This is a genomic window from Cupriavidus necator (assembly GCF_013141915.1).
Lineage (GTDB): Bacteria > Pseudomonadota > Gammaproteobacteria > Burkholderiales > Burkholderiaceae > Cupriavidus > Cupriavidus necator_B.
Map to the genome: position 1 here is coordinate 1 of NZ_SROX01000029.1, position 44,070 is coordinate 44,070.

Genomic DNA, 44,070 nt, shown 5'->3' on the forward strand with positions numbered 1-44,070 from the left:
TGAGATAATGCTGGCTCACCGGTCAAATCCACGGTGAGCCTTTATCTGCCCTGAACACAAAAACGCTGACAGGCCCGTCTGCAGCCAATCCTGTCCCGCCTGATGTTGGCGTTACCTTGCAAACCGGGGCGCGTTCATTCCATCTTTTTGTCGCTCGGACAAAAAGTGACCCGCCCAGCAGGGCGGAACCAGGCGGTCCAACAGCCGACAGCATGTCACAAGCAACACCAAACCAAAAAACAAAACCCCGCCCAACCCTAACGAGCCAGCGGGGCATCACCGAAGCCAGAAGCACCCGCATCCAGCCTCGGAAACTCCAAAATCCCTCTTACAACCCAGCCGCAGCACGCAGCGCAGCCGCCTTGTCAGTAGCCTCCCACGAGAACTCCGGCTCTTCCCGCCCGAAGTGCCCATAGGCAGCCGTCTTCTCATAGATCGGCCGCAGCAGGTCCAGCATCTGCACGATGCCCTTCGGCCGCAGGTCGAAATGCTCCTGCACCAGCTCGGCGATCTTGGCGTCCGGAATCTTGCCGGTACCTTCGGTATAGACCGTCACGTTGATCGGGCGGGCCACGCCGATGGCATAGCTGACCTGCACCTGGCATTGCCGCGCCAGCCCCGAGGCCACCACGTTCTTGGCCACATAGCGCGCGGCGTAGGCGGCCGAGCGGTCGACCTTGGACGGGTCCTTGCCCGAGAATGCGCCGCCGCCGTGCGGCGAGGCGCCGCCGTAGGTGTCGACGATGATCTTGCGCCCGGTCAGGCCGCAGTCGCCCTGCGGCCCGCCGATCACGAAGCGCCCGGTCGGGTTCACCAGGTACTTGGTTTCCTTGAGCATCTCGGCCGGCAGCACCGGCTTGATGATCTCCTCGATCACGGCTTCGCGGATTTGGGCCTGCGTGATGTCCGGCGCATGCTGGGTCGACAGCACCACGGTGTCGACGCTGTGCGGCTTGCCGTCGACATAGCGCACCGTGACCTGCGACTTGGCGTCCGGGCGCAGCCAGGGCAGGCGGCCGTCGCGGCGCAGCTGCGACTGGCGCTCGACCAGGCGGTGCGCATAGTAGATCGGGAACGGCATCAGTTCCGGGGTCTCGTCGCAGGCGTAGCCGAACATCAGGCCTTGGTCGCCGGCCCCCTGGTTCAGGTAGTCGTCCGAGGCGCGGTCCACGCCCTGGGCGATGTCGGGCGACTGCTTGTCATAGGCCACCAGCACGGCGCAGCCCTTGTAGTCGATGCCGTAATCGGTGTTGTCGTACCCGATGCGCTTGATGGTGTCGCGCGCGATCTGGATATAGTCGACGTTGGCGGTCGTGGTGATTTCCCCGGCCAGCACCACCAGACCGGTGTTGCAAAGCGTCTCAGCTGCCACACGCGCATACTTGTCCTGCGCCAGGATGGCGTCCAGGACGGCGTCGGAAATCTGGTCAGCGACCTTGTCGGGATGGCCTTCGGAGACGGATTCCGAAGTAAAAAGGAAGTCGTTTGCCACGAACTTATTCTCCAGGTTGGCTATTGCGTGCCAGCCTTTTCGGTTCGTGGCGGCGACGCTTTAGCGGTATTTCAGGCAGCCCGGTTTGAGCCGCATCGCCCCGCAAGTTGTCAGTTAACTCGGCGATACACGCTATTATACGCGCCTGCAGGCGTCGTTGCAGCGCGCCAGGGGTGCGGTACAACACCTAGCCGGCATGCCGGGGCGCTGCGGGGAATACCGCCATCGGGACCCACGCCTGCCTGCCCGTCTGATCCCGGCACAGACCCGCGGCGGACTTGCCTGGACCTGTTTTCCTCGCCTGATGACTTTTTTATTCTGGCTGATCTCCCGTTTTCCGCTGCGGCTGCTGCAGGCCGCGGGCGGTGCGCTGGGCCTGCTGAGCGCACGGCTGCCAGGCCGCTATGGCCAGCGCCTGCGGGAGAATTTCCGGCTCGCGTTTCCTGGCGCCACCGAGGCGATGATCGACGAAGCCGCCCGCTCGGCCGGGCGCATGATCATCGAGATGCCCTACTTCTGGAGCCGCCGCAAGATCGGCGCGAAGCTTTACGGCTTTGACGACCACCTGTGGCCCGAGCTCGCAACGCTGCAGGCGCGCGGGAAGGGCATCATCATCCTGACACCACACCTCGGCTGCTTTGAGGTGCTGCCGCAATCCCACGCGTTGCAGCGCCCGGTGACCGCGCTGTTCAAGCCGCCGCACCAACCGTGGCTGCGCGACTGGATCGAAAAGATGCGGACCCGCCCCAACATGCACATGGCGCCGGCCACGCCGCGCGGCGTGCGCATGCTGGTGAAGGCGCTCAAACGCGGCCAGGCGGTTGGCATCCTGCCCGACCAGGTGCCCAGCGGCGGCGAAGGCAACTGGGCGCCGTTCTTCGGCAAGCCGGCTTATACGATGGCACTGGTGCACCGGCTGCAGCAACTGACCGGCGCGCCGGTGGTGGCGGTGTTTGCCGAGCGGCTGCCGCGCGGCGCCGGCTACCGCGGCCATTTGCGCGTGATCAACGAGGGCGGCATGCTGCCAGAGGATCCGGCCGCTGCCGCCGCGGTCATCAACCAGACCATCGAGGCCCTGGTCAGCCTGTGCCCGACCCAGTACCTGTGGGGCTACAACCGCTACAAGCACCCCGCCGGTGCGGGCGCCCCTGGCATGCCGGGCAGCGTGGGCAGCGACACGGGGCCGGCCACCGACCGATCGATCTCATGAGCCGTGTGTTCACGTGGCTCGGTATCGGGCTGCTGACCGTGCTGGGCAAACTGCCCTATCCGTTCGTGGCGCGCTTCGGCGAAGCGCTGGGCAGCCTGCTGTATTGGGTCCCCAGCGAGCGGCGCCGGGTAGTGCAGGCCAACCTGCGCCTGTGCTTCCCGGACCGGACCGAGGCCGAGATCGACGCGCTGTCGCGCCAGAGCTTCCGCATCCTGTTCCGCAGCTTTGCCGAGCGCGGCATCTTCTGGACCGGCAGCGAGGCGCAGATGCGCCGCTGGGTGCAGATCGACGACCAGGCCGGCCTGGTGGCGCTGGATGGCACCCCGCATATCCTCGTTACGCTGCACCTGTCGGGCGTGGAAGCCGGCGCGATCCGGCTCACCATCCACCTGCGCGAGCATGTCGGCCGCTCCGGCGCATCGCTCTATACAAAGCAGAAGAACGCGCTGTTCGACGGCTTCCTGAAGCAGGCCCGCGGGCGCTTCGGCGCCAACATGATCTCGCGCAACGACAGCGCGCGCGACATCCTGCGCTGCCTGAAGAAGGGCGAGGCGTTGCAGCTGATCGCCGACATGGACTTCGGCGAGCGCGATTCGGAGTTCGTGCCGTTCTTCGGCGTGCAGGCGCTGACCCTGACCTCGGTGTCGCGGCTGGCGCGCCTGACCGGCGCCAGGGTGGTGCCGATCTACACCGAGATGCTGCCCGACTACCAGGGCTACGTGCTGCGCGTGCTGCCGGCCTGGGAAGACTATCCGGGCGCAAGCGTGACCGACGACACGCGCCGCATGAACGCCTTTTTCGAGGACTGCATCCGGCCACGCGTGCCCGAGTACTATTGGGTGCACAAGCGCTTCAAGCATCGCCTGCCGGGCGAGCCCGAGATCTACTGAGCGCCGGCACGTCCGGCGCCGCGCCGCTACAATCCCCACCATGAAACTCCAGTTCACCAAGATGCATGGCGCCGGCAACGACTTTGTCGTGCTCGACGGCATCCACCAGCAGATCGACCTGACCCCGGCGCAGTGGCGCGCGCTGGCCAGCCGGCATTTCGGCGTGGGCGCGGACCAGATCCTGATCGTCGAGAAGCCGACGCGTCCGGACGTCGATTTCCGCTACCGCATCATCAATGCCGACGGCAGCGAGGTCGAGCACTGCGGCAACGGCGCGCGCTGCTTCGTGCGCTTTGTCACCGACCAGGGCATGACCGACAAGCGTTCGGTTCGCGTGGAAGTGATGAACGGCGTGATCACGCTGACGCTGCAGGACGATGGCCAGGTCACGGTGGACATGGGTGCGCCCGAGCTGGAACCGGCGCGCGTGCCGTTCCGCGCCGACGCCCTGCCCACACATGCCGAAGGCGTCGACACGCTATACGGCCTCGAGGTCAACGGCCGCACCGAATGGATCTCGGCGGTGTCGATGGGCAACCCGCATGCGGTGCAGGTGGTGGATGACGTGGAAAACTTTCCCGTGCTGCAGGATGGGCCGGTGATCGAGCACCACCCCGCCTTCCCCAACCGCGTCAACGCCGGCTTCATGCAGGTCGAAGACCGCCACGCCATCCGCCTGCGCGTCTACGAGCGCGGCGCCGGAGAAACCCTGGCCTGCGGCACCGGCGCCTGCGCGGCGGTGGTGGCCGGCATCCTGCGCGGCCTGCTGGATTCGCCGGTGCGGGTCCACACCCATGGCGGCGAGCTGACCATCGCGTGGGACGGCGGCGCCGAACCGGTGCGCATGACCGGCCCGGCCACCACCGTGTTCGAAGGCAGCATTGACCTGGCGGCCCTGCCGGCCTGACCATAGGGGCTGCGCGCCCCGTTCTCCACTGCTGCCTTGCCGGGCAGTGCCGTGGCGCCCGATTCCCTGATCCCGCAGATCTTCGCGAATGGAGCGCCCATGCCACTGGACGATTTCCGCATCACCTCGGGCAAGCGATTCCGCCTGGCCGACTTTGACCCCGCCAGCAAGCCGCTGTCGTGTGGCAACAAGGAAGAAGACCTGGCCCGCATCATCGAGCTGAGCAACGCGCTCGACGCGCAGCAGGACATCTTCTATGCCGAGCACCGCCGCAAGCTGCTGGTGGTGCTGCAGGGCATGGATACCAGCGGCAAGGACGGTACCGTGCGCGGCGTGTTCCGCAGCTTCGATCCGCTCGGCATCCGCGTAGTCGGCTTCAAGGCCCCTTCGCCCGAGGAACTGGCGCGCGACTACCTGTGGCGCATCCACCTGCAGGTGCCGAAGGCAGGTGAGATCGTGGTGTTCAACCGCAGCCACTACGAAGACGTGTTGATCACGCGCGTGCACGACTGGATCGATGCCGCCGAATGCGAGCGGCGCTTGCGCCAGATCCGCGAATTCGAGTCGATGCTGACCGAGACCGGCACCACCATCATCAAGTGCTTCCTGCATATTTCCCGCGACGAGCAAAAATCGCGGCTCGAGGCGCGCCTGGCAGACCCGGAAAAGCACTGGAAATTCGACACCACCGACCTCGCCGAGCGCAAGCACTGGAAGGCCTACATGGATGCCTACGAGGCGGCCATCATGGCCACCAGCACGCCCGAATGTCCCTGGTATGTGGTGCCGGCCGACTCCAAGACGCACCGCAACCTGATGGTGGCCGAGATCATGACCAAGGTCTTCGCGGACTTGAAGCCGGCCTATCCGCCGGCGCGGCCCGAACTGGCGAAGATCAAGGTCGACTGAGTCGCCCGGGGCATCCGCTCAGCCGCCGTTGCCGCGATGCACGTCGTGCGTGACGAATGGCTGCTCGCGGCTGGGCATGGCCAGCCATTGCGGATGGCGCAGGGTCTGGCGGATATCTTCCAGCCCGCTGGTCCAGTGCTCATGCATGGTCAGCGGGCCGAACTGGTAGTCCTTGGCCAGGTTCTCGAATGACTTGTCGCGGTAGATCAGCTGGATCACGTTGCGGCGCGCATCGCACGACTGCTCGGCGGCGCGGCGGTACCAGTCGTTGTCGCGCTTTGACGGCGGCACCAACGCCATTACCTCGTTGAGCATGCGGCGCAGGTTCTGCTGCTCGCGCATATAGTCGGTGATGGCCCGGGTGCGGCTGGAATACTGGATGTCCTTCTGGCGCTCGGCCACGTCGATCAGGTCGTGCGGCAGCTTGCCGCGCGCGCTCCACAGGTCGACCTGGAAGATCAGCGCGTCGCGCCGCGGTTGCGCGGTCAGCACCTCGGCCAGCGGCGTGTTCGACACCAGCCCGCCGTCCCAGTAGTACTCGCCATCGATCTCCACCGCCGGAAACCCCGGCGGCAGCGCGCCCGAGGCCATGAAATGCTCGGGGCAGAGCTTGTCGCGGGTATTGTCGAAGTAGGCGAAATTGCCGGTGCGCACATTGACCGCGCCCACCGAGACCCGCATCAGGTCGGGGCGATGGTTGATCAGGTCGAAGTCGGCGAAGCGCTCCAGCGTGGCCTTCAGCGGCGTGGTGTCGTAGAAGCTGGCATGGGTCGGATCCGAGTAGCGCGACATCAGCGCCGCCCAGCTGCGCGGCTGGAAGAAGCCGCGCTGGCCCTCCAGCATGGCGCGCGCCGCATGCAGGCCGTCGAACCAGATCCGCATCGGCTCGGGCCAGCTTGCGGCTTCGTCGGCGAACCAGGTGTACGACAGGCTGGGCAGCCACGGCTGGGCGCAGATATATTCCCAGAAGGCCCGCAGCTGCTCCACCCGGCGCTGCGGCGGATTGCCGGCGATGATGGCCGCGTTCAGCGCGCCGATGGAAATGCCAGCGACCCAGTTGGGGGAGATGCCGCCGTCAGCCAGGCCCTGGTACACGCCGGCCTGGTAGGCGCCAAGCGCGCCCCCGCCCTGCAACACCAGCGCGCGCACGGCATAGGCTTCATGCGCGGGCCGGTCGGGGGCCTTGGCGGCCTGGCGCACCGGCTTGCGCGGCCGCACCTGCGCGCCACGCTCGGCGAGCGACTCGCCGTTGCCGGCTGACTGCGCCGCCGAGGCTGGCGTTTCCGCCTGCCGCACTGTCCGTTCCTGTCGTTCCTTTGCCGCCACGCCGCGCTCCCTCCGGTCTGAAAATCAGCCGCCCATGGCCGGGCGCTGGTTGACACCGCCCGCCGTCATTGGCGGTTTCAAACGCCGTAGCGCTGCCGGTAGGCCGCCACGGCCTCGCGCGAGGCGCCCAGCGCCGGATCCTGCGAGGCATCGAGATAGGCCAGCAGGTCCTTCAGGCTGGCGATGGCAATCACCGGGATGCCGAATTCGCGCTGGACGTCCTGCACGGCCGAATGCGTGCCGACCTGCTCGGCGGTGCCGCTCTTTTCCATGCGGTCCAGCGCGATCAGCACCGCGGCCGGCTCGGCGCCGGCGGCGCGGATCAGGTTTACCGATTCGCGTACCGAGGTGCCGGCCGAGATCACGTCGTCGACGATCACCACCTTGCCCTGCAGTTTCGCCCCGACCAGCGTGCCGCCTTCGCCGTGGTCCTTGGCCTCCTTGCGGTTGTACGCGAAGCCGACGTCACGCCCCATGCCCGCCAGCGCGACCGCGGTGGCCGAGGCCAACGTGATGCCCTTGTACGCCGGCCCGAACAGCACGTCGAACTGGACGCCCGAGGCCAGCAGGGTTTTCGCATAGAATTGCGCCACCTGGCCCAGCATCCCGCCCTGGTTGAACAGGCCGGCATTGAAGAAGTAAGGCGATTTGCGGCCGGCCTTGGTGACGAACTCGCCGAACGACAGCACGCCCGCGTCGAGCGCAAAACGGATAAAGGTCTGGCTGAGATCATCACCCGCGGTACCCGCGCTACCGGCGGGCGCATTCTGCTGCGTCATCATTTCTCTCTGAATTCAAAATTTCCCCGAATGTTACGGATTATCAGCGCCAACCTCAACGGCATCCGCTCCGCGTCGAAGAAGGGCTTTTTCGACTGGATGGGCAAGCAGGACGCAGACATGGTCTGTGTGCAGGAACTGAAGGCGCAGGCCGCCGACATGACGGAAGCGTTCCTTGCACCACATGGCTATCACGGCTTTTTCCATTACGCCGAAAAAAAAGGCTATAGCGGCGTCGGTCTCTACACCCGCCACAAGCCCGAGCGCGTGATCACCGGCTTCGGCAATACGGAGTTCGACAGCGAGGGCCGTTATGTCGAAGTGCAGTATCCGCATCTGGCGGTGATATCCGTGTACGTGCCCTCCGGCTCGAGTGGCGAGGAACGCCAGCTGGCCAAGTTCCGCTTCATGGAGGCGTTCCTGCCGCACCTTCTGCAACTGAAGGCAAGCGGACGCGAAATCGTGCTGTGCGGCGACGTCAACATCGCGCACAAGGAAATCGACATCAAGAACTGGAAAGGCAACCTGAAGAACTCAGGCTTCCTGCCGGAAGAGCGTGCCTGGATCGGCGAACTGTTCGACGTGCACGGCTATGTCGACGTGTTCCGCAAGCTGGATCCGCGGCCGGACCAGTACACGTGGTGGAGCAATCGCGGCCAGGCCTATGCCAAGAACGTGGGGTGGCGTATCGATTACCACCTCGCCACGCCGAAGATCGCCGATACCGCGCATTTGTGCTCGATCTACAAGGACGAGAAGTTCAGCGACCACGCACCACTGTCGATCGACTATAACTTTCCGCTCTGACAGCGGTCACGTCGCCCGGATCTCGGCAAGCAGTTCCGGGTGACGATCGAGCAGCTTGAGCAGCTTCACCAAGGCCAGTGGCCGCTTGGTACGCCCAGTTTCGTGCCTCGAGAACGCATTGACGCCGCCCCCCAAAGATTTCGGCGGCTTCCCGCTGGTCACGATGGAGTTTCTGCGCCAAATCGCAAGTCTTGCCTCGGTACAAACCCTGCGACGCGCCCCCATCCCCGCTACAATGCAGGTTCCCCGCCGTGGTCGGCAGGGGACATTCGCATTTCCCGCACCTCATTGAGCGAGTCAGCCATGGTTTTCAAAGTGTTCGTCGATGGTCAGGAAGGCACCACCGGTCTCCGGCTGCTTGACTATCTCTCGGGTCGTTCCGACGTGGAACTGCTGCGCATTGCCGACGACAAGCGCAAGGATCCGGCCGAACGAGCACGCTTCCTGAACGCCGCCGACGTCGCCTTCCTGTGCCTGCCCGACGTGGCCTCGCGCGAGGCGGTATCGCTGGTGACCAATCCGGACACCTGCGTGATCGACGCCAGCACGGCGTTCCGCACGGCTGACAACTGGGCCTACGGCCTGCCCGAACTGGCGCGCGGCCAGCGCGAGAAGATCCGCGCCAGCAAGCGCATCGCGGTGCCGGGCTGCCACGCCAGCGCCTTCGTGCTGGCGGTGCGCCCGCTGGTGGATGCCGGCGTGCTGCCGGCCGACTACCCGCTGTCGGCGTTCTCGCTGACCGGGTACAGCGGCGGCGGCAAGTCGATGATTGCCGAGTTCGAGGCCGGCGGTAACCCGAAGCTGGACAGCCCGCGTCCCTACGCGCTGGGCCTGGAACACAAGCACCTGCCGGAAATGCGCGTGCAGGCCGGCCTGGCGCAGGCGCCGATCTTCAACCCGATCGTCGGCGATTTCCTGAAGGGCCTGGCGGTGACGGTGCCGGTGTTCGCGAACCGGCTGGCGCGCAAGGTCAGCCCGGAGCAGATCGTCGAGATCTATCGCCAGCACTATGAAGGCGAGCAGTTCGTGCGCGTGATGCCGTACAACAGCGCCGACAATCTCGACGGCGGTTTTTTCGATGTGCAGGCCAACAACGACACCAACCGCGTCGACCTGTTCGTGTTCGGCAATGCCGAGCGCCTGAACCTGGTGGCGCGCCTGGACAATCTGGGCAAGGGCGCGGCGGGCGCGGCCGTGCAATGCATGAACGTGCATGTGGGCGCCGACGAAGCCAGCGGGCTGCGCGCCTGAGGTTTCTGTCCACGCACAATAAAAAAGCCGGCGATGCCGGCTTTTTTGTTGGTCGGGTCGCTGCGGCTTACACGCGTTGCAACGCACGCAGCGCATCGACCAGCCCGGCCCCCTGGAAGGCGCGCTCGCGCCCCAAGTCCGTGGCCGCGCCGCACAGGATGGCCTTGACCGTCTCCGGCTGGCCCATCAGTTCATTGTTGCGCGACAGCAGCAGGGCTGCGACGCCGGACACGTGCGGCGCCGCCATGCTGGTGCCATCCATCGACGCCAGCGTGCCGCCGGGCACGGTCGAGGTGATCTTCTCCCCTGGCGCGACCAGGTCGGGCTTGATGCGGCCATCGCCAGTGGGACCATGGCTGGAAAAGTAGGAAATGCCATACCGGTAAGGATCGGTACGATGGGTCGCGCCCACCGTGATCACAGCGCGCGCGTTACCGGGGTCGGTGATGGTCTGGCCGCGGAACCCCGCGCCCATGTGCTCGGCCGCAAAGGCCTCGTCGTAGCCGAAGTTGCCTGCCGCCACGACCACGACCACGCCGCTGGCTACCAGGCGGTCGCACTCGACGCACACCGGCGTGCTGCCGCAGGCATAGCTGCGCACGTCATGGCGCAGCGCCACGCTCAGGTTGATGCCATGCACCGATTGCCGGTCGCGGCTCTGGTTGAGCCAGCGCACGTACTGCAGCGCGCCCAGGATGCCGAACTCGTCGCCCCGGCCCTGCGCGTCGAATATGCGCAGGTCCAGCAGTTCGATGCGCGGGCAGATACCGCTGACATCGCCGGCTTCGGCCAGCTCGGGCGGCAGCGGCATCGGGTCGGGCCGCGCCAGGTAGGCCGACGACGGCCAGCCGGCGCCGATAATGCCCGCCACATGCGTGCCATGGCTGCCGCCAGGAGCCACGTACTGTGCCGGATCGTCCTGGCTGATTTCGAGCAGCGGCTCGATCACCGACCAGTCGATGATGCGGCCGTGCGCCAGGTCTTCGGCAATCGCCGCGATCCGCTGCCGGAGTTCAGCCTCGCCAGGGCCGCGCCTGCCCTTGGGCATGGGCGGGAGGCGGCCGCTGGTGATCGCCGACAGGCGCGTGAAATCCAGCGTCCTGACCACGCGCGACAAGCGTGGGGCGATCAGCCCGTCGCGCACCGGCAGCGGCCCGTCCAGCTTGAGCGGATCGAAGAAGGCTGGGTGACGCGCATCGATGCCCGAATCGATCACCGCCCAGCACACGCCCTGCCCACCGGTATCGAACACGCGGATGGCCGCATCGGCCTTGACGGTCTTGCGCGAGGCGAACACCGCGTGCTCGGCCGGCCGGTTGACGGAGATGCGCCACAGCGGCGAAACGGCAGCGGCATTGGGGACGTCCCCGGCAGCCATTCTCGCCGCCATTCCCGCCGCCACCCCCGCTGCCGGCGCGGCGGCCTCTGCATGATCCTCCTGCAGGCAAGCCCACAGCGTCTCCAGCACCTGGCGGCTGGCCTGCGTGACCCGCCGCGTCAGCCCGCCGGGCGGGAAGCTGTCGTCGCGCAGCCCCAGTAGCGTCAGCGCGACGTACTGCGCGGCGACATTGACCAGCCGCCCCAGCGCCTGCCCGGCCGGGGCGGCGAGGCCGCCAAAGCGGGTGCGCGACGCGGTGTAGCCGATGTCCTTGAAGCGGGCCAGCGCCGCCTCGCTGCCGACATGGGCCAGCACCGACTCGCCCAGCCAGCGCACCAGCGCCTCCCCGGTCAGGCTCAGCGCCAGCGCCCTGCGCGCGGCGGGCGTCCATTGCATGCCGGCCATCGGCACGCGCACCTCGCGATGCCACCAGGGTGTAAGCGGCAGCAGGCGCAGCATGTCGAAGAAGTCGATCTGCGCCAGGAGGTGCGATTCATTGGCGGCAAGAAAGCGTTGGCCGGCCTGGTCCGCTGCCGGCCCCGCCAGCGCCGGCAGCCGCCGCAGCACCGCGGCGCGCAGTGCGGCTATGCCGGCACCATGGTGCGGGGTCAGCAGCAAGCCGCGCGGCACCTCGAACGATTCGCCGGACGCATACAGCAGCCAGACTTCGGAGCTGACCGGCAGATCGCTGGTAAAGCGGTCTGGCTCGGCCTCGCAGCCGGCGAAGATCAGCATATACGCGGCCCGCTGCTCCGACGGGCTCATGCGGTTCAGGCTCATGCGGGTCCCCTGCGGTTGTCGCATTGTCGCTGGCGCCGGCGCCACGGCTTCAAGCCGCTGTCAGGGATGCGGCGCGGGTCGCCGCAACGGGCTTCAGCGCTTCAGCGGCTTTTGCCGGTCTTCGTCGCCGGCATCCACCGGCGCATCGCCAAGGCCCGTCATGTTGGCGCGGTACGGCGGCAGTTTGTCTACGGTGGTATTGATGGCGCGCGCGTACAGCGGCAGCACCTCGGGCATGTGCCTTTCCAGGTCAGCGATGCGGCTGCGCCCGGACGGATGGGTCGACAGGAACTCGGCGCCCGACTGCGATACCTTGCCCATCTTCTGCCATAGCGACACCGCCGCGCGCGGATCGTAGCCAGCGCGCGCGGCCACATCCATGCCGATCAGGTCGGCCTCGGACTCGTCGGAGCGTGAAAAACGCAGTGTCAGCAGGTGCGCGCCCGTGCCCAGCGCCATATTGCCGAGGTTGCCGAAGCCGAACAGCTGCGAGATCACGTTGGCGCCAAGGTTGGTGATCTCGGACTTGGCGGCGCGCTCGCGCGCATGCTCCTGCAGCGCGTGCGCGATCTCATGCCCCATCACCATGGCGACTTCGTCATCGGTCAGCCTGAGCTGGTCGAGCAGCCCGGTATAGACCGCGATCTTGCCGCCCGGCATGCAGAACGCATTGACCTGTTTCGAGCCGATCAGGTTGATTTCCCACTGCCACTGGCGGGCGCGCTCATTCCAGCGCGCGGTCTGCGGCAGCAGGCGCTTGCCGATGGCGCGCAGGCGGATCAACTGCGGGTTGTTGTCGGCGGCGAGGGCGCGCTTGGCGATGGCCTCCTGCTTGAGCTGCTCGTACTCCTGCGCGGCCTGCTGCTCGATCGCCTCGGCCGGTACGATATTGCGCACTGCGGAGCCGCCGGGATTGAGCCGGATGCCGCCGGCACCGGGGTCCTGCGGCTGCGCCAGCGCCGGCAGGCTGCCGCCGAGCGGCAGCACGGCCGCGGCCAGCACCAACGCGCGGGCCAGGCGCAGTCTGGAAGGACGCTGAACACCATGCGGGGGGCGAAGCATGTGCGATTCCTTGGGCGCAATCGGAGAGTGGGCAAACCGGTGGTGCAATAATACACGGCGCCCGCGCAGCCGCGCGGGCGGCACACCGCCGCCCCATCCATGAATTTTCAGACCTATCTCGATATCTTCCGCAACCGCCGCATCGGCGCCATGCTGATGCTGGGCTTTGCCTCCGGCCTGCCGCTGGCGCTCACCTCGGGTACCTTGCAGGCATGGATGACGGTCGAAGGGCTGGATCTCAAGACCATCGGCTTTTTCTCGCTGGTCGGCCAGGCCTATATCTTCAAGTTCCTGTGGGCGCCGCTGATGGACCGCTACACGCCGCCGCTGCTGGGGCGCCGGCGCGGCTGGCTGCTGCTGACGCAGGCCGGGCTGGTGCTGGGCATCGCCGGCATGGCGTTCTGCCCGCCGCAACAGGCACTGTGGACGCTGGCGGCACTGGCCACGCTGGTGGCATTCCTGTCGGCCTCGCAGGACATTGTCTTCGACGCCTACAGCACCGACGTGCTGCGTCCGGCCGAGCGCGGCGCCGGCGCGGCGGTCAAGGTGCTGGGCTACCGGCTGGCGATGCTGGTCTCGGGCGGCCTGGCGCTGTGGCTGGCCGACCGTGTGCTGGGCTGGCAGCAGACCTACCTGCTGATGGCGGCGCTGATGGGCGTGGGCATGCTGACGCTGCTGTGGGCGCCGGAGCCCGACGTGCCCGCGCGCGCGCCGCGCTCGCTGGAAGAGGCGGTGGCAGGCCCGCTGCGCGACTTCTTCGCGCGCCCGGGCGCCTGGTGGCTGCTGCTGCTGATCGTGCTGTACAAGCTTGGCGACGCCTTTGCCGGCAGCCTGTCGACCACCTTCCTGATTCGCGGCGTCGGCTTCTCGGCGGGCGAGGTCGGCATCGTCAACAAGACCCTGGGCCTGGCCGCCACCATCATCGGCGCGCTGTTCGGCGGCACGCTGATGGTGCGCCTCGGCCTGTATCGCTCATTGATGCTGTTCGGCGTGCTGCAGGCGGTGTCGAACCTGGGCTACTGGATCCTCGCGGTGACACCGCCGCACCTATGGACCATGGGCGCGACCATTGCGGTCGAGAACCTGTGCGGGGGCATGGGCACCGCGGCCTTCGTCGCGCTGCTGATGACGCTGTGCAACCGCTCGTTCTCGGCCACGCAGTACGCGCTGCTGTCGGCGCTGGCGTCGGTGGGCCGGGTCTACGTCGGACCCACGTCCGGCTATATGGTCGAGGCCTGGGGCTGGGCGCCGTTCTATCTCGGCACCGTGGTGGTGGCGCTGCCCGGCGTGATGCTGCTCTGGGCGATGCGCCACACCGTGCACCGCTACGAGGCCCAGGCGCGCGAAGCGGTCGCCTGACCGGGGCCCCGGCCTATTTCTCCTACTCCTTGTAGTAGACGATCTGGTGCGAGCTGGCGATCAGCTCGCCCGCGGCGCTCCACAGCTGCGCGCGCTGGTCGAAGAAGCCCTGCCGGAACACCTGCGCCTGCGCGCTGGCCAGCACATGGCTGTCGCCCAGCGCGGCCAGCGTGGCCGCGTCCGCATGGAAATACGTGGTCATCGACACCGTGCCGGCCGGCACGAAGCCCGCGCGCTTGAGGAAGATGCGCGGGTAGAAGCTGTCTGCCCACGCCGCCACCGCGGCAAAGTCCGGCGTGCGCGCCGGCGCATCGCGCAGCCAGAACTGCGTCAGGCTGTCGGGATGCTCGGTGCCCGCCTCGGCGTTCGGCTTGGCGCCGCGCACCGGACGCATGTCGTAGGACTTGAGCCAGCGCACCGGCGCAAACCCGCCCATACCCGGCAGCGTCTCGGCGGCCGGCACCGCCGGCATCACGGCTTCGCCACAGGCCCAGGTCTCGCGCCGCACCGCGAACATGGCGGTCGCGGTGGTGGCAACGGCGTCGCCCTGGCGCAGTTCCAATGTCCAGTGCTGGGTCGAGCGATTGGTGCGCACCGGGCGGGCCTCGATCTCGAACGGGCCTTCCGCGATCGGGCCGGCAAAGTTGACGGTCAGCGAGACCGGCTCGCCCAGGCGCTGGGGATGGTCCAGCGCCGCCTGCAACAGCGTCGCGGCGGTGATTCCGCCAAAGGGACCGATCATGTTCCAGTACGCTGGCGTGGTGCGGCCGAGGAAGCGGTGCTCGCCGGCCGGGGCGAGCGCCAGCGCGTCGTCGAAGGGATGGAGCGGGCTGGCGGCAGCGGCCGCGTGGGTCTGGGGCGCAGTGGACATGGCGGAGGCAGGGAAGATGTGTGTCGTGGAATCGAACGATCGTTCGCTTAGCTGCCTACACTAACCGTAGTCAGCATTGGGGTCAAGTGACAGTCCTCCCGCCTTGCGTCTTTGCACGCCTTTGCACGCCGCCGCATCAGCTCCGCACCCGCCGCCGCGCTGGCAACGCCCAGCCAAGCTGGTTGGCGACCACGCCCAGCAGCACCAGCGCCATGCCGGCTACCTGCAGCGGCCCCAGCACCACGCCGAACACCATCACGTCGATGACGATCGCCACCAGCGGATAGATGAACGACAGCGTGGCGATCGACAGCACCGGAAGCCGCTGGAAGGCGCCATACAGCAGCGTGTACATCACGCCGGTATGCACCAGTCCGAGCGCCATCAGCGCGACCCAGGTGCCGCCGCCATAGCTGCCCGCCGCCGGATGCGCCAGCGGCGCCAGCATCAGCACGCCCAGCACCATCTGCAGCCCGGCGATCTGGCCTGGCGGGATAGCCTGCAGCCGCCGCGTGGCGAGGGTCGTCACGGCGTACAGCAGTCCCGCGAGCAGGCCCAGCCCGATGCCGGCGAGCATCGACGCGCCGCTGTCGCCGTGCTCCAGCCCGGTGATCAGCATGACGCCGGCAAAGGCCAGCACCAGCCAGGGCAGCCGCGCGAACGGGAACGGCTCGCGCTGCACCAGCGACGTGAGCAGCAGCAGGAAGAACGGCTGGGTGTGGTAGACCACCGTGGCGATGGCGATGCCGCTATACGCATAGGCCGAGAACAGCGCCAGCCAGTTGAGCACCAGCGTGACCCCGCCCAGCGCCAGCCAGCCCAGCTGGGCGCGGGTCATGCGCACCCAGCCGCGCTGCAAGGTCAGCGCGCCCAGCAGCGCGGCGCCGCCGAACAGGCAGCGGAAGAACACCACATCGAGCGGCGGCTGGCCGCTGGTGACCACGAACCAGCCGATGTTGCCCGACAGCACCATGGCCACGACCATACGCCAGGCGCCGCCCGGCAGGGGTTGTTGCGAAGGCATGAAGAACTCCGGTCTGGCGAATGCCCGCATTGTTTCACTCGCCGCTCAAGTCAACAATGCGGTCATGGCTCAATTAGTATTTGACTACAGGTCAAAAAACGGGAGATTCGACATGATGGATGCGCCACTCAATGCGATGGCGGTATTTGCCCGCGTGGTCGAGTGCGGCAGCTTCTCGGCCGCAGCGCAAGACCTCGGCATGACGCCGTCGGCGGTCAGCCGCCATGTCTCGCGGCTGGAGGCCCGGCTCGGCGCGAGCCTGCTGCAGCGGACCACGCGCGCGTTCGCGCTGACCGAATTGGGCCAGTCCGTCTACGCCGCCAGCGCGCGCATGACCGCCGCCGCGCGCGAGGTCACCGCGCTGGCCGGCGGGCATGGCGGCGCGCCGCAAGGCGTGCTGCGCGTGAGCGCGCCGGTCTCGTTCGGCCAGGCCTGGCTGGCGCCGCGGCTGCCGCCGTTGCTGGCGAAGTACCCGGGACTGGACCTGCAGCTGACCCTGGCCGACCGCATGGTCGACCTGGTGGAAGAGGGCCTGGACGTGGCCGTGCGCATCGCCCACGAACTGGCTCCGGGGCTGGCGGCGCGCCCGCTGCGCGAGGTGCGCTACCGGCTGGTGGCCTCCCCCGCTTACCTGGCCCGCCACGGCGCGCCGGCCACGCCGGCCGACCTGCCGGCGGCGCGCTGCCTGTACCTGGGCTACGGCAATTTCGGCGAGCGCTGGACCCTGCGCCACCACGACGGCGGCGACAAGGTCGAGGTGCGCATCCCGCCGCGCCTGACGCTGAACAACAGCCTGGCGATCATGAGCATGGTCGAACGCGATGCCGGCATCGGGCTGGTGCCGGATTTCTCCCTCGGCGATGCGCTCGAGCAAGGCCGGGTCGTCACCGTGCTGGGCGACTGGGACATTCTCGAGCCCTACATCGGCACGGCCTACGCGGTCTATACGCCCACACGGCATGTCCCGCCCAAGGTGCGCGCCTTTGTCGACCACCTGGCCGGCAGCGCCGACGACACGCCGCGCTGATGACTCAGGCCGCGCAGACGCGGTACACCGCCAGGCTGCCGCGCCAGTTGCCGCCCCAGTTGACCGTCACGCCCTCATGCATCACGACGCGGTCGATCACGCGCAGGCCGACCTTGGGCGCGAGGGCCTCGAAGTCGCTGATGGTCAGCACGCGCACGTTGGGGGTGTTGTACCACTGGTACGGCAGCGATTCCGACACCGGCATGCGGCCGCGGAACACCGACAGCCGGTGCGGCCAGTAGCCAAAGTTGGGGAACGAGACGATGCACTCGCGCCCCACCCGCAGCGTGTCGCGCAGCACCTGCGCGGTGTTGTGGATGGTCTGCAGCGTCTGCGACAGGATCACCGTGTCGAAGCTCTTGTCCTCGAACAGCGCCAGCCCGCCCTCCAGGTTCTGCTGGATCACATGCACGCCCTTCTGCGCGCAGGCCAGCACCCCTTCATCGCGGATCTCGATGCCGTAGGCCTGCACGTCGAGCTCGTCCTGCAGCACGCGCAGCAGGCTGCCATCGCCGCAGCCCAGGTCGAGCACGGTGGAATTGGGTTCGATCCAGCGCGCGATCGCGCGGAAGTCGGGGCGCAGCGCCAGGATGTTGGGATTGGCCAGGGCGTTCATGCGCCGATCTCCTGGGCGATGCGGTCGTAGTAGGCGCGCATCAGGTTGTGATAGCGCGGGTCGTCGAGCAGGAAGGCGTCGTGGCCGTGCGGCGCGTCGATCTCGGCGTACGAGACCGGGCGTTTGTTGTCCAGCAGCGCCTTGACCAGCTCGCGGCTGCGGCTGGGGGCGAAGCGCCAGTCGGTGCCGAAGCTGGCCACCAGGAAGCTGGCCTTGGTCTGCGCCATGGCGCGCGTGAGGTCGCCGCCGTGGGCCAGCGCGGGATCGAAGTAATCGAGCGCGCGCGTGATCAGCAGATACGTGTTCGCGTCGAAGTATTCGGCGAACTTGTCGCCCTGGTAGCGCAGGTAGCTCTCTACCTGGAACTCGACGTCGAACGAGAAGCGGATGTCGTCGCTCTTGAGCTCGCGGCCGAATTTTTCGGCCATGTCCTCGTCCGACAGGTAGGTGATATGGCCGATCATGCGCGCCACGCGCAGGCCGCGCTTGGGCTTGACGCCATGCGCGTAGTAGTTGCCGCCGTGGAAGTCGGGATCCGACAGGATCGCGCTGCGCGCCACTTGGTTGAAGGCGATGTTCTGCGCCGACAGCTTGGGCGTGGACGCGATCACGATGCAATGGCGCAGGCGGTCCGGGTACATCAGGCTCCAGGCCACCGCCTGCATGCCGCCCAGGCTGCCGCCCATCACCGCGGCGAACTGCGCGATACCGAAGGCATCGGCCACGCGTGCCTGCGCATTGACCCAGTCTTCCACCGTCACCACCGGGAACGCCGCGCCATAGGGCGCGCCGGTGGCCGGATTCAGGCTCATCGGCCCGGTCGAGCCGAAGCACGAGCCCAGGTTGTTGACGCCGATGACGAAGAAGCGGTTGGTGTCGAGCGGCTTGCCCGGCCCGACCATGTTGTCCCACCAGCCCACGTCGCGCGGGTCTTCGGCATAAACCCCGGCCACATGGTGCGAGGCGTTCAGCGCGTGGCAGACCAGCACCGCGTTGGAGCGGTCGGCGTTGAGCGTGCCGTAGGTCTCGACCATCAGGTCGTAGCCCGCAAGGGACGAGCCGTTGCGCAGCTTCAGCGGCTCGGCGAAGTGCATGCGCTGCGGCGCGACCACGCCGACCGAATCGGGCGGCAGGTCGAACGCGGCGGGCGCGGCGGTCGGCAGGGCGACATCAGTCATGGAATCCGGCCCGTGGCGAACGGGCATAAAAAAACCCGACCGGCATTTGCGTATCAAGCGTCGCAGCCAAGTCGGGATTCGCTGGATTCCTTGCGGGATTCCGCGTGCCGGCGCCATCCACTGCCGTGGTGGCATGGGGCGCCGACCCAACCTCTTTAGCCGCATTTATAGTGGCAAGCCCCCGGACCTCGGTCCCGTGGCTGCCGCGCGCCCGCAAGCCAGTCATCAAATCGGCGCGACCGGGCAATTATAGAGCAATCGGCCCGGCGGGTTGCATTCAGGCCAGCAGCACGCGCAGATGCGCCTCGGCATGGTCCGATGGCGACTTGCGGAAACCGCTCTTGGCATAGCGCTGCCACTGGCCCTGCACCGCCGCCATGACCAGCGCGGCGCGGGCGGGGATATCGGCATCCGCGGGGAACGCGGCTTGCGTCACCGCCACCTTCAGGCACTGGCGCAGCGAGGCCTCGATGCGGTCCACCAGCTGGTTGATGCGCTCCTGCAGCCGTTCGTGCTCGCCCACCAGGGCCTCGCCGGTCAGCACGCGCGTCATGCCGGGGTTCTTTTCCGCGAACGACAGCAGCATGCGCACGATCGCGTGCGCCTGGCGCAGGCCGTGCTCTTCCTTGTCGGTGATCTGGTTGATCAGGCCGAACACGGTCTGCTCGATAAAGCCGATCAGGCCTTCGTACATCTGCGCCTTGCTGGCGAAATGCCGGTACAGCGCCGCCTCGGACACGCTCAGCCGCGCGGCCAGCGCCGCGGTGGTGATCTTCTCCCCGCGCGGGTGCTCCAGCATGGTGGCCAGCGTCTGCAGGATCTGCACGCGGCGCTCGCCCGGGCGCGGACGCTTGCGCGCCGGCGGGGCCGGCTGCTGGTCGGCGTCGTGCTCGCTGCCTGTGATGACGGCCTCTGGTTCGCGCCCGTTGCTTTGCGTCATGACCCGGTTCTCCGCATTCGTCGTTGGAGTTGATGCATCGATTGTACTTTTATGTCCACATAGGCCGGCCGGTTCGGCACGCGCGCGCGCACGCGCGGCACGTTGTCGGGCTGCGCCTGCGGCGCCTGGGTCTCGGCGGCCACCAGCGTGACCGAGCGCTCCTGCACCGCGTGACCGGCATGGCGGCGGTCTTCGGCTTCCAGCGTCGAGCGCACCGCGGCGTCGCGCCGGCTGCCGTCGTCGTGGCCGGCAGCGGCCGCTGCGGGCACCACGTGCGGACGCGATGGCGCGACCGTGCGCAGGTAGCCGGTCACCCACGCGGTGCGGATGCCGGTGCCGGCGTAGCGCTTGAGATGCGACACGGTGTCTTCGACCAGCACCGCGCGATGCGGCGCGATGCGCGCCTGCGCCAGCAGCCGGCGCAGCATGCGGCGGTCCGGCTTGGGCCGCAGGTGGCCATGCACCCACATCTGCTCGATCGCCACCACGCGCTCGAAGCAATGGCGGATGCCGGCGATCTCCAGCACCGCGCGCGCATAGTCCTGCGGCGCGTTGGTGACCAGGATCTTGCGTCCGGGGAGCCGGCGCAGGTGCGCGGCCAGGCCGCGCCGCACCCGCACCATGTCGGCCAGCTCGGGGAATTCATGCGCGGCGCGCAGGAAGTCGGCCGGATCCACGCCGTGGTGCCGGATCATGCCGAGCAGCGTGGCGCCGTAGCGCTGCCAGTAGTCCACGCGCACGCGGCTGGCGGAAGCCTCGTCGCAGCCGAGCACCCGTGCCACGTAGGCGGTCATCAGCCGGTTGATCGCCGGGAAGATGGCATGCGAGGCGTCGTGCAGCGTGTTGTCGAGGTCGAACAGCCAGACCGTGTCGCCCGAGGTATCACCCGCGGGACGGCGGCAGAGGCGAGCGCGGACACGGCGCGGTGGGGGAAGACTGGAAGGCACGCCGGACAACTCGGAGGGTGGTGGGATATGCCGGGGCGGGCGGACAGGGCCGGCGCCGCCCCGGGGTTCCGCTCAGTGCGAGCGGATCATGGTGCCGAAGGCCTGCTCGGTCAGGATTTCCAGCAGCAGCGAATGCTCGATGCGGCCGTCGATGATGTGCACCGAATGCACGCCGCTCTTGGCCGCGTCCAGCGCCGACGAGATCTTCGGCAGCATGCCGCCAGAGATGGTGCCGTCGGCGAACAACTCTTCAATCTCGCGCGCGGACAGGTCGGTCAGCAGGTTGCCCTTCTTGTCCATCACGCCCGGGATGTTGGTCATCATCACCAGCTTCTCGGCCTTGAGGATCTCGGCCATCTTGCCGGCGACCACGTCGGCGTTGATGTTGTACGCCTGGCCGTCGTCGGAGAAGCCGATCGGCGAGATCACCGGGATGAAGGCGTCGTCCTGCAGCGCCTTGACCACCGCCGGGTTGATCGCCTCGATGTCGCCGACGTAGCCGATATCGATGAACGCGCCAGGGTTCTCGCGGTCGGGCATCTGCAGGCGCTTGGCGCGGATCAGGCCGCCGTCCTTGCCGGTCAGGCCGACGGCCTGGCCGCCGTACTGGTTGATCAGCATCACGATGTCCTGCTGGACTTCACCGCCCAGCACCCACTCGACCACTTCCATGGTCTCTTCGTCGGTGACGCGCATGCCTTGCACGAAGGTGCCGACCTTGCCGACCTTCTTCAACGCCTCGTCGATCTGCGGGCCGCCGCCGTGCACCACCACCGGGTTCATGCCGACCAGCTTAAGCAGGATCACGTCGCGCGCGAAGCCGTGCTTGAGCTTCTCTTCGGTCATGGCATTGCCGCCGTACTTGACCACGATGGTCTTGCCGTGGAACTTGCGGATATACGGCAGGGCCTCGGCGAGGATCTCGGCTTTCAGCGCGGGGGCAATGGCGGCCACCGTGGTTGCGGCAGGCCCGGGGTTGTCGGCGTTCATGGGGGACATCCGTGAGAATCAACAGGTATGATGGCTAAGCAGCCGCGTCCCCGGGGGGAAGACCGACGGATCGCCCACGGGGATTGCCCGAAAGTGCGCCATCCGGCCACGGCAGGCGCCGATTTTACAAGAAACCGCGCGGTGCGCGAGCGCGCCGGCCCAAGGTGGCGCGGTGAACCGGCTGCAAGCGGCCTGCGGGGCACCAGCGCGTTCCGTCCATGCAACAGGCCACTGCCTGCGCAGCCCGCCTTCTCAGCCATTTGGCCAGCGCCGTGGCGCAGTGTTCCCGAATCCTTGCCATCATGTCCGCAGCCATCCGCCGCCTGCCCGACCCAAACCGCGCCATCGCGCCAGCGCAGCGGAGGTGGCCGTGAGTGATGCCCACGCGGTGCTGACCGGCCAGTTGCGGCCCGTCGAACATTGCAGCCGCTGCGGCGCCGGCTTTGTCTGCGGCTACGTAGCGGGGCTGCCGGCGTGCTGGTGCGCCAGCCAGCCGCTGCTGCCGGCGCGGCAGATCGTGCCCGGCGAGCACTGCCTGTGCCCGGCCTGCCTGGCGGCACGGCGGGCCGGTCAGACGCCGGATTCCGCACCCGCTTCCGACCCCGATCCGGCTACCGGCTGACGCGCCGGCGCGGGGGCCGCGCCGTTGTCCCACTGCATCGCCAGCATCCCGGCCACGATCAGCGCGGCGCCGGCCAGCCGCGCCGGCGTCAGCGCGCGCACCGCAAACCCGGCCAGGCCGAACTGGTCGACCAGCAGCGCGGCCAGCACCTGCCCGGCCACCACCGCGGCAATGAAGCCGGCGGCGCCCAGCCTGGGCGCCACGATCAGCGCGGCCGAGATATAGAACACCCCCAGCACCCCACCGCTCCACAGCCAGGCCGGCGCCTGGGCCAGCGCCGCCGGGGACGGCAGCGGCACCCGCATCAGCCACAGCACCGGCAGCAACGCCACCAGGCTGACCAGCAGCGACACCAGCGTAGCGGACAACGGGTGTCCGAGGGTGCGCCCCAGCGTGGCGTTGGCGCCGGCCTGGAACGGGATCGCGGCACCGGCCAAGGCGGCGGTGGCAAGCGGCAGCCAAAGCGAGGCCGGGAGGGAAAACGACAGCGAGGTGCCTGACATGGCGCGCTCCATAGGGCAAGATGCGATGCCAGCAGTTTGAAATATCGCTTTGCGAATTTCCAATTCTGCTTTCGTACGTTTAATATTCGCCGAATGAATAGCCTACGCGGAATCGACCTCAACCTGCTGGTGGTGCTGGAAGCGCTGCTGGCGGAGCGCCATATCTCACGCGCGGCGCTGCGGCTGCACCTGAGCCAGCCGGCGGTCAGCCATGCGCTGGGGCGCCTGCGGCAACTGCTCGACGATCCCCTCCTGGTGCGCGGCAAGGGCGGGCTGGTGCTGAGTGCGCGCGCGCACGAGCTGTCCGGCCCGCTGGCGGAGGCGCTGGCGCAGGTGCGCATCCTGCTGGGGCCAAGCGGCTTCCAGCCGGCCACCGCGCGGCGCACCTTCCGCCTGGCGATGTCCGACTACGGCGCGCTGGTGGTGCTGCCGCGGCTGCTGCGCGCGGTGCGCAAGGCCGCGCCCAATATCGACCTGGTGGTGTCGCAAGCCAGCCGCGAAGGCATGACGGCGCAGGTGGCCGATGGCGAGATCGACATGGCGCTGGGGGTGTTCAGCCACCAGCCCGAAGGCGTGCAAGCGGCCGAGCTGTTCCGCGAAAGCTATGCCTGCGCGGTGGATGCCGCTACCGTGCGCGACAGCGGCCGCCTCGACCAGGTCGCGTACCTGGCGCGTTCGCACGTGCTGGTGGCCACGCACAGCGAACGCATGGACGCGATCGACACCGCCGTGGCAAAGCTGGGCGGGCGACGCAAGATCGCCTGCGTGGTGCCGCACTGGAGCGTGGCGCCGGCGCTGATCGCCGGGACCAACCTGGTGCTGACCACGGCGCGGCGCAGCCTGGCCGCGCTGGAAGACGACCCGCGCTACGCCGTGTTCGCGCCGCCGTTCGCGCTGGACGATTTCACCTTCAGCATGATCTGGCACGAGCGCACCGAGGCCGATGCCGCCCACGCGTGGCTACGCGAACGGGTGCTGGCCGCGGCCGCCAGTCAGGAATCGGAAGAGCCGATCAGCTTGCGCGGCTGACGGCGCCCCGGCGCTTTGGCCGGCGCCGGGAGCCGGGCATCGCGACGTTGCGCGGGGACGGCAGGCGGCCTGGCGGGCCGCGTGTCGCCGCGGAACACCATCTTCTGGCGGGTGCCGTGCTGCTTGTTGGCCATGCTGTCGGGTTGGGGCCGCCCGCGCCAGGCGGACGGCCCAGTCAGTGTTTGTGCTCGCCGTGGCCGGCCTGCGCGCCGCTGGCGGCGGCGGGCACCATGCCGCGCACTTCGGCCGTGACCTTCTGTTCGAATACCTTGCCGCCCTGCTCGATCTTCAGCGTGAGGGGCACGGTATCGCCGGCCTTGAGCTGGCCCTTCAGGTCCATCAGCATCACGTGGTAGCCGCCCGGCTTCAGCTCGACGTTCTGCATCCTGGGCAGGTCGAGCGACTTGACCTGGCGCATGCGCATCACGTTGCCTTCCATCTTCATCTCGTGCAGTTCGGCCGCCGCCATCGGTGACGAGACGCCGAGCAGCTTCGCGTTCTCGTGCGCGTGCAGCACCATGAAGGCGCCGGAAGCGGTCTGGGTCGGCACCGTGCCGCGCACCCAGGCGTTGCTGACATCGACCTGGGCCAACGCGGCGCCCGAGGCCAGCGCGGCAGCCACGGCGAAGCTTGCAGCCAGCGCGGCCGAGCGGAATTTGACTTGCATGAAAGGCTCTCCTGAAAGCAGACATTAGACCATGGCCACGCGCCCGCTGCCGGCGCCCCGGGCAGCCGCCCTGCGCGGCGCGCGGCAACGCAACCAGCCAGTCTGGCAGCCGGCGCCGCGGCACGCCAATGCGGCAAGGTGTCGCACGCGCCGGTGCCCCGGGCCGGCATTGATACACTCGCGCCATGAGCCCCGCCGCAGCCGTGCCCCGCTTGCCTGACTTCCCTTTCCTGTCGCCCCTGCCGGCGGCCAGTTCGGCACGCCATGGGCAGGTGACGCTGCGCCGGCTGTTCTGGCTCCGCTGGGCGCTGCTGGGCGGACAGGCGCTGACCGTGCTGGTGTGCGAGCCCATCGCCGGCATCCGCCTGCCCTACGCGCCGCTGCTGGTGGTGCTCGGGCTGCAGGCGCTGTTCAACCTGCTCACCGGACTGCGCCTGCGCCAGCACACGCGGCGCAACAGCGCGCCCGGCGAGGCCGAACTGATGGGCCAGCTGCTGGTGGACCTGACCGCGCTGTCGGCGATCCTGTTCTATACCGGCGGCGCGACCAACCCGTTCGTCTCGTTCTACCTGCCGGGGCTGGCCATCGCCGCGGCCATCCTGCCCTGGCGCCAGGTGATTGCGCTGGCACTGTATGCGCTGGCCTGCTACACGGTGCTGCTGATCGAATACCTGCCGCTGGACCTGCACAACCCGGACAATGCGGTGAACTACCACCTGGCCGGCATGTGGCTGAATTTTGTCGCCAGCGCGGTGATGATCGCGCTGTTCGTGGCGCGCCTGTCCGGGGTGCTGCGCCAGCGCGAGGCGCAGCTGAACCTGGCGCGCGAGCAGCTGCTGCGCGAAGCGCGCGTCGAAGACCTGAACGGCCAGGCCGCCGCGGTCGCGCACGAGATCGGCACGCCGCTGGCCACGCTGGCGGTGATTGCCGGGGAGCTGCGCGCCGATGCTTCCGACGCCGTCCGCGGCGCCAGCTCCATCAGCGGCTATCTGCCCGACCTGCAGACCATGGAGCAGCAGCTGGCGCTGTGCCGTTCGACCCTGGCACGGCTGCGCGAAGACCCAGCCACGCTGGCGCCGCAACGCATCGACGGCTGGCTGCCCGCCTTTGCCGAGCGCTGGCAGCTGCGCCATCCCAATGCCAGCCTGCAGGCCGTGGCCACGCCGGGCGCCGGCGCGCAGGCGGTGGAAACCGCGCGCGTCGGCCAGATCCTGACCATCCTGCTGGACAACGCCGCGCGCAGCCAGCAGGCCGCCGGGCGCGCCACGCGGCCGCTGCAACTGCAGATCGCCATGGCGCCGGGCAATACCGCGCCGTGGCTGTCGTTCCGCGTCGCTGACCAGGGCGACGGCATCCCGGACGCGCTGCGCGGCCAGCTTGGCGAAACCCCGGTGGCCAGCCCCCACGGCGGCCAGGGCATCGGGCTGTACCTGGCGCAAAGCGCCGCCCGCCAGATGGGCGGCGAACTCGCCTGGCATGACCGTCCCGGCGGCGGCACCGTCGCCGAACTGCGCCTGCCCGCGCTCTTCACGCTTTCCGCAGCGGCGGCTGCCGCCACCATGCCCTCCACCCCATGACCGATACCCTCACCCCGGTACCCGAGGCCACCGCACCGGCAGGCACGCCCTTCCTGGTAATCGACGACGACGAAGTCTTTGCCGGCACGCTGGCGCGCGCGCTGATGCGCCGCGGCTATGCCGTGGCGGTGGCGCACGACGGCCGCGCCGCGCTGGCGCTGGCGGCGCGCACCGACTTTGCCTACGTCACGCTCGACCTGCACCTGGAGCCGCCGCCCGAGGCCGGCAGCACCGCGCCCGCCGAGTCCGGGCTGCAACTGGTGGCGCCGCTGCGCCAGGCCCTGCCCGACGCGCGCATCCTGATCCTGACCGGCTACGCCAGCATCGCCACCGCGGTGGCGGCGGTCAAGCAGGGCGCGGACGAATACCTGGCCAAGCCCGCCAATGTCGATTCGATCCTGACCGCGCTGATGGCGGGCGTGTCTGAAGAGGCGGCGCAGGCCGCGCTGGAAGAACCGGTGCCGCTGTCGGTGGCGCGGCTGGAATGGGAACATATCCAGCGCGTGCTGGCCGAGCATGGCGGCAACATCTCGGCCACCGCGCGGGCGCTGAACATGCACCGGCGCACCTTGCAGCGCAAGCTGGGCAAGCGGCCGGTATCACGCTAGCGCAGCAACGCCAGCGGTTCATCTGGCAAAGCGCGGCCTCACAGCCGCAACTGCACGTGTTCCCAGTCCAGGCCTTCGCCGACCTCGGCCGTGTCGCCCTGCGCGACGATGCGCATGGCATCGCCGGCATGCCGGTCCGACAGCGAGAAAAGCGCGCCGGCATCGAGGGCCAGTGTCGCGGCGGCGGCGGTGGCAACCCCGCGCGCATGGGCCGGCGTGGCCTGCACAGCTTCGGCCGCCTGCGCCGAAGGCATCGCGGGACGGATGCAAAGGAATGCCGTGGCCGCAGCCAGGGCGGCCAGCAGGCCTGCGGTGGCGAGCACCACGCGGCGGGTCTTGTAGTTGACCATTGATTTCTCCTGCCAGTGGGTTGAGTAAGATGCGGTGGCTCCCGCACCGGTCAATCGACCGTCAAGGTGCGCAAGGGTCGCATCGCCCGGCAACGCCGGCCAGCGGGCTTACCAATGCTTACGATGGTTACCGGGATGTGGCAGGCCAAACCTCACGGACATGAAAAAGGCGCACCGTGGTGCGCCTTGCGTTTCGCATGCTGCGGGCTTTACAGCACGTAGCGCGACAGATCCTCGTTGCCGGCCAGGTCGCCCAGCCGCTCTTCCACATACGCCGCATCGATCGTCACGGTTTCGCCCGACGACTTGGTGGCGTGGAACGACAGGTCCTCGAGCAAGCGCTCCATCACCGTGTAGAGCCGGCGCGCGCCGATATTCTCGACCTTCTCGTTGACCGAGAACGCAATCTCGGCAAGCCGGCGGATGCCGTCCGGCGCGAACACCAGGCTCACCTCTTCCGTGTTGAGCAGGGCCTGGTACTGCTTGGTCAGGCTCGCATCGGTCTGCGTCAGGATGGCCTCGAAATCCTGCACCGACAGCGATTCCAGTTCCACGCGGATCGGGAAGCGGCCCTGCAGCTCGGGGATCAGGTCGCTCGGCTTGGACAGGTGGAACGCGCCCGAGGCGATGAACAGGATGTGGTCGGTCTTGATCATCCCGTACTTGGTATTCACCGTGGTGCCCTCGACCAGCGGCAGCAGGTCGCGCTGCACGCCCTGGCGCGAGACCTCGCCGCCGCCGATATCGCTGCGGCTGGCAATCTTGTCGATCTCGTCCAGGAACACAATGCCGTTCTGCTCGACATTGGCGATGGCCTTGTGCTTGAGTTCCTCGTCGTTGACCAGCTTGGCGGCCTCTTCGTCGATCAGCAGCTTGAAGGCTTCCTTGACCTTCATCTTGCGGCGCGCCTTCTTGCCCTGGCCCAGGCCGGCGAACATGGTGCGGATCTGCTCGGTCATGTCTTCCATGCCCGGCGGGCCCATGATGTCCATGCTGGGCATGCCGGCCGAGACCTCGAGCTCGATGTCCTTGTCGTCGAGTTGGCCTTCGCGCAGCTTCTTGCGAAACACCTGGCGCGTGTTGGAATCCTTCTCTTCCGGCTGCGAAAAGCCGATATCACGCGGCGGCGGCAGCAGCACGTCGAGCAACCGGTCTTCGGCGGCATCCTCGGCCTTGGTGCGCACCTTCTTCATCTCGGATTCGCGGGTCTGCTTGATCGCCATCTCGGCCAGGTCGCGCACGATGGTGTCGACGTCGCGGCCGACATAGCCCACCTCGGTGAACTTGGTCGCCTCGATCTTGATGAAGGGCGCGTCGGCCAGCTTGGCCAGGCGGCGCGCGATCTCGGTCTTGCCGACACCGGTCGGACCGATCATCAGGATGTTCTTGGGGGTGATTTCCTGGCGCAGCGGCTCGGCCACCTGCTGGCGGCGCCAGCGGTTGCGCAGCGCCACCGCCACGGCCTTCTTGGCCTTGTTCTGGCCGATGATGTGCTTGTCGAGTTCGGAAACGATTTCCGACGGGGTCATGGTGTGCGACATGGTATCCGTTCAGTTAGGCGCGGCAGGCTTGCGGGCCCGAGGCCGGCCTCGCTTATTCCAGCGTCTCGATGACGAAGTTGGTGTTGGTGTAGATGCAGAGCTCGCCGGCGATGGTCAGCGCCTTCTCGACCACGTCTTTGGGCGGCAGTTCGGTGTTCTCCACCAGCGCCTTGGCGGCCGACTGCGCATACGCGCCGCCCGAGCCGATCGCGGCGATGCCGCCTTCGGGGTCGAGCACGTCGCCGTTGCCGGTGATGACCAGCGTGGTGTCGCGGTCGGCGGTGATCAGCATGGCCTCGAGCCGGCGCAGCGCGCGGTCCGAGCGCCAGTCCTTGGCGAGGTCGACCGCGGCGCGCGTCAGGTTGCCCTGGTATTTCTCCAGCTTGGCTTCGAAGCGGTCCAGCAGCGAGAAGGCGTCGGCGGTGCTGCCGGCAAACCCGACCAGCACCTTGCCGTTGTAGATGCGGCGCACCTTGCGCGCGGTGCCCTTCATCACGATATTGCCGAGCGTGACCTGGCCATCACCGCCCAGCGCGACCTGATTGCCGCGGCGGACGCTGACGATGGTAGTGCCGTGATACTGTTCCATGGTGGCTTCCGTGAATATGTCAGGACCGTAGTTGGCGACGGCCCCGCCCGGTTTCAAGCCCTATCGCGCGCCTGGGGCGCCGTGGCAAGTCTGACCAATATAGGACGCCCGCCGAGCCGCTGCCGGCGCCGTCACGGAAAACAAAAAGGGCCATGCGCAACCGCATGGCCCCCGGGGCGAACGCCGGTCATTTGCCGGCGCGCCGCATGAATCACTCCACCGAATGCCCTGATCAGTCCGCGTACACGCCGGCCTTCTTGATGACCGGGGTCCACTTGTTGATCTCGGCGCCCAGATAGGTGCGCAGCGATTCCGGCGTGGCGCGCTGCGCCGGCACGGCCTCGGCGCCCAGCTCGGCCATCTTGGCGCGGAAGGTCGGGTCGGCCACGGCCTTCTGCAGCGCGGCCGAAAGCTTGTCGATCACCGGCTTGGGCGTGCCCTTGGGCGCGTACATGGCGTGCCAGACCTTCACTTCGATACCGGGCAGGCCCTGCTCGGCCGCGGTCGGGATGTCCTTGAACGCTTCCACGCGGCGTGCCTGCATGGCCGCGTACGGCTTGACCGAATGGGCCTTGAGATGGCCGGCGAGATTGGTGGTCTGGTCGCACAACAGGTTGACCTGGCCGCCGAGGATATCGGTCAGCGCGGGCGCGGCGCCCTTGTACGGCACGGTGGTCAGCTCGGTCTGGATCGCGCTCTGGAACAGCAGGCCGCACAGGTGCGAGGCCGAGCCGATGCCGGCGTTGGCCAGCGACAGCTTGCTGGCGTTGGCCTTGAGGTACGGCAGCAATTCCTTGAAAGTGTTCGGCGGCAGCGACTTGTTGCCGACCAGGATCATCGGCACGTCGGCGATCTCGCCGACCATCTCGAAGTCCTTGAGCGGATCGAAGCCCAGGTTGCGGTACAACGCCGGGGCCGTGGCCATGCCGATATGGTGGATCAGGATGGTGTGCCCGTCGTTCTTGGACTGGGCCACCTTCTTGGCGCCGATGGTGCCGCCGGCGCCGCCGAGGTTCTCGATCACGATGGTCGAGCCCAGGTGCTTGGACATGATCGCGGTCAGCTCGCGCGCGACCTTGTCGGTCGGGCCGCCCGCCGCGAACGGCACCACCGCCGATACCGGCTTGCCGCCCGGATATTCCTGGGCGTACGCGCCCGTTGCCACGCCCATCGCGCTGACTGCCATAGCGGCCGCGACCATCTTTGCCACGAATTTCATGCTTTCTTCTCCTGATTCCCTGTAATACCCGTCTGCAATGCGTTGCCGCCGGCCCGCCCGCCTGTGGCGGGACGCTGCTGGCGCGCGCTCTGGGCCGCGCTTCGACCATGCCGGCCGGCATCGCTGCCCCGCCGTAAACGGCAAGGGCGGGGATTGATGTTAGCAACAGCAGACAATAGCGAGGTATAGGGGCTAACCCGCCTGCAATCCGCGGCATATGGCCGGAAACAGGGAAAATATGGCAGCCAATCTCCCCAACGGCATGCGCAGGCGACAGCCGGCACCGGCTAGCGGAAGAAATCGAGCATTTCCTCCAGCAGCGGGTCAGGGGCTTCTTCTGGGATGTAGTGGCCGCAGGGCAACGCGCGTCCGCTCACGTCGGTCGCCGCTTCCTGCCACAGCGCCAGCGGCTCGAAGCAGCGCGCCACCACGCCGTGCTCGCCCCACAGCACGCGCAGCGGCAGCGCCAGGCGGCGCCCGGCTTCGCGGTCGGCGCGGTCGTGCTCCAGGTCGATGGTGGCGGCGGCGCGGTAGTCCTCGCACATCGCGTGCACGCGGGCCGGATCGCGCATCGCTGCGGTGTAGGCCGCCATCGCGTCGGGAGCGAACGCCGCCAGGCCGGCGTGGCGCAGGCCCATCAGCTTCTGGATGTAGAAATCCGGCTCGGCGTTGATCAGCGTTTCGGGGAACGGCGTCGGCTGGATCAGGAAGAACCAGTGCCAGTAGGCGGCGGCAAAGGCCATGCTGGTGCGCTCATACATGGCCAGCGTGGGCGCGATGTCGAGCAGCATGGCGCGCGTGATGGCCTCGGGATGGTCCATGCACAGCCGGTGCGAGACCCGCGCGCCGCGGTCGTGGCCGCACAGCGCAAAGCGCGGGAAGCCAAGCGCCGCCATCAGCGCCACCTGGTCCTGCGCCATGGTGCGCTTGCTGTAGCGCTCATGCCCGGCATTGCCGGCCGGCGCCGAACTGCTGCCGTAGCCGCGCAGGTCGGTGGCGATCACCGTGAAGTGGTCGGACAGCGCGGGCGCGACCCGGTGCCAGATCAGGTGGCTTTGCGGATGGCCATGCAACAGCAGCAGCGGCGGCCCCGAGCCGCCCCGCACCCCAGCGATCTCGACCTCGCCGACCTGCTGCCGGAACGGTTCGAAATTCGGGAACAGCAGCGCGCTCGCGTCATTCAGCATGGGGGTCTCCGCTTAGTGGTCCAGTGCCGATCATAGGCGCAATCCGCCGCCCCGGCTGACGCAACTGAATTGCATCAACCGGAGTGCTATGGTTAAATCCGGCCATGACCCGTCCCAGTCCGGACCGGCCGGCCCTGGCGCCGGAACCGGCAATCCCGACCCCGGCGGCCCAGGAGGCCGCCCATGAGCGCCTGCGCCAGCTGGGCGCACGCGTGACCCAGCCACGACTGTGCATCCTGGCCTGCCTGATCGGCAGCGATGAGGCGCTGACGCACCAGGCCGTGATCGACCGGCTGCCCGATGCCGGCGAGACCATCGACCGCGTTACCGTCTACCGCGTGCTGGACTGGCTGGTGGACCAGGGCGTGGCGCAGAAGCGCGCCGGCAACGACCGCGTGTTCCGCTTCAGCCTGGTCGAGCACGAGGCCGCGCGCGCGCAGGAGCATCGCCAGCACAGCCATTTCCACTGCACACGCTGCGACCGCACCTTCTGCCTCGACGATGCCGGCACGCCGGCGCAGCCAGCCGCGCCGCGCGTGCCCAGCGGCTTTGCCATCGAACATGTCGAACTGACCGTGAACGGGGTCTGCGCCGAATGCGGCAAGCGGCCGCCGGCCGCGCCCCGCGGCGCTTCGCACTGAATGGTCCACGAAACGGTCCACCGCACAGCCCGCGGGCGGACCCCCTGAACGCTTTCTCTCATCCCGGAGAATAACAATGTCCAAACTGATTCCGGTCACGATCCTGACCGGCTTCCTCGGCAGCGGCAAGACCACCCTGCTCAAGCGCATCCTGAATGAGCAGCACGGCATGAAGATCGCCGTGATCGAGAACGAGTTCGGTGAAGAGAACATCGACAACGAGATCCTGGTGCAGGATGGCCGCGAGCAGATCGTGCAGATGAGCAACGGCTGCATCTGCTGCACCATCCGCGGCGACCTGGTGCAGGCGCTGTCGACGCTGATGACGCGCCGCGACGCCGGCGAAATCGAATTCGACCGCGTGGTGATCGAGACCACCGGCGTGGCCAACCCCGGCCCGGTGGCGCAGACCTTCTTCATGGACGAGGAAATCGCCGCGCGCTACCTGCTCGACGCGGTGATCACGCTGGTCGACGCCAAGCACGCCCACCTGCAGCTGGACCAGCAGGAAGAGGCCCAGCGCCAGGTGGGTTTCGCCGACGCCATCTTCATCACCAAGTCCGACCTGGTGAGCGAAGCCGACGTGGCCGAGCTGCGCCATCGCCTGCTGCACATGAACCCGCGCGCGCCGATCCGCCTGGTCAATTTCGGCGAGGCGCCGATCGACACCATCTTCGACCTGCGCGGCTTCAACCTGAACGCCAAGCTCGAGATCGACCCCGACTTCCTGCGCGCGGAGGAACACGACCACGACCACGATCACGAACACGGCGACCATTGCGACGCCGACTGCGGGCATGATCATGGCCACAACCATGGGCACGGCCATGGCCACGCGCACGACCACCACCATCACCATCACCACACCGACCGCATCGCGTCGTTCGTCTTCCGCAGCGACAAGCCCTTCCACTACGGCAAGCTGGAAGAATTCCTGTCCGGGATCCTGGCGGTCTATGGGGAAAAACTGTTGCGCTACAAGGGCGTACTATATATGGAGGGGGTGGACCGCAAGGTGGTGTTCCAGGGCGTTCACCAGCTGATGGGCAGCGACATCGGTGCCAAGTGGGAAGACGAGACCCCGGGCACGCGCATGGTGTTCATCGGCGTGGACCTGCCCCGCGACGCCATCCTCAAGGGCCTGGAAAACTGCCTGGCCTGAGTGCGCCTGCCGTCCCATGGACGGCACCCCGCCGGACACCGCCTTGCGGCTGCCCCCCGTTCGGGGTACCGGGGAAATACCGAAGCGCCAGCCGTTTTTCCCCATATCTCCGAAAAATTTGTTCAAGTACAATAGGCCGGATTTGATACCGGTGGCGCACCTTTTTCCCGCCGCCGGTGTCCGGTCCACCGCTTGCCGGTGGACTTGCAGGGCGGCGGTTGTCGTCAGCATGAGGCAGGCCGCCGGCAGGTGCGGTCGCAGTGCTTCGTGCGGAGACCGCCTGTTCCGCTTGGGGTGCCCCGACGCGCGCCGTCACTGACTGACGCGAGAGAGAGGTGTCCCCATGACAGCCGCAACGAAGACCAAAGAAAGCCGCAGCAAGACTGGTAGTGCAGCGGCAGAGACGCTCAAGGCGCAGCCTGTGAAGGCCGCGCCCGCTCCCCGCGGCAGTACGGCGAACGCCGAAGCGGGCGCAAGGAAGGGAGGCCCGCGAAGCAGCAAGACTGCAGCCAGCCAGAGTGAAACAACCGTGGCGCGCAAGCGCGCGGACAGCGCACCCGAGCGGACCCAGACGCCGCCGGCCGCATCAACAAGAGAATCAGCAGCAACCATGAGCAGCAACAAACTTCTGACTGAAGCTGAAATCCTGAAGATGAGCGACAAGGATTACATGAACGAAGCGCAGCTCGCCTTCTTCAAGCACCGCCTTGAGCAGCTGCGCGACGAAATCCTGAAGAACGCTGACCAGACCACGGAACACCTGCGCGAGACCGTGATCGTGCCGGATCCGGCCGACCGTGCCACCATCGAGGAAGAACATGCGCTGGAGCTGCGCACGCGCGACCGCGAGCGCAAGCTGCTGAAGAAGGTCGAACAATCGCTGCAGCGCATCGAGTCCGGCGACTACGGCTGGTGCGAGGAAACCGGCGAGCCGATCGGCGTGCCGCGCCTGCTGGCGCGCCCCACCGCCACGCTGTCGCTGGAAGCGCAGCAACGCCGCGAACTGCGCCAGAAGCTGTTCGGCGACTGAAGCCCGGCGCGCCGGCCAGGCCGGCGCAGCAGGCGTGACGTGACGGCCCGGGTACCCGGGCCGTTTGTTTTTCTGCCGAGCCAGGTTGCGCCAGGCCGCATCCGGCTTTGTCGTGCCAGGGCCACGGCCTACCATTGAGAATCATCCGGCTGTTACCGCCGCGGCCTTTCTGGTAAATTCGCAACCTTGTTGCAACAGCGCGCCGCAGCCTTCGCGCGCTGCGTTGCCCGTCGTCACTTTCCCCTCTGCTGCCATGGCTGATCGCCTGCCCGTCACGGTGCTGTCCGGTTTTCCCGGCGCCGGCAAGACCACGCTGCTGAACCACCTGCTCGCACATGGCGCGGGCGGGCGGATCGGCGTGCTGGTGTGCGGCGCGCAAGACGGGCAAACGCTGGCGCCGCTGCCGCCCGGCTGCGAGGCAACGATGCTGCCGTCCGGCGCAGCGCTGCTCGCCGAAACCGCGCGGCTTGCCGGCGAAGGGCGTTTCGATGCGCTGCTGGTCGAAGCCGACGGCCTGGACGAGCCACTGGCGCTTGCCGAAGGCTTCCTGTTCGAGGCCGAGCATGGCGCAGGGCCCGACGCCACCTTGCAGCCCGACACGCTGGTCACCGTGGTCGATGCCGCCACCCTGCTGCGCGACCTCAACGAAGCCGAGTTCCTGGCCGACCGCGGCCTGGCGCAAGGCCAGGACGATGATCGCACCGTCGCCGAAGTGCTAGTCGCGCAGATCGAAGGCTGCGACGTGATCGTGCTGAACAAGGCCGACCTCGCCGGCGCCCCCGGGCTGGCGCGGCTGCGCGCGGCGCTGCAGGCGCTGAACCCGCGCGCCGACATCGTTGAAGCCAGCTTCGGCAAGGTGCCGCCCGAGCGGGTGCACGGCACCGGCCGTTTCGACTTTGAAGCCGCCGCGCAAGGCCCTGGCTGGCTGGCCGCGCTGCGCGGCGAAGCACCCGAGACCGACGCCGCCAGTGGCGTCTCGACGCTGGTCTACCGCCGCCGCCGCCCGTTCCACCCGCAACGCTTCGCCGACCTGATCCATACCGAATGGCTGCGCGAGCACGGCAGCGTGCTGCGCTCCAAGGGCCTGTTCTGGCTGGCGAGCCGCATGGATACCGCCGGCGACTGGAACCAGTCCGGGGGCGTCTGCCGCCATGGCGGCGCCGGCGCGTGGTGGGCTGCGCTCGATCCGGCGGAATGGCCGGCCGATACCGCCGAGCGCGCCGAGGTGGAAGCCGACATGCACGACCAGGGCGTGCCGGCGCCGTTCGGCGACCGCCGCCAGGAACTGGTGCTGATCGGCCTGGACCTGGATCCTGCCGCGCTGCAGGCCCGGCTCGACGCCTGCCTGCTGAGCGATGCAGAGATGGCCGCCGGGACGCAAGCCTGGGCCGGCTATCCGGACCCTTTCCCGGCCTGGGTCGACGATTTCGACGACGATCACGATCACGATCACGATCACGATCACAATCACGACCATGGCCACGGCCATGACGGTGATTGCGGCTGCGACGATCCAAGCCATGACCACGGCAACCATGGTGGCCGTCCCCATGCGCACTGACTGGTTCGCCAGCCTGCGCACGCACGGCCCGGGCCTGTGGCCCGCGCTGTGGCTGGCGCTGTGCCTGCTGCTGGCGCAGCATGCCGGGCTGACCCACCGCATCGTGCATGGCGGGCTGCTGAAAACGGCTGGCGCCGTGGCGGCGGCCAACGCTGCCTCGGCCGCCGACAGCGATCCGCACCCGCTGGCGCAGGCCTTCAGCGGGCACTCGTGCGTGCTGTTCGATGGCGCCACCGTCGCCGACACGCATTGCGGCAAGCTGCCGCCGCTGCAGCTTGCCTTCGGCAAACCGGTCAAGCCGGCCAGCCTGGCCTGGCGCTGGCCCGACCTGCCATCCCCTCATCCCTTCCAATCGCGCGCCCCGCCGGTGCCGGCCATCGCCCTCGCCTGATCCAGGACGCGGCCATCGCCGCGCTCCCGTCGTCTTACGCATTCCGAGCTGAACACGCGCCTGCCGGCCGCGCTCGCCACGCCTGTCGCAGGCGTGCCGCGCCGCGCCGGACGACGCCGTGCCAACCGGGCCGATTGCCACTGCACTGCTCCACGCGCCATGTCGAAGAACCGTTACACCGCCCGCCGTCCCACCAAGCCCGCCGCCCCGCGCCTGACCCCGCTGGCTGCGCTTGCCGCTTCCCTCACCGCCACGCTGGCCACGGCCTTGCTGGCGCCCGCCGCGCTGGCACAAACCGCCACGGCGCCGGCCGCCGATGCCGCACCCGCCACGCCCACCGCCGGCGCCACGCTGCGTGAAGTGGTGGTCACGGCCAACCCGCTGGGCAGCGAGCTGAACGACATGGTGGCGCCGGTCTCGACGCTGGGCGGCGATGCGCTGGCCGTGCGCCAGGCCAGCACGCTCGGCGAGACCCTGGACAAGCTGCCCGGGGTGTCGTCCACCTACTTCGGTCCCAATGCCAGCCGGCCGGTGATCCGCGGCCTGGACGGCGACCGCATCAAGGTGCTGCAGAATGGCGGCAGCACGGTCGACGCCTCCACGCTGTCCTATGACCACGCCGTGCCGGTGGACCCGCTGGTGGCCGAGCGCATCGAAGTCGTGCGCGGGCCGGCGGCGCTGATGTACGGCGGCAATGCCATCGGCGGCGTGGTCAATGTGATCGACAACCGCATCCCCAAGGAGCCGATCGAAGGGGTCGGCGGGGCGGTCGATGCCAGCGCCACCGCCGGCGGCGACCAGGCTCGCAATGCCAGCGCGCTGATCGAGGCCGGCAACGGCAAGTTCGCGGTCCATGCCGACGCCTTCGCGCGCAAGACCAGCGACCTGCGCATTCCCGGCTACGCCCGCAGCGACCGTCTGCGCAACGCCGAGCCGCTGGCCGAAGGCGAGACCGAGCCCTACGGCCGCCTGCCCAACACCAGCGCCGACCAGCAGGGCGGCTCGCTGGGCGGCTCCTACACCTGGGCCGATGGCTTCCTGGGCGCCAACTACAGCGCCTATCGCAACGACTACGGCACGCCCGCCGAGGACGCGGTGCGGCTGAAGATGAAGCAGGACCGCTTCGCGCTGGAAGGTGAGGCGCGCAACCTGGCCGGCAACACCGGCGGCTGGTTCGAATCGGTCAAGGGCAAGGTCAGCTTCACCGACTATGAGCATCGGGAGATCGAAGACGGCGAGACCGGCACGATTTTCAAGAACCGCGGCTGGGATGCGCGCTTCGAGGCGAAGCACGCGAAGATCGGCAACCTGACGGGCGTGGTCGGTACGCAGTTCGGGCACACCAACTTCTCGGCGCTGGGCGAAGAGGCCTTCGTGCCCAGCACCAACACCGACAACGCCGCGCTGTTCCTGTTCGAGGAGCTGCCGCTGACCGCCGGGGGCGACCTGAAGCTGAATTTCGGCGGCCGACTGGACCACAGCAGCATCAAGGCCAGCGCCAACGGCAATGACCGCTTCGCCGACGCCAACCGCAGCTTCAACGCCACCAGCGCCTCGGCCGGGCTGCTGTACAAGATGAACCCGGCGTGGTCGCTGACCAGCAACGTGTCGTACACCGAACGGGCGCCGACCTTCTACGAGCTGTACGCCAACGGCCCGCACGTCGCCACGGGCGCATGGGAAGTCGGCGATCCCAACGCCAGCAAGGAGCGCGCCACCTCGATCGACCTGGGCTTGCGCTTCAAGTCCGGCGCGCACAGTGCCAGCGTGTCGGGCTACTACAGCCGCTTTGCCAATTACCTGGCCCTGAGCGCCACCGGCCGCGCGCGCGACGAAGCCGGCGACGTGGTCGCGGCGGGTAGCCCGGACGCGCTGCCGGAGTTCCAGTACCTGGGGGTGCCGGCGACGCTGTACGGCTTCGAGGCCGAAGGCAAGGCGCGCCTGCTGCAGAAGATGCTGACCAGCAGCGACACGCTCGACTTCGAGGCGCGCGCCGACTACGTGCGCGGCGAGAACCGCGACACCGGCGAGCCGCTGCCGCGGCTGGCGCCGCTGCGCCTGGGCGGCGCGCTGGTGTACGGTGCCGGGCCATGGGGCGCGCGCGTCGATGTCACCTACGCGGCCAAACAGACGCGCGTGCCGTCCAATGACACGCCGACCGACGCCTATACGCTGCTGAGCCTGGCGCTGACCTACAAGTTCAAGGTGGCGGGGACGCAGACCCTGGTGTACCTGCGCGGCGACAACCTGACCAACCAGGATGCGCGCAATGCGGCGTCGATCCTGCGCGATATCGCGCCGATGGCGGGGCGCAGCGTAAAGGTGGGGTTCAGGACGTCCTTCTGAGCGTCAGAGGTCAGGTCGCCGGTGGACATGGAAGCTTGATACTTCGTGGAGGCACCGGCCTCTCCCCCGCCCGTCTCCCGCAAGCGGGAGAGGGGCGAACACCGCCGGTGTGCATAGGATTCCGGCGCAGCGACAGGATTCGAACGCGCACGGGAGAGGGCGGGGGGAGAGGGCTGGCGCCTCGATCCAGACGCCCTTCCAACACCTCAATCCCGATTCACCACCCACTCCCCCTCAACCCGCGCCGCCCCGACGCGCGCCAGCGCCCCCACCGTCTGCGCGCAGAGTTCCGCCATCTGCAGCCCCGGCATAAAGCGCTCGCGCATGTGCGCCATCAACGGTGCCGCCTCCATCCATGCCGCCAATGCCGCCAGCGTCATGCGCTGCGCCTCCAGCAGCTTGAATTTCACCAGCACCTTGACCGCATGGCTGGCGTTGCGCGCCGGGTCGGCGCTCAGGTACGCGAGGCGGCCTTGTGCGCGTTCGACGGCCGCCGCGACGTCGGTGAACAGGCGTCCGTGGCCGGGGATCACCACGCGCGCATCGAGTTGCGCGATGCGCGCCAGCACCGCGGCCTGCTCGGCGAAGCCGCTCTCGCCCTCCAGTTCGGGAAAGATCACGCCGAAGCCGTTCTCCCACAGCGCGTCGCCGGAAATCAGGATGCGCTCGGCCGGCGCGAACAGCATCACCGCATGCGGGTCATGGCCGGGGGCAGCCACCACCTGCCAGTCGATGCCGCCCAGGCACAGCGTGTCGCCGTCGTCCATCACGCTGTCGAAGGTGAAGCGATCGCATTGCTGGCCGGTGGCCTGGTAGCTGAGCGCATCCGTATCCCACGCGGCCACCGCCGTGGCCTCGGCCGCGGGGATCGCGGTGCGTGGCTGCCAGCGCGCCTGCAGCGCGGCGTTGCCGCCGCAGTGGTCCGAATGCAGATGGGTGTTGATCACGCGCGCCAGGGGTCGGCCCTGCAGCGCTGAAGCGACCAACGCCACCGTCTGCGGCGCGTGGGTGACGTAGCCGGTATCGACCAGCGCGGTATCGTCGCCGTCGGCGAACAGGATGTTGTTGGCCGACAGCCAGCCGCGTTCGAACACGCGCATGGTGGCCGGCAGCGGCGGCACGGTGCTTTCGCTCAAGGCGATGTCTCCTCGCCGGCCAGCCTTGCGGCGCGCTGCGGCAGTTGCGCCCAGATGCGGCGCTTGTCGTCGTCGCCGGCCGATGACCACGCGGCAATCTCTTCGATGGTGCGCAGGCAGCCTTCGCAATAGCCGCTGGCCGCGTCCATGCGGCAGACATTGCGGCAGGGCGACGGCACCGGGGTGGCCTGTACGGCAGCGTCGGCCTGCCTGGCCAGTTCTCCCGCAAGCGCGGCGGATATGCGGGTCATGGCGTTGCGCGCGCTCGCCACTCAGCCCGCCGCGCGCGCCGCCTTGGCGGCCACCTTCTCATTGAAGCGGCCGGCGTCGATCAGGTGGCGTTCGTGCACGCCTTCCGAGATCTTGTCCTCGCCGTCCCAGGCGCTCAGCTGGAAGCGCAGGCGGCGGCCCTCCACCTCGACCAGTTCGCCCTTGACCGTCACCGTCATGCCCGGCGGCGTCGGCGCCAGGTGCGAGAAGCTGACCAGCGTGCCGAGCGACTGCTGGCGCGGCCAGTCCAGGTGCTCGCGCAGCATCTGCAGGCAGGCGCACTCCATGATGCCGACCAGGTAGCCGGTGGCCAGCACGTCGGGCATCTCCGGGCATCCCGGGATATCGTCGTACAGGCGCGGCACGGTGGCCTTGGGTGGCACCGTGTATTGCCAGCTGAACGCCAGGCCGGGACGCAGGGCCGGGCTCATGCCGCGGCTCCGGGGGTTGCCGCAGCCGCGACGTCGGCCACTTCGGCTCCCGTCATCTGCTGCAGCTGGTGCGGCGTGAGGTTGAACACCGCATGCGGATGGCCGGCCGCGGCCCACAGGCTGTCATAGCGGAACAGGTCCTGGTCCAGCAGCATCACCGGCGCCACCGCATGGCCGATCGGGCACACGCCGCCGATGGCATAGCCGGTCTTCTCGCGCACGAAGCGCGCGTCGGCCTTGCCCAGCGGGCCCACGCGCGCGGCCACCTTGGCCTCGTCGACGCGGTTGCTGCCGCTGGCGATCACCAGCACCGGCGCATCGTCGGCCACGCGCCGGAAGATAATCGACTTGGCGATCTCCGCCACGCTGCAGCCCAGCCCCGCCGCGGCCTCCGCCGAAGTCTTGCCGGTGGCGGGCAGCATCACCACGGGCCGGTCGTGGCCCAGCCCGGCCAGCAGGGCCGCCACGCGCTGCGCGGCATCGGGCAGCGCTTCGTGATTCACCGTCATGCGTTCTCCTGTTTGCGCCGCACGCTTACACGCAGGCCGTGGCCGCGTCGCTGGCGGCAGCCCATTTGGTCAGCAGGGCGCGGCCCACGCGCGAACTGTTGGCGCGGCCGATCGCCTGCGAGATGTAGTCGCCGGTGCGGACCACCGCTTCCAGGTCGATGCCGGTGTGGATGCCCATGCCGTGCAGCATGTACAGCACGTCTTCGGTGGCGACGTTGCCGGTGGCGCCCTTGGCATAGGGGCAGCCGCCCAGCCCGGCTACCGAGGCATGGAAGATCGCGACGCCCACTTCCAGGCTGGCGAGGATGTTGGACAGCGCCTGGCCGTAGGTATCGTGAAAGTGGCCGGACAGCCGGTCCAGCGCAAACTCCGCCGCCGCGGCGCGCATCACTTCCTGCACCCGCACCGGCGTGCCCACGCCGATGGTGTCGGCGATGTCGATTTCATCGCAGCCCAGCTCGCGCATGCGCCGCACCACATCGACCACCGCGCTGACCGGCACCTCGCCCTGGTACGGGCAGCCGAGCGCGCACGAGATGCTGCCGCGCAGGCGCACGCCCCGCTCCTTCGCCGCGGCGGCCACCGGCGCAAAGCGCGCGATCGACTCGGCGATCGAGCAATTGATGTTCTTCTGCGAGAACGCCTCGCTGGCCGCGCCGAAGATCACCACCTCGTCGGCACCGGCCGCGATCGCGCCCTCGAAGCCCTTCAGGTTGGGCGTCAGCGCCGAATACAGCGTGCCCGCGCGGCGCTGGATGCGCGCCATCACGTCGGCGCCGTCGGCCATCTGCGGCACCCATTTGGGCGACACGAACGACGCGGCCTCGATATTGACGAAGCCGGCGTCGGTGAGCTGGTTGATCAGCGCGACCTTGACTTCGGTCGGCACCATCGCCTTCTCGTTCTGCAGTCCGTCGCGCGGGCCCACTTCAACGATCTTCACGTAGTTCGGCATGGTCATGGGTGTCTCCTGTCTTTATTCGGATGGATGGGGCGCGCTCAGTAGCCGCGCTGCACGTCGACCACGCCCGCGATCGGCTGGCCCGCGCGCAGCGCGCGGATCTTGCCGGCGATCTGCGCGATGCTGTCCTCGCGCAGCGTCAGCGCCGAGATATGCGGCGTCATGGTGATGCGCGGTTCCTGCCAGAACGGGTGTTCGGCGGGCAGCGGCTCGGTGCGGAACACGTCCAGCGTCGCGCCCGCGATCCGGCCTGACTGCACGGCCGCGAGCAGGTCGGCTTCGACCAGGTGCTGGCCGCGCGCGACGTTGATCACGTAGGCGCCCTGCGCCAGCTTGCCGAACAGTTCGCCGTTCAGGATGTTCTCGGTCTGCGGCGTCAGCGGCAGCACGTTGACCAGCACGCGCAAGCCATCCAGGAACGGCGCCTGGCCGGCATCGCCATAGAAGCCGCTGACCCCTTCGATCGCGCGCGCGGTCCGGCTCCAGCCTCGCACCGGAAAGCCGAATCCCGCCAGGGTGCGGGCGATATGGGCGCCGAGCGTACCCACGCCCATCACGCCGATGGTGAAGTCGGCACGGCGATGCGGCTTGAGGAATTTCCATTGTCCCGCGCGCTGCTGGGCATCGTAGGCATCGAGCTTGCGGAAATAGCGCAGCACCGCGTAGGCCACGTATTCCGCCATCTGCGCGGCCATGCCGGCGTCGTCCAGCCGCACGATCGGCACCCCCGCGGGCAGGGCATCCGGCGCCGCGTCGCGCAGGCGCAGGATGCCGTCGACCCCGGCCCCGAGATTGAAGATCGCCTTCAGCTCGGCGCGGCCGCGCAGCATCTCCACCGGCGGACGCCAGACCACGGCGTAGTCGGCCGGCTCGCCGCGGCTGTCCTCCCACGTTACGCACTGCGCTTCCGGCAGCGCCTCGGCAAAGCCGGCGATCCACGGATCGTAGCGGCCATCGGGGACGTACAACTGCAACTTCATCTTGTCTCCAGCAGGATTTCTGGTGGGGTAAAAGCGTATTCTGGCAGAGGAAGCGCGCCCAGGCTGGCGGATGCAACGGTGATCGCCCCCAACTTGCGCCCCACGCGGGCCCGCTTCAGGCTGCCAACGTCACTTGCCCTGGAATCCCAGCAGTTGCGCCCCTTCGGCCACCTGCTCGCCCACCCGGTAAAGCACCTCGCTGACCACCCCATCGCCCGGTGCGCTGATGGTGTGTTCCATCTTCATCGCTTCCATCACCAGCAGCGGGGTGCCGCGCGTGACCGCGCTGCCCGCCTCGACCATCACCGCGATGACCTTGCCCGGCATCGGGGCGGTCAGCTTGCCGCCCTCGCCTTCGGCCTCCCCGGCGTGGGCGAGCGGGTCGAGCCACGCCAGGATCACATGGCGCCCGGCATAGAACACGTGGAAATACTCGCCGTCCACATGCACCTGCCCGCGCGCGCGCCGGGTGCCAAGGTTGATGCGGACCTCGTCCGCCTGGCAGGTAAAGGCGAAGGGCGCGGCCTGGTCGGCGTAGATCAGCGTGCTGCCGCGCGCGTTGGTATCCAGCCTGGCTTCCAGCACCTGCTCGCCATAACCGAAGCGCCACGTGCGCGACACGCCGCCGTTCAGCCGCCACGCGCCCGCATGGGTCCACGGCGAATGCTGGTCGGCAGGGTCGACGCGGCGCTGCTGGTCTTCTCGCGCCAGCAGCGCCGCCACCGCCAGCGCGATCAGCTCCATGCCGACCGGCGCCGGCGGCGGGAACAGGACCGGCTCGTTGCGCGCGATCAGGCCGGTGTCGAGGTCGGCGGTGCGGAACGCTTCCGACTTCACCAGCCGCTGCAGGAAGGCCACGTTGGTCGACAGGCCCACCACATGGTAGGCCGCCAGCGCCTGGCGCATGCGCGCCAGCGCCTCGTCGCGGTCCTTGCCCCACACGATCAGCTTGGCGATCATCGGATCGTAGAACGGGCTGATGGTGTCGCCCTCGCGCACGCCGGCGTCGATGCGCAC

Annotated in this window: 44 protein-coding genes and 1 pseudogene; 18 read left to right on the top strand and 27 right to left on the bottom strand. The window is 68.4% G+C overall.

What is annotated here, in order from left to right; translation table 11 throughout:
• Nucleotides 1-328: 328 nt before the first annotated feature.
• Nucleotides 329-1,492: a methionine adenosyltransferase gene (gene metK / locus E5S69_RS30845; protein WP_092317780.1), complete on the bottom strand. Its 1,164-nt coding sequence runs from the start codon at nt 1,490-1,492 to the stop codon at nt 329-331.
• A 304-nt stretch (nt 1,493-1,796) separates the two neighbouring features.
• Between metK and E5S69_RS30850 the strand changes: the two genes are divergently transcribed.
• From E5S69_RS30850 to E5S69_RS30865, 4 genes are all read left to right on the top strand, one after another.
• On the top strand, nt 1,797-2,702 hold the full coding sequence (locus E5S69_RS30850) for a lysophospholipid acyltransferase family protein (protein ID WP_171518115.1): 906 nt from the start codon (nt 1,797-1,799) through the stop codon (nt 2,700-2,702).
• Nucleotides 2,699-3,592 (top strand): lipid A biosynthesis lauroyl acyltransferase, encoded by an 894-nt coding sequence (locus tag E5S69_RS30855; protein WP_171518116.1) that lies wholly within the window; start codon nt 2,699-2,701, stop codon nt 3,590-3,592. The genes E5S69_RS30850 and E5S69_RS30855 overlap by 4 nt, the downstream gene beginning before the upstream one ends.
• A gap of 40 nt (nt 3,593-3,632) precedes the next feature.
• Nucleotides 3,633-4,499, top strand: coding sequence for a diaminopimelate epimerase (gene dapF, locus E5S69_RS30860; protein WP_171518117.1), 867 nt, complete (start codon nt 3,633-3,635; stop codon nt 4,497-4,499).
• Between the two features lie 99 nt (nt 4,500-4,598).
• Entirely contained in the window at nt 4,599-5,408 is an 810-nt protein-coding gene (locus E5S69_RS30865; RefSeq protein WP_171518118.1) for a polyphosphate kinase 2 family protein, read from the top strand.
• A gap of 18 nt (nt 5,409-5,426) precedes the next feature.
• Here the strand turns inward: E5S69_RS30865 and E5S69_RS30870 are convergent, their stop codons facing one another.
• Together E5S69_RS30870 and pyrE are read right to left on the bottom strand one after the other, a co-directional pair.
• A complete protein-coding gene (locus E5S69_RS30870) occupies nt 5,427-6,734 on the bottom strand; it encodes a DUF3734 domain-containing protein (RefSeq protein WP_171518119.1) in 1,308 nt (435 codons plus the stop codon).
• Nucleotides 6,735-6,811: 77 nt separating this feature from the next.
• Entirely contained in the window at nt 6,812-7,516 is a 705-nt protein-coding gene (gene pyrE / locus E5S69_RS30875; RefSeq protein WP_171518120.1) for an orotate phosphoribosyltransferase, read from the bottom strand.
• A gap of 27 nt (nt 7,517-7,543) precedes the next feature.
• Between pyrE and E5S69_RS30880 the strand changes: the two genes are divergently transcribed.
• Nucleotides 7,544-8,320: an exodeoxyribonuclease III gene (locus tag E5S69_RS30880; RefSeq protein WP_171518121.1), complete on the top strand. Its 777-nt coding sequence runs from the start codon at nt 7,544-7,546 to the stop codon at nt 8,318-8,320.
• A 6-nt stretch (nt 8,321-8,326) separates the two neighbouring features.
• On the opposite strand, the pseudogene E5S69_RS32560 reads toward E5S69_RS30880, so the two are convergent.
• A pseudogene (locus tag E5S69_RS32560) lies at nt 8,327-8,495 on the bottom strand (type II toxin-antitoxin system MqsA family antitoxin); the annotation flags it as partial.
• A gap of 128 nt (nt 8,496-8,623) precedes the next feature.
• Here E5S69_RS32560 and argC point away from each other — a divergent pair.
• Nucleotides 8,624-9,571, top strand: coding sequence for an N-acetyl-gamma-glutamyl-phosphate reductase (gene argC / locus E5S69_RS30890; protein WP_171518122.1), 948 nt, complete (start codon nt 8,624-8,626; stop codon nt 9,569-9,571).
• Nucleotides 9,572-9,638: 67 nt separating this feature from the next.
• Here the strand turns inward: argC and E5S69_RS30895 are convergent, their stop codons facing one another.
• Both E5S69_RS30895 and E5S69_RS30900 read right to left on the bottom strand, forming a co-directional pair.
• Entirely contained in the window at nt 9,639-11,729 is a 2,091-nt protein-coding gene (locus E5S69_RS30895; protein WP_171518123.1) for a S8 family peptidase, read from the bottom strand.
• Nucleotides 11,730-11,822: 93 nt separating this feature from the next.
• On the bottom strand, nt 11,823-12,791 hold the full coding sequence (locus E5S69_RS30900) for a M48 family metallopeptidase (RefSeq protein ID WP_171518124.1): 969 nt from the start codon (nt 12,789-12,791) through the stop codon (nt 11,823-11,825).
• A gap of 99 nt (nt 12,792-12,890) precedes the next feature.
• On the opposite strand from E5S69_RS30900, the gene E5S69_RS30905 reads away from it, so the two are divergent.
• On the top strand, nt 12,891-14,150 hold the full coding sequence (locus E5S69_RS30905; RefSeq protein WP_171518125.1) for a muropeptide transporter: 1,260 nt from the start codon (nt 12,891-12,893) through the stop codon (nt 14,148-14,150).
• A 22-nt stretch (nt 14,151-14,172) separates the two neighbouring features.
• On the opposite strand, the gene E5S69_RS30910 is transcribed toward E5S69_RS30905, so the two are convergent.
• Together E5S69_RS30910 and E5S69_RS30915 are read right to left on the bottom strand one after the other, a co-directional pair.
• Nucleotides 14,173-15,021 carry an acyl-CoA thioesterase gene (locus E5S69_RS30910; RefSeq protein WP_171518126.1) on the bottom strand — a complete coding sequence of 283 codons (849 nt, stop codon included), beginning with the start codon at nt 15,019-15,021 and terminating at the stop codon, nt 14,173-14,175.
• A gap of 136 nt (nt 15,022-15,157) precedes the next feature.
• Complete coding sequence (locus E5S69_RS30915; RefSeq protein WP_171518127.1) at nt 15,158-16,045, bottom strand: DMT family transporter; 888 nt, start codon at nt 16,043-16,045, stop codon at nt 15,158-15,160.
• A 112-nt stretch (nt 16,046-16,157) separates the two neighbouring features.
• Between E5S69_RS30915 and E5S69_RS30920 the strand changes: the two genes are divergently transcribed.
• A complete protein-coding gene (locus E5S69_RS30920; RefSeq protein ID WP_171518128.1) occupies nt 16,158-17,072 on the top strand; it encodes a LysR family transcriptional regulator in 915 nt (304 codons plus the stop codon).
• A 4-nt stretch (nt 17,073-17,076) separates the two neighbouring features.
• On the opposite strand, the gene metW is transcribed toward E5S69_RS30920, so the two are convergent.
• From metW to argB, 5 genes are all read right to left on the bottom strand, one after another.
• Entirely contained in the window at nt 17,077-17,688 is a 612-nt protein-coding gene (gene metW / locus E5S69_RS30925; RefSeq protein WP_013955295.1) for a methionine biosynthesis protein MetW, read from the bottom strand.
• Nucleotides 17,685-18,866 carry a homoserine O-succinyltransferase MetX gene (gene metX, locus E5S69_RS30930; protein WP_171518129.1) on the bottom strand — a complete coding sequence of 394 codons (1,182 nt, stop codon included), beginning with the start codon at nt 18,864-18,866 and terminating at the stop codon, nt 17,685-17,687. The genes metW and metX overlap by 4 nt, the downstream gene beginning before the upstream one ends.
• Before the next feature lie 277 nt (nt 18,867-19,143).
• Nucleotides 19,144-19,806 (bottom strand): nucleoid occlusion factor SlmA, encoded by a 663-nt coding sequence (gene slmA / locus E5S69_RS30935; RefSeq protein WP_171518130.1) that lies wholly within the window; start codon nt 19,804-19,806, stop codon nt 19,144-19,146.
• A complete protein-coding gene (locus E5S69_RS30940; RefSeq protein ID WP_171518131.1) occupies nt 19,803-20,753 on the bottom strand; it encodes a pyrimidine 5'-nucleotidase in 951 nt (316 codons plus the stop codon). Before E5S69_RS30940 ends, slmA begins: the two co-directional genes overlap by 4 nt.
• Nucleotides 20,754-20,825: 72 nt before the next feature.
• On the bottom strand, nt 20,826-21,743 hold the full coding sequence (argB, locus tag E5S69_RS30945; RefSeq protein WP_010813296.1) for an acetylglutamate kinase: 918 nt from the start codon (nt 21,741-21,743) through the stop codon (nt 20,826-20,828).
• A gap of 370 nt (nt 21,744-22,113) precedes the next feature.
• Here argB and E5S69_RS30950 point away from each other — a divergent pair, with 370 nt between their 5' ends.
• Nucleotides 22,114-22,365, top strand: coding sequence for a cysteine-rich CWC family protein (locus E5S69_RS30950; protein WP_171518132.1), 252 nt, complete (start codon nt 22,114-22,116; stop codon nt 22,363-22,365).
• Here the strand turns inward: E5S69_RS30950 and E5S69_RS30955 are convergent.
• Nucleotides 22,314-22,868: a DMT family transporter gene (locus E5S69_RS30955; protein WP_171518133.1), complete on the bottom strand. Its 555-nt coding sequence runs from the start codon at nt 22,866-22,868 to the stop codon at nt 22,314-22,316. The two genes, E5S69_RS30950 and E5S69_RS30955, sit on opposite strands and share 52 nt — an antisense overlap.
• A gap of 93 nt (nt 22,869-22,961) precedes the next feature.
• Between E5S69_RS30955 and E5S69_RS30960 the strand changes: the two genes are divergently transcribed.
• The gene (locus tag E5S69_RS30960) at nt 22,962-23,897 is read left to right on the top strand and encodes a LysR family transcriptional regulator (RefSeq protein ID WP_171518134.1); all 936 of its coding nucleotides are present in this window, start codon (nt 22,962-22,964) and stop codon (nt 23,895-23,897) included.
• 175 nt (nt 23,898-24,072) lie between these two features.
• On the opposite strand, the gene E5S69_RS30965 is transcribed toward E5S69_RS30960, so the two are convergent.
• Nucleotides 24,073-24,564, bottom strand: a complete 492-nt coding sequence (locus tag E5S69_RS30965) for a copper chaperone PCu(A)C (protein ID WP_171518135.1) — start codon at nt 24,562-24,564, stop codon at nt 24,073-24,075.
• Nucleotides 24,565-24,749: 185 nt separating this feature from the next.
• On the opposite strand from E5S69_RS30965, the gene E5S69_RS30970 reads away from it, so the two are divergent.
• Both E5S69_RS30970 and E5S69_RS30975 read left to right on the top strand, forming a co-directional pair.
• Nucleotides 24,750-26,141: an ATP-binding protein gene (locus tag E5S69_RS30970; protein ID WP_171518136.1), complete on the top strand. Its 1,392-nt coding sequence runs from the start codon at nt 24,750-24,752 to the stop codon at nt 26,139-26,141.
• Entirely contained in the window at nt 26,138-26,749 is a 612-nt protein-coding gene (locus tag E5S69_RS30975) for a response regulator transcription factor (RefSeq protein ID WP_171518137.1), read from the top strand. Before E5S69_RS30970 ends, E5S69_RS30975 begins: the two co-directional genes overlap by 4 nt.
• A 38-nt stretch (nt 26,750-26,787) precedes the next feature.
• Here E5S69_RS30975 and E5S69_RS30980 read toward each other — a convergent pair whose 3' ends face one another.
• From E5S69_RS30980 to E5S69_RS31000, 5 genes are all read right to left on the bottom strand, one after another.
• A complete protein-coding gene (locus E5S69_RS30980) occupies nt 26,788-27,099 on the bottom strand; it encodes a hypothetical protein (RefSeq protein WP_171518138.1) in 312 nt (103 codons plus the stop codon).
• 209 nt (nt 27,100-27,308) lie between these two features.
• The gene (hslU, locus tag E5S69_RS30985; RefSeq protein WP_171518139.1) at nt 27,309-28,640 is read right to left on the bottom strand and encodes an ATP-dependent protease ATPase subunit HslU; all 1,332 of its coding nucleotides are present in this window, start codon (nt 28,638-28,640) and stop codon (nt 27,309-27,311) included.
• 52 nt (nt 28,641-28,692) lie between these two features.
• Nucleotides 28,693-29,229, bottom strand: coding sequence for an ATP-dependent protease subunit HslV (hslV, locus tag E5S69_RS30990; RefSeq protein WP_022533259.1), 537 nt, complete (start codon nt 29,227-29,229; stop codon nt 28,693-28,695).
• A gap of 232 nt (nt 29,230-29,461) precedes the next feature.
• Nucleotides 29,462-30,448 (bottom strand): tripartite tricarboxylate transporter substrate-binding protein, encoded by a 987-nt coding sequence (locus tag E5S69_RS30995; RefSeq protein ID WP_171518140.1) that lies wholly within the window; start codon nt 30,446-30,448, stop codon nt 29,462-29,464.
• Between the two features lie 287 nt (nt 30,449-30,735).
• Nucleotides 30,736-31,635, bottom strand: a complete 900-nt coding sequence (locus E5S69_RS31000) for an alpha/beta fold hydrolase (protein ID WP_171518141.1) — start codon at nt 31,633-31,635, stop codon at nt 30,736-30,738.
• A 104-nt stretch (nt 31,636-31,739) separates the two neighbouring features.
• Here E5S69_RS31000 and E5S69_RS31005 point away from each other — a divergent pair, with 104 nt between their 5' ends.
• The 6 genes from E5S69_RS31005 (at nt 31,740) to E5S69_RS31030 (ending at nt 38,766) form a co-directional block, all read left to right on the top strand.
• Nucleotides 31,740-32,276, top strand: a complete 537-nt coding sequence (locus E5S69_RS31005; protein ID WP_171518142.1) for a Fur family transcriptional regulator — start codon at nt 31,740-31,742, stop codon at nt 32,274-32,276.
• A 76-nt stretch (nt 32,277-32,352) separates the two neighbouring features.
• Nucleotides 32,353-33,438: a CobW family GTP-binding protein gene (locus E5S69_RS31010; RefSeq protein WP_171518143.1), complete on the top strand. Its 1,086-nt coding sequence runs from the start codon at nt 32,353-32,355 to the stop codon at nt 33,436-33,438.
• Between the two features lie 610 nt (nt 33,439-34,048).
• Complete coding sequence (dksA, locus tag E5S69_RS31015) at nt 34,049-34,468, top strand: RNA polymerase-binding protein DksA (protein WP_010813282.1); 420 nt, start codon at nt 34,049-34,051, stop codon at nt 34,466-34,468.
• Between the two features lie 253 nt (nt 34,469-34,721).
• Nucleotides 34,722-36,029 (top strand): GTP-binding protein, encoded by a 1,308-nt coding sequence (locus tag E5S69_RS31020; protein ID WP_171518144.1) that lies wholly within the window; start codon nt 34,722-34,724, stop codon nt 36,027-36,029.
• Entirely contained in the window at nt 35,989-36,420 is a 432-nt protein-coding gene (locus E5S69_RS31025) for a hypothetical protein (RefSeq protein ID WP_236901491.1), read from the top strand. Before E5S69_RS31020 ends, E5S69_RS31025 begins: the two co-directional genes overlap by 41 nt.
• 159 nt (nt 36,421-36,579) lie before the next feature.
• Complete coding sequence (locus E5S69_RS31030; protein WP_171518145.1) at nt 36,580-38,766, top strand: TonB-dependent receptor; 2,187 nt, start codon at nt 36,580-36,582, stop codon at nt 38,764-38,766.
• Nucleotides 38,767-38,972: 206 nt separating this feature from the next.
• Here the strand turns inward: E5S69_RS31030 and E5S69_RS31035 are convergent, their stop codons facing one another.
• The 7 genes from E5S69_RS31035 to E5S69_RS31065 form a co-directional block, all read right to left on the bottom strand.
• Nucleotides 38,973-39,866, bottom strand: a complete 894-nt coding sequence (locus E5S69_RS31035; protein ID WP_236901492.1) for an MBL fold metallo-hydrolase — start codon at nt 39,864-39,866, stop codon at nt 38,973-38,975.
• A gap of 32 nt (nt 39,867-39,898) precedes the next feature.
• Nucleotides 39,899-40,153, bottom strand: a complete 255-nt coding sequence (locus tag E5S69_RS31040) for a DUF1289 domain-containing protein (RefSeq protein ID WP_171518147.1) — start codon at nt 40,151-40,153, stop codon at nt 39,899-39,901.
• A gap of 21 nt (nt 40,154-40,174) precedes the next feature.
• Nucleotides 40,175-40,603, bottom strand: a complete 429-nt coding sequence (locus E5S69_RS31045) for a thioesterase family protein (protein WP_171518148.1) — start codon at nt 40,601-40,603, stop codon at nt 40,175-40,177.
• Nucleotides 40,600-41,112 carry a YbaK/EbsC family protein gene (locus E5S69_RS31050; RefSeq protein WP_171518149.1) on the bottom strand — a complete coding sequence of 171 codons (513 nt, stop codon included), beginning with the start codon at nt 41,110-41,112 and terminating at the stop codon, nt 40,600-40,602. The genes E5S69_RS31045 and E5S69_RS31050 overlap by 4 nt, the downstream gene beginning before the upstream one ends.
• A gap of 25 nt (nt 41,113-41,137) precedes the next feature.
• Nucleotides 41,138-42,073, bottom strand: a complete 936-nt coding sequence (locus E5S69_RS31055) for a hydroxymethylglutaryl-CoA lyase (RefSeq protein WP_171518150.1) — start codon at nt 42,071-42,073, stop codon at nt 41,138-41,140.
• Nucleotides 42,074-42,111: 38 nt separating this feature from the next.
• Entirely contained in the window at nt 42,112-43,053 is a 942-nt protein-coding gene (locus tag E5S69_RS31060) for a 2-hydroxyacid dehydrogenase (RefSeq protein ID WP_171518151.1), read from the bottom strand.
• Between the two features lie 129 nt (nt 43,054-43,182).
• Nucleotides 43,183-44,070: acetyl-CoA carboxylase biotin carboxyl carrier protein subunit (locus E5S69_RS31065; protein WP_336510625.1), on the bottom strand; the 888-nt coding region annotated here is incomplete at its 5' end.

Coding starts and splice junctions, on each gene's coding strand:
- E5S69_RS30895 (WP_171518123.1), bottom strand. CDS start 11,729: ATGAGCCTGAACCGCATGAGCCCGTCGGAGCAGCGGGCCGCGTATATG.
- E5S69_RS31020 (WP_171518144.1), top strand. CDS start 34,722: ATGGCTGATCGCCTGCCCGTCACGGTGCTGTCCGGTTTTCCCGGCGCC.
- argB (WP_010813296.1), bottom strand. CDS start 21,743: ATGAACGCCGACAACCCCGGGCCTGCCGCAACCACGGTGGCCGCCATT.
- E5S69_RS30965 (WP_171518135.1), bottom strand. CDS start 24,564: ATGCAAGTCAAATTCCGCTCGGCCGCGCTGGCTGCAAGCTTCGCCGTG.
- E5S69_RS30970 (WP_171518136.1), top strand. CDS start 24,750: ATGAGCCCCGCCGCAGCCGTGCCCCGCTTGCCTGACTTCCCTTTCCTG.
- hslV (WP_022533259.1), bottom strand. CDS start 29,229: ATGGAACAGTATCACGGCACTACCATCGTCAGCGTCCGCCGCGGCAAT.
- E5S69_RS31055 (WP_171518150.1), bottom strand. CDS start 42,073: ATGACCATGCCGAACTACGTGAAGATCGTTGAAGTGGGCCCGCGCGAC.
- E5S69_RS31050 (WP_171518149.1), bottom strand. CDS start 41,112: ATGACGGTGAATCACGAAGCGCTGCCCGATGCCGCGCAGCGCGTGGCG.
- E5S69_RS31025 (WP_236901491.1), top strand. CDS start 35,989: ATGACCACGGCAACCATGGTGGCCGTCCCCATGCGCACTGACTGGTTC.
- E5S69_RS31030 (WP_171518145.1), top strand. CDS start 36,580: ATGTCGAAGAACCGTTACACCGCCCGCCGTCCCACCAAGCCCGCCGCC.
- slmA (WP_171518130.1), bottom strand. CDS start 19,806: ATGACGCAAAGCAACGGGCGCGAACCAGAGGCCGTCATCACAGGCAGC.
- E5S69_RS30920 (WP_171518128.1), top strand. CDS start 16,158: ATGATGGATGCGCCACTCAATGCGATGGCGGTATTTGCCCGCGTGGTC.
- argC (WP_171518122.1), top strand. CDS start 8,624: ATGGTTTTCAAAGTGTTCGTCGATGGTCAGGAAGGCACCACCGGTCTC.
- E5S69_RS31045 (WP_171518148.1), bottom strand. CDS start 40,603: ATGAGCCCGGCCCTGCGTCCCGGCCTGGCGTTCAGCTGGCAATACACG.
- E5S69_RS31010 (WP_171518143.1), top strand. CDS start 32,353: ATGTCCAAACTGATTCCGGTCACGATCCTGACCGGCTTCCTCGGCAGC.
- hslU (WP_171518139.1), bottom strand. CDS start 28,640: ATGTCGCACACCATGACCCCGTCGGAAATCGTTTCCGAACTCGACAAG.
- metX (WP_171518129.1), bottom strand. CDS start 18,866: ATGACTGATGTCGCCCTGCCGACCGCCGCGCCCGCCGCGTTCGACCTG.
- E5S69_RS31000 (WP_171518141.1), bottom strand. CDS start 31,635: ATGCTGAATGACGCGAGCGCGCTGCTGTTCCCGAATTTCGAACCGTTC.
- E5S69_RS30980 (WP_171518138.1), bottom strand. CDS start 27,099: ATGGTCAACTACAAGACCCGCCGCGTGGTGCTCGCCACCGCAGGCCTG.
- E5S69_RS30850 (WP_171518115.1), top strand. CDS start 1,797: ATGACTTTTTTATTCTGGCTGATCTCCCGTTTTCCGCTGCGGCTGCTG.
- E5S69_RS30865 (WP_171518118.1), top strand. CDS start 4,599: ATGCCACTGGACGATTTCCGCATCACCTCGGGCAAGCGATTCCGCCTG.
- pyrE (WP_171518120.1), bottom strand. CDS start 7,516: ATGATGACGCAGCAGAATGCGCCCGCCGGTAGCGCGGGTACCGCGGGT.
- E5S69_RS30855 (WP_171518116.1), top strand. CDS start 2,699: ATGAGCCGTGTGTTCACGTGGCTCGGTATCGGGCTGCTGACCGTGCTG.
- E5S69_RS30880 (WP_171518121.1), top strand. CDS start 7,544: ATGTTACGGATTATCAGCGCCAACCTCAACGGCATCCGCTCCGCGTCG.
- E5S69_RS30900 (WP_171518124.1), bottom strand. CDS start 12,791: ATGCTTCGCCCCCCGCATGGTGTTCAGCGTCCTTCCAGACTGCGCCTG.
- dapF (WP_171518117.1), top strand. CDS start 3,633: ATGAAACTCCAGTTCACCAAGATGCATGGCGCCGGCAACGACTTTGTC.
- metW (WP_013955295.1), bottom strand. CDS start 17,688: ATGAACGCCCTGGCCAATCCCAACATCCTGGCGCTGCGCCCCGACTTC.
- E5S69_RS31005 (WP_171518142.1), top strand. CDS start 31,740: ATGACCCGTCCCAGTCCGGACCGGCCGGCCCTGGCGCCGGAACCGGCA.
- E5S69_RS30915 (WP_171518127.1), bottom strand. CDS start 16,045: ATGCCTTCGCAACAACCCCTGCCGGGCGGCGCCTGGCGTATGGTCGTG.
- E5S69_RS30955 (WP_171518133.1), bottom strand. CDS start 22,868: ATGTCAGGCACCTCGCTGTCGTTTTCCCTCCCGGCCTCGCTTTGGCTG.
- E5S69_RS30960 (WP_171518134.1), top strand. CDS start 22,962: ATGAATAGCCTACGCGGAATCGACCTCAACCTGCTGGTGGTGCTGGAA.
- E5S69_RS30905 (WP_171518125.1), top strand. CDS start 12,891: ATGAATTTTCAGACCTATCTCGATATCTTCCGCAACCGCCGCATCGGC.
- E5S69_RS31035 (WP_236901492.1), bottom strand. CDS start 39,866: ATGCGCGTGTTCGAACGCGGCTGGCTGTCGGCCAACAACATCCTGTTC.
- E5S69_RS31040 (WP_171518147.1), bottom strand. CDS start 40,153: ATGACCCGCATATCCGCCGCGCTTGCGGGAGAACTGGCCAGGCAGGCC.
- E5S69_RS30995 (WP_171518140.1), bottom strand. CDS start 30,448: ATGAAATTCGTGGCAAAGATGGTCGCGGCCGCTATGGCAGTCAGCGCG.
- E5S69_RS30975 (WP_171518137.1), top strand. CDS start 26,138: ATGACCGATACCCTCACCCCGGTACCCGAGGCCACCGCACCGGCAGGC.
- E5S69_RS30910 (WP_171518126.1), bottom strand. CDS start 15,021: ATGTCCACTGCGCCCCAGACCCACGCGGCCGCTGCCGCCAGCCCGCTC.
- E5S69_RS31060 (WP_171518151.1), bottom strand. CDS start 43,053: ATGAAGTTGCAGTTGTACGTCCCCGATGGCCGCTACGATCCGTGGATC.
- dksA (WP_010813282.1), top strand. CDS start 34,049: ATGAGCAGCAACAAACTTCTGACTGAAGCTGAAATCCTGAAGATGAGC.